We start from the raw sequence: 57,095 nt of genomic DNA, 5'->3' as shown, positions 1-57,095 counted from the left end.
TCACAGTTACGCAAGCGAATTATACCGTCGCTCCAAAAATCTGCGTGTTGTCCAGGAAAACCTTGGTCATACTTCTATCAAAACAACCGAGATCTATCTGCATACGGATATCGACGAACGGAGACAGATTTACCAGCAGTATTTCCCCCTCTCCGGATCCCGCGAAAACTCCTGATTTTTTTGCTCTGGTAGAAAAACTCATAATCGCTGAAGCTCTTTTGGGCTTTGCCCCCGCCGCTATGGCATCCCCCAGTTGCGATGACGATGTATTACCTGCCATTTGACTCGGGTCATCGCACTGCGCCCCGTCCCCCGCGGGGGACTGGTGGCGCAAGAGGGGGGGCATTGTCTCTTCGAAAAAAATGATTTCTACAGAGCAGATTTTTTTAAACATTCTTTTTATAAACCTCCTGATGCTATATAAATAAACCTAATTAAGTTATCGTTTTGTTCGTATAACTTTCATCAGGTTTGATTTGGTACATTGAATCCCCCGGGAATTTTTCAGCGATTTTGGTATTCAGAGCAATTTTTGAAAACGGATCACTGCACGTTCTTTGGATAGGTTTATTCCTATTAGCATTGTCTGGCAAGTCATACATTTTCATATGAAATTACCATTGTTTTTCAAAAGTGACCAGTATTTTCGAAATGATATTTCTCTTAGTGCTTCTAAATCCAGTATTTATTTTCAGACCCTCATAATTACCTGGGCGTATTCTGGCAATCTGTATTATTTTAAAATATTCAGAATTCAAATGTACACTCGTAAACATCTTGTAAATCAGAATTAATCCATTTTCTACATTTTCCGTCATAATAATTTTTTTTAAAATTTTTTGAAATTCCATTTACTTCGTGAATATCTAAACTTGATTATCTCTCTAAACAGAATAATTGCAGAATTTCCGAATGATCACATTTCGAATACCCAATTTGTATCGTAAAATGATCTAAAATTTGAAAAAGACATTTCAAAAATTTCCATTGTATCTTTTCAATATATCTTGAAATCTTCCTGTCATAGATAGATTTTACGTTGATTAGAATTTAAGAATTATCTAATCTAAAGTCTAATTTAAATGTTTTAACCGCGTTATCTCCGTCGTATTATGTCACCTGATCAAGATTATTCCGGATTTACTATACTTAAGATGAAAAAATTGGATAAAACGTTTAAATCTTCAATTTCACTTGTGAGCATTGGGACTGAATTTTTTCAAAAAAAAATAAAATGTGAAATTTAATTACATAATTGTTATGGTGAATTTAAAGCTTCTATTTTTTCAAAATTTTGTGTTATCATTAAAAATTTCCTGATTTGTCGTTACCGTGTAATGTTCACAATTTCTTCTATAAAAACTCAATCCAATTGAATCAAATCCGAATTATGAAATTGAATATGCATGAATACCACAATTCTTTTTCCTTTCCTGATACAATATTGTATGAAGGCGTATGGCAAGAATCCAGAAACGAAAATACGAGAAAATTGACGAATCTGAAATTGATCTTGTCGTCCAATGTAATGACAGCCACGAGTTTTATGAGCGATACAGGGAATTATTTCCCACGAGAAAGAAAGGGATTGACAGTATCAGTAAAATATGGAAACGTCGCAGCGAATTTGTAAAAAAGCAACAGGATCTATTGCCGGTCTCCGATTCCCCTCTGGGGACCAGTCAGGAACTCGAACTACTCATAACTGCACAAAATAAAGTTCTGGCGGAATTATCAAGTGTGATGAAAGAGCACCTCAAGATAAGTAAAGAGATTCTGGCGAGACTCCCCAAATCGATTCATACCATGGATGAACCTCCTAACAGGCACGGTGAGATAAAAATTACTGAAACCAAAGAACCGATCAAAAAAACGGCTCATGAAAAACCCTCGGATATTATGATCGGATCCTGACAGGTTCTTATATGTTCAAATGGGGATTAATGATCCGACTGAAAAGAATCTCTTTACGTTTGCCTGAATATCAATCCGCAATACTTCTTTTTTTAGCGCCTTACTCCTTACTCTTACGCCGCGAGAAAGGTATCCTTATAGTCCACCGGTGCAAATCAATTATGGCCTTTTTCCGGGAACGGAAATAAGCGCTCCTGATGGGATCTCTATTCAGGACCCCCGTAGTGTAGCGGTCAATCATGCAGGATTTTGGATCCTGCGACACCAGTTCGAATCTGGTCGGGGGTATCTTATCAGAGAATTGCTGATACACTCTTCTTCTTCTGCAGGCTCTGTTTCACTTGACTGAGGAACTGATGGCATGGGAAAAACTTACCGGACTGCTCCTGACATATTATACCCATTTATCCGGGGTTATAAACGAATTTATCGCTGCTCATGATAGGATGGCTCACCTACCTGAATTACTCTGACAGGACTCCATTACGTGCTTCATAAACCATGTGTCAGAATTCATCCGATGCGAATGCGTCCGAAATCACTTCCTGAATTGTTATCAAATTAAAATAAAAATTTTGCTCTGTAGAAAACCTCATAATCGCGGACGCTCTTTTGGGCTTTGCCCCCGCCGCTATGGCATCCCCAGTTGCGATGACGATGTATTACCTGCCATTTGACTCGGATCGTCGCACTGCGCCCCGTCCCCCGCGGGGGACTAGTGGCGCAAGAGGGGGGGGCATCGTCTCTTCGAAAAAAATGATTTCTACTGAGCAAAAATTTATATTAATCCAGTACTGCAAGCAGATTATTTTCTGCCTGTTCGCACGCGAGATCCTTCATTATCAGATCCGGACCGGGCAACACTCCCGCCCGTGTTCGAATCTCCTTTTTGGATAAACGGGTCTTTTCACTTTCCATTTCGAAGATGTGATCTGGTACCGCACTCCGCAAGGTTGCCGTGGCGATATTGAAGGCTGCATTCACATCTGCATGTGCTACAAAACCGCAATGCGGGCATTCGAACCGTTTTCGCATCCTGTGGCCAAATCCACCGCACCGGCTGCACCGCTTTGAGGTATATGCAGGATTGACATATATAACCGGAATTCCTCTCTCATGTGCCTGCTTCTCAACGGATCGCTGCAGCGTAAAGAACGAATCGTTCTCAAAAGAAAAGATAAACGGATCTGAACGATCCTTCGGGTGCGAATACCGTGTGGAAAAGAGTCGCTCGAATTTGATACCGGAACCGAGTGATTCGGCAAAAAACACAATCTGCCGGCAAATAGCACGAAGTGCGGATTTGAATTTCTTTCGTTCGCGGGACTTGAATTTTTTAATTTTCCAGAGTTTGCCATCTCTTAATAATTTTGTGCAGTTTTTCAGTGAATGGCTGTGAACATAGTGAATAGTATTCCCCAGTTTCATTACTTTTCCGCTGTCCGGGTCGGCTGCAACGGCCACGTGGCCCGTCGTGTTCAGGTCGACACCGATCCAGCGTTTTGTCATGTATATTGCTGGATGAAATCTGATCACCTTTTTCCTCTCGTTGGTTCAACCGCTCTACGAAATACCGGGATATGCATGGACGGCTGTGACGTGTCCTCCTCTGTTAATGAAGAATACACTTCTGATGGCGAATATAGATTGTGGTCCTGCTATACAGGAAACAAAAAGGATTAATCGTTGTGATCATGGCAGGAGGGAATGGGTCCTAGACCATTACTCCATACGCAATGAGAGAGAGGATGAATGCGAGGAGAAGCATTGCTAAGGAAAGCGGAGCAACAAATACCAGCATCGCATTCACGGTACTCGCCAACTGGGAGATACGGTTGGAACCAAATACAACAATATGTTCGCACTGCGCCGTACTTGCTGCAGATTCAGCCAGGGTGACGTCATCCGCTGCCTCTCTGACCGCCTTCATGACAAAGGGAAGGAATTCAGAGACCGGGACCTGCATCCCGACAGGATTCTTGCCGGTGATGGTATTCACAACATGTGAATCGGTCGTCATCACTTCAGCATTATCTGTTATGGTGAGAATACTGTCCAGCAGCGTATCCCTTACCCCTTCTGCCATATTGTTGCCATCGATTAGGACATATGCAGTCCGCTGCCCGGCTACCTCCACTACAAGAACCTGTATTCCAAGGTCGCCGAATCCCTGCTCCCTGCTGTAGGGAAGTGTCAGATGGGAGACACCGATATGGAATGGGTGGAGGGGCATATTCCGGCATGCCTCGATCGCATCGGCAGATGCCTGCTGGTATTCCTTTGCAGTTAATGTGGCAAGAAGGACCGGTGAAGACAGGTCGGTCATGCAGTTATGAGCATCGACCACACCTACATGCGGAAAACAGCGGTGTCCCTCGGCCATTATTGTGGATCCTATCGCAAAATCCAGATCCTCAGTCTTATGCGGTGACCGGGTCGTAACAAGAAGAACTGAATCCCCGAACCGCTGGCAGAGGACCTGGACGGTTCCTACCCTGAAGCGGGCTGATGTGCCAGCACCACCAGAATATGTGAGATCCTGCCGGGATTTGTTGATAGCATCGATCACTTTGTAGCTCTCTGATTCTGAGACCAGATTGAAGTCATGGGTTGCACACCCGTGAGCTACCAGTGTCTCGTCATTGAAGTTGTCGTGGAGGATCTTTGGGAGGTTCCCTCCGCCGATCTCGCCCATAGGTCCCGGGTGCAGGTTCGGGACCGTAAAGATCACCGGCTTTTTGTTTTCCCTGCGGAAGAAGAAACTGACCTGCGGCACGAAGATCTCCTCACCGATAGACCGGAAGAAATCCTCCATCCCTTTCGAACCGTCCGTCATGTGAGCGATGAACGCATTGATGAATGCAAGCCCCCGGATTTTGAAAGCCCTTTGAAGCGGACGTTCGATCATCCAGATAAGTATTGCAAAACCCAATCCGAAAACGATGTGGAGTACCAGGGCAAAGACCGCAAATGATGGGGAAAAGAGAAGCATTCCCGCGAGAATGCCCACACCGCTCTGGGTAAGTGCAGGTACGATCATACGGGGCACACGGTAATCCGCGATCGCGACAAGGACAAACAGGCGGAGCCCGAAAATGAAACCCAGCGAAATCGCATAGAACAAAGGAATCAGTTTCAGGGAAATTGTCAGTGGTGCGAGGGTTATGATGACCCCAAAGACTGTACAGGCAAGTGCCAGAAGTGCGGACCGGTTCCATGTCATCGTCTTTCCGGTGTATTCGATGATTGGTTTTGTGAGGACCAGCGCAGCTATTGCAGGGATAGTGAACGCGAGGGTGCCTGAAAAGAGGAACTTTTCGGGTAATGACAGGTAATTGCTGACTACTGACGGAAGGATAAGTCCAACACTGCTGGTGAACGGAAGGTTCAGCCATGCCCGTGCATTTGCCCCGTCTATGATAAGGCCGAGAAGCACGATGAGAATAAGCGATCGTTTCCAGTTGGGTGCAGTGAAAATGTACCGGGTAAGCTGCCCGAGTTTGACATCACTGCCCTGTGCCATTATGCAAATCCTCCAAGTACCAGTTCATGACGGTCGGATTTCGAGTGGATCTCAGAAGATGTATAGGTTATCGGGCGTGAATAGAACGGTGCGTTCAGGGTGATACTCTCGTACTCTCCGCCTTCACCGGCAAGGTTGATCCTTCTGGTTGCTGCCACCTGTTTCAACCTCTGGATTAACGTCTCATCAATACGAGCGCCAAGGAAGCTTGCATCGAGACCTTCCGCTGCGGTTACGATGATTCGTGCATCCATCCGGCGGGCAACTTCCCGAAGCAGTTGTTCCGTGTCCATGTGCCAGAGTGGGGTGAAGAGTTCCATGCCCAGACGATCGGTTATCGCTTTCACCCGGTCGGCCTGGTATTGCGATGCAACTGCCCCGGCGATCACTCCTTCGACATCAAGGGCAGCAAGACCGGATTCAAGATCGGCAAGTTCCTCCTCTTTGTTACCCTCAGTCAGGATCTCCACGTACTTCATACCGGCAACTTTTGCTATAACCGGAACTACATCAAGGTTGGCAGAATGGAACATATAGGAGTCCCGGTTCTTTGGCCGGGCTGTCACTAAGAATTTAACCGTTTTTCCACTGTCTATTGCTTTCTGGCAGGACAGGATCGAATCTTTCCCACCCGAAGTGAGTGCGGCCCATGTCATACGTTAATACCTTCTTTCCGTGGAAGTTCAAGTGTTCCGAAATGTTGCCTGTACCGTACCACCATGGTCTCCCAGTCCGGAAGATGTGTCTGGCACCCGATGTGCTCCACAACGAATGAGGCAGTAACCGTGCCGATCTTGCAACAGGTAAGCGGAGAATATCCACGCACGTATGCTGAGAGGAAACCGGCACGGTAGGCATCCCCGGCACCCGTGGGATCGGCAAGGGTTACCGGAACTACCGGGATAAATTCTTCCCGCCCTTTAGTGTAGAGCGTACTCCCATCCCCGCTCATCGTAAAGATTGCCATATCTACCTGACAGATAAGGGCTTCGCGCGTGATACCCATGGTTGTGCACATCTGTTTCACCTCATGCTGGTTGGCGAACAGGATATCGGTGTTTACCATAATTGACTCGAGCTGTTCCTTTGTATACCAGAAGACGTCCTGGCCGGGGTCAAAGGAAACGAACTCACTCTGTTCAGCGACCCGACAGTTGAAGTCCGGGTCAGCGGTTGCCATGTGTACCAGCGGGAGGGAGGGGGCATCGGATGTTGCAAATGCCTTTGATGCACCCCATTCGAAGAAGGTCATCTGGTCGCCTTTGTCGTCGGTGAACATGAATGCCGTGGGTGTATGGGTCCCCGGGACTACAAAAAACTGCTGATGGATACCAAGCCGGGTCATCCACTGGTCATAATCGCTCCCGCCAAAATCGTCACCGACACACGAGTGGAGCGTTACCTGCTCTCCAAGCGTTGCAATGCCCGCTGCGATATTGGATGCTCCCCCGCCGAAATAGATCCGGCGGTCTGAGATATGGGTGGAGCAATTCTTCTCAGGAAGGTGAGGTACTTTGGAGATATGATCAATTGCTGTATGTCCTACGATATGGATCATTGTCCCTGCACATCCACAATCTTGAGCGGTACATCGCGCAGCGCCTTACCTATCACGGATTTGGCTATACGCCCGGCATGCTCACCTGACTCGGCGCGGAACACTTTCATCTCGAGGACCAGTCCGACAAGAGCTGTATCTGCTACTACGATCGCACTCGAAAGGGTCTCCTCACAATACGGACATGTCAGGAATCCCGCTTCGACTTCTACAAATTTCGCTGCAGGGTTCAGCCTCTTTCCTGCCTCGCTGATGGCAATACCGATCGCGTCGTCAAGCGATTTTACATCCCGGACCAGCCAGGCAGATTCGATGGTTACTGTATAATCAGGCATGTTCTCTCCATTTACCAGGTTTCTTTGTGCACATGTTCTCCAATCGCCATTCTCTCCGTGAGCTGGCCGGACGGATGGCCCTTCCCTACAGCAAGCAGGGCGACAGGACGGATATGCTGGGGAAGATCGAGGATCTCGCGCACGAGATCATCGTCAAATGCGCCCGTCCAGCAGGAATGGAGGTCCTTTGCATGAGCCGCGAGCATCATATAGGTACAGGCAATGGTTGCATCCTCGAGTGCGTAAAGGATCCCCCGCTCGCCATACCGGGACATCGATCTGACATAATTGGAACATACCACAAATATCACCGGTACCTGTTCGAGATGTGCCTGCCCAAATGCTGCTTCCGCGAGTGCAAACCGCGTATCTTCTTCCGTGACAATGATGACATCCCATGCTTCAAGATTGCCGGCGCTCGGAGCTGTACTGGCGCATTTCAGGATATATTCGATCTCCTCCCCGGAGATCTCTTCGCTGTCGTAGGAACGGACCGAAGAGCGCCTTGACAGGAACCCGAGGATATCAAAGGAGTCCATGTTCCGAGAGGACCTGCCACGCTTCCTGCGCCGGGGTAGTCGATGCACTGATTGCTGCTGCCACTTTCTGGGATGCCTGTTCCGGCTGGTTGCTTTCCATCAGGGAGATCGCATCGTTTACTGCCTGTATCGCCTTCTGGAATTCGTGCTGGCCTGTACTGTTTGCTGCAAACTGGAGTTCGCTCCTGACGGATTCCAGTACCATAATGAGTATTCGGCGCCCTCCGGCTCTCTCTGCGTCCGGAAATCCGGGGAGTGCCAGGCAGAGCTGTGAAGTCATGATCAGTTCGGACTTTGCCCGTTCCCCGAACTGGTAACTCTTTACTGCGGTTGGAAGATCCATAGTCACCATAGTTGTTAGGGGTAAAAGATAGTTATCCTTGACGGAACTGGTTTCACAATGTGATCCATTGCAGTAAAAAAGAGGTATGATACCTCTCAACCCTTTGCGGGCCTCAAAAATATCTGGTATTTACCGGGAAGACTTTGCCTTGGCACCGAGCGCAGAGACCTTGGGTCTCTTCATGTGGCGGCGGATCATGGGGTTTGCTGTTGACTCGTTCATGCCGGAGCCACCTGAGCGGTCCCCGCCACCGCGCCTGCCACCGCCGCGGCGTGCCCCGCCGCGCCCGCCTGCTGCTTCTGCTGCCTGGTCGATCTGCTTGACATTGGCCCCGGCCTTGAAGCGCTGGTTGGGACCCGGGGTCTTTGCCTCGCCTTCCTTTTTCGGGACGAGCCGGATCTGTCCTTTAACGCCTTTTACCTGTGCCCAGAGGGTTGTTCCTGTCTTGCCCATAATTAAACTCCTTATCTAATTCTGCTGCCCCACTCATAAATGTTCGCGCCAATGGATAGTGGATATGAGATCGCGCATCGGCAGGATTCAGGAATTCCTGGAAGAGGCTGCAGCATCGATCTCTTTTCTAAGGATATCACTCACGATCTTCCCGTCAACAGAACCACGGACTTCTGCCATGACAACGCCCATGAGCGGACCGAGTGCTGCTTTGCCCTTCTGCGCAATGAAATCGGAGCGTTCAGCGATGATCTTCCGGACAATCGCTTCCAGTTCTTCACGGGACACCGATGGTGCCAGTTTACTGATGGCCTCCTCAAAACTGCTCCCCGCAGCTATGCTCCGGAATATTTCCGGTATTGCCTCTTTTGCCGCGTGCTCCAGTTCCACTGCATGCAATGTTCTGAGGTAGGCGGCGTCGGTTATCTTTCTGGTGTCGACACCGTCCCTTCTGAGCTCAGTCAGTGTAGACAGGAGAGTGAATGCCGCAAGCTTCGGTTTTATGCCCTCCTGTACTGCGCGGTCAAACAAGGGGAGTTTGTCCGATGCAGCAAGCTGGAAGGCGTAATTCTTTTCGATGCCAAATGCCTTGATGAACCGCTCTGCTTTTACCGTCAGAAGTTCGGGTACCGTAACCGAGGCCCATCTGGCCTCATCGATTAGTACCGGCAGAACGTCCGTTTCCGGGTACATGCGCGCAGCCCCCGGGAGAGGTCGCATATAGGCGGTGCTCCCGCTCTCGAGCATCTTACGTGTCTCTTCAGGTACCGGTTTATCCGAAAATGCGATACGGGCACGCTGGGCGACCTGTGCTATCGCGCACATGGCCTGTTTATCACTTGCACCGGAAACGAGGATCACACAGTCGCGCTCTCCGGCCCCAATATGGGAACGCAGGCTGGCTACTTCCTCTTCCGTAACCCCATAGGCCGGGAGTTCGTCTGTGTGGAAGATGCCGCCTACCCCGCACTTCTTTGCATAATCCGAAATCTCGCTGCCGAGACGCCGTTCAGGCTGGATCTCCCGTCCTACAAGACCTGCAAATTCTTTGAGGAGAAGCGCACGGATCTTCTTTGCTTTTTTCAATACCGATGACTGGGTGTCCCTGAAAAGATCGGTGACATCATCATCGTGAGAAACAGATGCGCCCCGGGAACAGAGCTCAGCGCGAAGCTCAAGAAGGCTCTGCTGCCGCTGTACTTCGCGTTTTACCACTTCTGCAATGAGATCAAGTTCCTGCACACCTTTGATCTCAACCCGGGCACCGTTCGCAATTGAGATATTTACGTCCTGACGAATCGTGCCAAGACCCCGTTTCACCCTGCCAGTAGACCGGAGCACCATACCGATATACTCAGCAACCTTCTGCACATCTTCCGGTGTATGCATACACGGGGATGTGGTAATCTCGATAAGGGGAATACCGAGCCTGTCCAGCGAGAAGACCTCGTCTTTTACCCGTTGCGCTGCCTCTTCCTCAAGACAGATCGTTTCGATCTCGCCACCATCCGGGAGCGCGCCGTTAAAAGCCACCAGCGCCGTGCGCTGGAACCCGCTGGTGTTCGATCCGTCGATCACGAGCTTGCGCATGGTATGCACCTGCGGCACGGGAACCATGCCGAACATCTTACCGATTGTCAGGCAGATTGCAAGTGCCTCATCATTGATCGGGGCCGGGGGTTCCTCATCGTTCTCAACGAGGCAGGTGGAGTTGTAGGTGTAATACTGGAATTTACGGTGGTGTTTCATCTCTTCCAGCGCTGCGCGATCGATCTCGCCCATCTCGCTCACCGTTGCCCGGAGGTAGCGGAAGAACTCCCCGTTGTGTTCCGGGATCTCCCGGAGGGTGGTCGGGCAGTGGCAGAATAGTTTCTCGGCAGTGTCCAGCTGCTGGTGGATCTCTATACCGGCAACGAGGCCGAGAACCTTATAATCCATAGGCGCTCCTCCTCATGCATTCTCCTTTGAGATCGCTTTGCATCAGGGCTGCGGCTTTTTCCCGGTTATTCTCGTTTGCCAGCACCCACATCAGCTTGACAAGCGCAGCTTCCGGCAGCATATCGCCACCTTCAATGACCCCGGCAGCCAGCAGATCACGGCCGGTATCATAGACACGGTCGCACACCCTGCCGTGCATGCACTGGGAGGTCATGACAACCAGAGTCCCTCCCGTGATCAGGCGCCCGAGTGCCGGGATGAGTGCCGTGCTGACATGCCCCAGCCCGGTCCCTGCAATGATGAGACCTTTGTACCCTTCGTACGCTTTCAGGAGATCCGGGGACATACCCGGATAGAACTGGACGAGCGCGCAGTGTGGTTCGATCTTGTCATGCAGTGCGAGGGAATGTGTTCCCCGCAGTACTGCATGTGGCCCCAGCGTCACTTTCCGCAAAGGATATCCAATCCCGCCAATGGGGGAGATGCCGAGGCTGCGGAATGCATCCCGTCGGGATGTGTGCATCTTCCTGACCCGGGTGCCCCGGTGGATGGAGCAGGTATCGTCGCTGGTGGTTGCGTGCATCACGACCGCAACTTCCCCAAGATCACTTGTTGCCGCTGCAGCTGCGCAGACCGCGTTCATCGCATTGTCGCTCGATGGCCTGTCCGCAGAGCGCTGGGAACCGACGAATACGATTGGTACCGGGGTGTCGATCATAAAACTGAGCGCAGCGGCACTGTATGCCATCGTGTCGGTCCCGTGGGTGACGATGATACCCCGGGCGCCGTCCCGTATCTCGTCATGCACGGCACGGGCAAGATCCTGCCAGATCGCCGGCGTCATATTCTCGGAAAGGATCGTTGCGAGGGGGATAGTCCGGTAATTGGCAATATCGGCGAGTTCCGGAATGGCAATCAGGATATCGTTTGCATTGAACTGGCTGGTGACTGACCCTGTCCGGTAATCTATCCGGCTCGCAATGGTTCCGCCCGTTGAGACAATGGAAAGGTTGGGGAGTTTATGATCCTGCTCCACATCGACGTTCTTTCCCAGCGCTGGTTCCGGGTGCCCTGTGACCCTGCAGGATCCTGGCGCAACTCCGATGTTGTAACCAGAATCCAGCTTGACTACTGCCATGCCGTCACGTTCGGTAATGTACGTGCCGTTCCTGCTCTTCCCGCCATGATCGCACCGGACGAGATCTCCCGAAACAAACCGTGTTGTTATACTACCAGCCTCCGTGCTTCAGCTATGAGGTGCTCTTTTGCTTTTGCGAGCTTTGCCTGTTTTTTGCCAACGAATTCTGCATCATGGTGATGCTGTTTCCTGCGTTGAGTAATTGCAGTCCTGACTGCTTCCGGTGCAGGCCCGCCGGGAGCTTTCCGGATTTCAAGGGAATAGGTTACATCGAGCATCCGGTCGATGTCCCGCTGCGTCAGGCCTTTCCTTTCAAGCGAGATTCCCCCGCCAACTTCTTCTGCCGCTCTCTCAAGTGTGGCAAGGGAGAGATCACCTTTCTTGACTGCCCTGCCAACGATGTTATGGGCCGTTCGGAAGGAGAGACCACAGCTCCTCACAAGGGAATCGGCAAGTTCGGTTGCTGTTGAGAACCCTTTACCTGCCTCTTCCCGCATCCTTTGTGTATCAAAGGATGCACTGGTGAGCATGTCGGCAAGCAGCCGCAGGCTCACCCCGGTATCGTCCATCCCGCGCCAGATGTTCGGGGTGAGTTCCTGGAGATCGCGGTTGTAACTCATCGGCAGCCCCTTGACCGTTACCAGTGCCCCGCTGAATGCCCCGAAGACCGATCCGGACTTTGCCCGCATAATCTCGGCGGTGTCCGGGTTCTTCTTCTGGGGCATGATAGACGACGTGGAGCAGAAGGCATCATCAAAGGTCACGAACTTCACAAACGATGTGCTCCAGAGGATCAGCTCCTCGCAGAGCCTGCTGGTAGTGGACATCAGGATTGTGAGGTCAGCAAGGATCTCCAAAGCAAAATCCCGGGTTGCCACGGCATCCATGGTATTGGTAACAAGGCCATCGAAACCCAGAATAGTGGCGGTGAATTTCCGGTCAATGGGATAGCCGGTGGATGCGAATGCGGCTGCTCCCAGGGGAGACTGGTTGACCCGGGCATATGCCTCATTCAACCGTTCAAAATCGCGGGAGAATGCCTGTTCGTATGCAAGGAGGTGGTGGGCGAGAGTTGTTGGCTGGGCATGCTGCAGGTGAGTAAACCCGGGCATTGCGCTTTCCGTATGATTCTCTGCCAGGGTCAGGAGGACTTCCCGGACTTTCAACAGCGCGATCATCAGAGAAAGCAGATCTTCGCGCAGCCGGATCCGGATGCAGGTCACGACTTCATCGTTCCGCGACCGTCCCATGTGCATTCGTCCGCCAGCTTCAACACCCAGTGATTCGATCATAAGCGACTCGATCCCGGCATGCACATCCTCGAACCGATCATCGAACACTTCCTCCGGGATGCCGGTATCATGGAGCCTGAGCAATGCGGGAAGGAGCTGACGTGTTGTGGCGCGATCATTGATATTCTGCCTGTCGAGCATCAAAACGTGGGCGATATCAACGAGAATGTCCGCCTCGGCAATATACCGGTCTGCACGCATCGATGAGAGGAAATGCATCATGTCCCCGGTCCTCTCTCCGGAAAGGCGCCCCAGCCTTACAACATCGTTTCGCATCCGTTTCACCATCCGGTTGTATCGTTTACCTATTTGCTGCCAATTGATTAAAGCCACGCCTTACGTGCGGCCAGTTCTATCGCCTGCCGAACAGATTCGTGCGGAATGATAGTTGCCACCTGGACATACGCAAGTTGTTTCAATGATACTCGAGACAATCGGCGCACTGAGAATGGCAATGATGGCGGCGCGCATGAGCCGGTCTACGGAATACACAGTATCATATAACAGGTACAAACAGGTTAAATCAAATTTTTTTCCATTTTGTCCCATTAAAATGGAATATTAAAAACTACTTATGGACATTAATGATAATTTGGTTATCTCATTGTAAAATTTTAGTAGAATTATTGGACATGAAGGGAAAAAAAATGTTCAAAGAGTACAGTATTTATTATTACCAAAGCAACATTTCCCGCATGAACTCAACGAAGGTTACGGCAATCGCGCTCTTCGCTATTGCCCTCTTGCTACTCTCTGCCGGCTGCACCCAGCCTGCAGCAACACCGTCTGGCACGACTACCACGGCACCGGTATCCACAACGCCCTCTTTGGGAACCGTTGGGATTCTCTACACACAGGGTGTCGGACCGATGCCGGGCCTCCTTGCTACCAACCAGGTCGACGGGTACATTGCCTGGCAGCCCGTCGTCGAGGCCGGTGTGGAGAGCGGGATCGGGCAGGTTGCCTCCTATTCAAAGGACCTCCCGCCTGCAGGGAAGTGGAGCGATCACCCCCAGAACGTGTTCGTCGTCCGCCAGGATTTCTATGACAACAACCCTGATTTCGTAAATGCGTTCAGTGCACTCAACATCGCGTCGGACCAGTATATCACCGACCATCCCCAGGAATCGGCGGGGATCGTTGCGGACTGGCTTGCAGGAAAGCAGAATTTCACTTACGGCAACGTGAGTGTCTCGTCTGTCACCGCGGTCAATAACTCCATACCGACCATCAGGTTCACCACTGAACCATCTGATGCATGGAAGGGCAGCATGAATGATTTTGTCCAGGCACAGATCGACCTTGGCTCCATCAACGGGTTCCTGAAGAACGGCTCGGCCGGAGACAAGGAATCGCTGCTCTACAACTTCACCCCCTACCAGAATGCACAGGCCATTATCGCAACGAAAAATGTGACGACACCTCCCGTAATAAAAGATCCTGTCACCGTAGGTTACCTGATGGCTGTGGATCACTCGGCGCTTTTTGTCGCGGTCAAGGATTACCAGTACTTCAATGACACTTATGGGATCGAACTCAAACCCCAGGATCCGACCAAGGCAAAACCTGATGTAGCGGACTTCATCGTGAACGGCCAGAAAGTCGCCGAAGTACACCTCGTATCCGCATCAGCCGGTCCGGCCCTGATGCAGCTTGCAGCGACCAATGGGATCCAGATGTCCTACGTCGGTGCGCCACCGGCGATCGCTGCAATTGATCAGGGCATACCGATCAGGATCACCTACCCGATCGATAATCTCGGTACCGGTCTTGTCGTGACCAGGGGGGCACCTGTCCAGGACTGGCAGAGCTTTGCAGCATGGGCAAAACAGCGCTCTGATGCCGGCCAGCCTCTCGTCATTGCAGTGCCCGGAAAAGGTTCCATCCAGGACGTCATGCTCCGCTATGCCCTGCAGAACAGCGGATTTGCAACAACTGAAGTAAAAATTTAATCAGGACAGCAGGACATTATAATAGGAAAAGATGACACGACGCCTTGGCCTGGTACTGCCCCTCCTCCTCATCTTCGGGTGGGAGGCAGCGGCGATCATCATCAACAACCCTTTTTACCTGCCGAGGCTTGAGTCGGTCATCCCGGTGCTGCTCAATCCATTCAGCACGGATTTTACGCTCGGCACGGGAAGTCTTGTTGACAATGCCCTTGTCAGCATCGAGCGGGTAACCATCGGGTTTGGCATCGCTGCTGCTGTTGCTATCCCCCTCGGGATCGGCATGGGCAGATCTTCCCGGATTAACGATTTCTTCGACACAACCCTCGAGATGCTCCGGCCAGTCCCTCCCCTCGCCTGGGTACCTCTCGCGCTCGCCTGGTTCAAGCTCGGCATTGCCTCGATCGTATTCATCATCTTCATCGGCTCGGTTTTTCCCATCCTGCTCAACACGATTGACGGTGTGCGCAGCGTTAAGAAGACCTGGATCGAAGTGGGAACCACACTGGGGGCGAGCGAACGGCAGGTCCTCTCCAGTATCATAGTTCCCGGTGCCGCTCCTACCATCTGGACCGGGCTCCGTGTCGGTTTCGGGATCGCATGGATGTGCGTAGTTGCAGCAGAGATCCTTCCCGGCCCGACATCCGGTCTCGGCTACCTGATCATGTACGCGTATAATCAGGGGCAGATGAACGTGATCGTTGCCGGCATGATAACCATCGGATTGATTGGGCTTGCGATAGATATTCTCTTCAAGATTGTAGAGCGCCGTTTTTTCAGCTGGAGGGGGCTTGACCGATGACCCTCATGCTCAGGGACGTATCCCGCACATTCACTACGGAAAAAGGTGAGACGATCGAGGCGCTCTCCCGCATCTCCCTTGAGGTCCGGGACCAGGAGTTCATCTGCATCCTTGGCCCATCGGGGTGCGGGAAGACCACGATCCTCCGCATCATCGCCGGGCTCGAATCTGCGACATCGGGAACCATCTCCATAAATGGCACGACGATAACGCAACCCAGCCCCCAGATGGCCATGATCTTCCAGGAGTATTCGCTGTATCCGTGGCGGAATGTGCAGGACAACGTGACGCTCGGGCTCGAACTCAGGGGCATGAAAAAGGCTGAGCGGGAAGAGAGAGCAAAGAATTATCTCGAACTTATGGGACTCAAAGGTTTCGAACACAGCTTTCCCTACGAATTGTCCGGAGGTATGCGGCAACGGGTCGCCGTTGCCCGGGCGCTTGCCATCGATCCTTCGATCCTCCTGATGGACGAACCCTTCGGGGCGCTCGATGCCCAGACCCGGAACCGGATGCAGCACGAATTGCTCCATATCTGGCAGAAGACGAAGAAGACAATCCTGTTTGTCACGCATAGCGTCGATGAAGCGGTATTTCTTGCTGATCGTATCGTCGTCCTGACCCGCCGCCCCGGGACGATACGGGAGATCGTCACCGTTCCCGGGGAAAGACCCCGTGAACGTACAGGAGAACCCTTCGTCCGGATCCGCCGTCACCTCCTTGACATGATCAACGAGGAATCGGGAGCTGTCCAGTAAGATTTAATACCCTCCATCTCCATTTTATAAAAGCAGTTTGTGAAGCGTACAGGCATCAATATCTGAGCATTTTCTGGTATTTTTGCCCGCTTTTGACAATATATCACAGGAGTAGGACGCGATGGTTAGAAAACCGGCAAAGATGTACAGGGAAGTTGCCAAGAAGGCCTATACACGGCGCGAATACATGGGCGGTGTTCCCGGGAGCAAGATTGTTCAGTTCGAGATGGGCAACCTCTCGCAGGAATTCCCGACAGAAGTTGACCTGATTGTCGAAGAGGCATGCCAGATCCGGCACAGCGCCCTCGAGGCCGCCCGCATCACCGCCAACCGCCGGTTGATGAAGGATGTCGGCAGGTCCAACTTCCACTTCAAGGTACGTGTCTTCCCCCACCATGTCCTGCGCGAGAACAAGCAGGCAACCGGTGCGGGTGCGGACCGTGTGTCTGAAGGTATGCGCCTTGCGTTCGGCAAAGCAGTCGGGACTGCAGCCCGGGTTACCCCCGGCCAGAAGATCCTGACCGTCTACTCCACGCCCCAGTATCTTGAGAAGATCAAGGATGCACTCCGCCATGCAGGCCACAAGCTTCCGACCCCCTCGCACCTGAAAGTGAGCGTCATCAAGGTCAGCGGAAGGATCGTCGCGGCACCGAAGCTTGTCGGTGAAAAGGTTGTTGCAGCACCTGTTGTTGTTGAAGAGGCAGCAGCTGCTGAGCCCGTGAAAGGAGCAGCGCCGGCGAAGGGTGGCAAGGACGCAGCAAAAGGCGCGGCACCGGCAAAGGGTGGCAAGGAAGCAGCACCAGCAAAGGGAGCAGCACCTGCCAAGGCCGATGAGAAGAAAGGCGCAGCACCCGCAAAGGGTGGCAAGAAGTAATTTTTTTCTTCTCTCTTTTCTCTCTTATACGCTTTTTCGTTTTCTCATTCCCGTTCAGGCTTTGTTCCCTGATAACTTTCCGGCCTGGCATTCTTTGCCAGCCGGAGATTTTACCGGTTCTGTTATGATGGGAAGGGGGTTACCTGTCAACCCCCCCACGCGTGCCGGAAATGGTATGGCCGGGTGCGGTACCTGACGCTTTCCGGAACGTGGCGTTTCGTCGGGAAATATCGCTGAAGTACGGACTTGGGCCGGAACTGAATGAGAGGGGGGTTGGCAGGTAACCCCCCACCGTTTTATTTTCAAATCGTATTTGACCCCCCCCTTTCCATTCAAACCGTTACCGCCAGGTTGCAATGCCCATGAAGGCTATTGGGTTGTGGTGGTTCCGGAGAGCACCCGGCCAACACTCTCTGGAATGCCTCACCCCCAATATGCAACACTTCCACTAAACTTCCATAATTAGGTCTTTCGCACATCGCTCTGCCCTCTCTTGCGTACACCTATATATTATTCCATAGTGCTCATGTGTACATAATGAAGGACAATTCCCCGCTGTACGCTGCGCTTGCCGGGGCAACGTTCCAGGCATTCCGCGAAGCAGCCATCTCGCTCCCGCCCGATGTACTCCGGGTGATCGACCGGGCTGCTGCTGCCGAGACAAACCCGGTTGCCCGCGGCGAGTTTGCCAATATTCTGAAAAATGTCAAAGCCGCAGGGGAGCTTGGCGTGCCGCTCTGCCAAGATACCGGCGTCCCTGTCGTTTACCTCACTCTTCCTCCCGACGTCCCGCTCACGCAGGGCCTCTATGATGCGGTGGCCGAAGGGTGCCGGATAGCAACAAAGAAGGTGCCGCTCCGTCCCAATGTCGTCGATCCCCTCACCCGCCATAATACCGGGGACAATACCGGCCCCGGGATGCCGGCAATCCATGTCCGGCCAGGAGAGCGTTTCACGGTGACCGTCCTCCCCAAGGGCGCCGGGGCGGAGAACAGCTCCCGGATCGCCATGCTCCTCCCCTCTCACGTATATGGTATCGAAGGTTTTGTCGTAGAGACGATGCTGCATGCCGAGGGGAAGCCATGCCCCCCTGTCTTTCTCGGGGTCGGGATAGGGGGGACGTTCGATCTTGCGGCATCGCTCGCGAAGGAAGCGCTCCTCCTGCCGGTCGATACGATGACACTGTTTGAGCAGCAGATCTGCGATTCGGTCAATAAGCTTGGTATCGGCCCTATGGGGCAGGGTGGTGATACTACAGCTCTCGCGGTGAAGGTGAAGACTGCAGGTTGCCACACCGCCTCACTACCCGTGGCGGTAAATGTCCAGTGCTGGGCGAACCGGCACGCGACCCGGGAGGTGCAGTGGTGACGCAGGGACCCATCCAGCTTCGCACGCCTCTCGGGGAGGAAGTCCTTGTGCTCCGGGCCGGCGATCACGTGGAGCTCTCCGGCATCGTCTATACGGCACGGGACGAAGCACACCTGCGGATGCAGAAAGAGGGGATACCGTTCGATCCCAAAGGGGCGGTGATTTACCACTGCGGTCCCGTGGTGAAGGACAACCGGGTCCTTGCTGCCGGGCCGACAACATCAGCGCGGATGAATGAGCTCTCGGGGTTCCTGCTCGACAGGGGAGTGCGGGGACTGATCGGGAAAGGCGGGATGGGGTCTCTTGTCCGCGAACAGCTCCGGGGCAGGGGCGTGTATTTCGCTTTCACGGGCGGGTGTGCGGCCCTTGCCTCCTCTCACATGACCCTTAAAGGGGTCTTTTTTGAGGATCTCGGCATGGCCGAGGCGGTCTGGGTGATAGCGCTCGACCGGCTCCCGCTCGTTGTGGGAATTGACTCGGACGGCAATGACATTTTCGAGTCCGTGCGGCGCCATGCAGGTGAAGTATTCGAGGAGTACTATCAAAAAAAGGCCGGACCTGAAGCATGCGATAAACAAATAGGTTTTTTCACCTCAAGGGAAAAGTAGTACGACAGGACAAAATCTCACATGAAACTCGCCATCGACGAGACCCGGTGCAAAGGGTGCAATCTCTGTACAAAGGTCTGCCCGTACAAGATCTTCAGGGAGGGGAAAAAGCCCAATCGCCGGGGTATTGTTGTACCTGAACTTGACCGTCCTGAGCGCTGTACGAACTGCCGGCTGAGGAACCTCTACGGGCGGCAGCTCTGCGGCGTCTGCCAGCTCACCTGCCCGGACCAGGCGATCCACTGGGATGAGGAAGAACCGTATGAACCAAGAAAGGTGGCGATCGAATATTGACGCGGACTGAATTTTGGCAGGGAAATACTGCCTGTGCAGAAGGGGCGCTTGCGGCTGGCTGCCGCTTTTTCGGGGGATACCCGATCACCCCATCCACGGAAGTTGCCGAACACATGGCGGCAAAACTCCCGAAGATGAACGGGGTCTTCATCCAGATGGAGGACGAGATCGCGGGGATCGCCTCGGTAATCGGTGCATCGTGGACGGGAATGCGGGCCATGACTGCAACGAGCGGCCCGGGTTTCTCCCTTATGATGGAGAATATCGGCTATGCTGCCATGACCGAGACCCCCTGCGTGATCGTGAATGTCCAGCGGGGCGGCCCCTCCACCGGCCAGCCCACGATGGCTGCCCAGGGAGATATGATGCAGTGCCGGTTCGGTTCACACGGGGACTATTCAATCATAGCGCTCTGCCCGGCGAGTGTCCAGGAGATGTTTGAGCTCACGGCAAAGGCGTTCAACCTCGCCGACCGGTTCCGGGTCCCGGTCTTCCTGATGGCCGACGAAGTGATCGGGCACATGCGGGAGAAGATTACCATCCCCGATACCGTTGAGCAGGTCCCCCGCAGGGAGCTTGTAAAAGGAACACTGCCTTTCAAGCCGGAAAGCAATCTCGTTCCCGGGTTCCCGCAGTTTGGCAAAGGGTTTGGTGTCCACGTGACCGGGCTCACCCATGACGAGCGCGGCTACCCGTGCGCCACCAACCCGAAGCTCCATGCAAACCTTGTCCAGCGTCTGGTTGATAAGGTTGAACTGTCCCGTCACGACATTGCGGACTATGATGTAATCAATCCGGACGCAGAACAGGTCTTCATCGCATATGGCGCTCCCGTTCGCACGGTGCAGCAGGTGATCCACGACAACCAGGATCAGGATGCAGGGCTCCTGCGGCTCCGGATCGTCTGGCCTTTCCCGGAAAACGCGCTTAAGGAGTTCGGGAATGCCCGAAGGTTCCTCGTTCCGGAGATGAACCTCGGACAGGTAGCACGGGAGATCGAACGGCATGCAGAGGTGCCGGTTATCAGCCTGCCCAAACTGGGCGGGGAACTCCACACACCCTCCGAACTCAAAGCAGCACTGGAGGCAAGGGGATGAGCTTCGATGACTGGTACCGGCAGGACCGGCTCCCCCATATCTATTGTGCGGGCTGCGGCAACGGCACGATCATCAACTGCACGCTGGCTGCGGTCGACCAGGTAGGCTGGACGAAAGAGGAGACCGTTTTTGTCTCCGGTATCGGGTGCTCTTCCCGGGCACCGGGATACATAGTGACCGACTCGCTCCACACTACGCATGGCAGGGCTATCGCCTTTGCAACAGGTGTGAAAATGGCAAACAGGGATCTCAATGTTGTCGTGTTCACCGGGGATGGCGACCTGGCGGCAATTGGCGGCAACCACTTCATCCATGCCTGCCGGCGCAATATCGATCTCACGGTGGTCTGCATGAACAACCAGATCTATGGTATGACCGGTGGGCAGGGCAGCCCGACGACCCCGAAAGGGTGCCTCTCGTCTACTACCCCGTACGGCTGCGTGGAAGCTCCGTTCGATCTCTGCGAGCTGGCGATCGCGGCAGGGGCGAACTATGTCTCGCGCTGGACCTCGTATCACGTGAAAGAACTCGAGAAAGCGGTGAAGGTGGGTCTCGAGACTCCGGGTTTCTCCTTTATCGAGGCACTGGTCCAGTGCCCTACCGCCTTTGGCCGCAGGAACAAGTTCAAACAGGTAGCCGACCACGTGGAATACCTGCGGGCACATTCCATACTGAAAGCGAAACGCGACCGGATGCTGGAGCAGGGCGAGACGGTTCCGGACGATATGTATGTCGTCGGGGAGCTGGCCCGGCGGAACCGGCCGGCTCTTGGGGTGAAATCATGAGGAATGAGGTTCGGTTCTCGGGCTTTGGCGGCCAGGGAATCATCCTCTCGGCGGTTATCCTCGGGCGGGCTGCGGTGATGTACGACAACAAGTACGCCGTCCAGACGCAGGTCTACGGGCCGGAGGCCCGGGGCGGGGCGTCGATGAGCGCGGTGATCATTGACGACGCACCAATCCTGTACCCGAAAGTTGCTGTTCCCGGCATCTACGTGATCATGTCGCAGGAAGGGTTCGAGAAGTACGGTGCGGATGCAGTGAACCCGGCAGTGATGCTGGTTGATTCAACGCTCGTCCACTCCCGTCCTGCATGCCGGTGCATCGAGATCCCGGCAACGAAGGAAGCAAAGGCCACTCTCGGCAGGGATATTGTCGCCAATATCGTGATGCTCGGGGCACTTGTCAGATCGACCCATGTCGTAAGCGAGACTGCACTGGAGAAAGCGATCCTCGATTCCGTGCCCAGGGGGACCGAGGACCTCAACATCAGGGCAATGAAAAAAGGCATTGAACTTGCAGCAGGGATATCACCATGAAATTACGGGAATACGAGGCAAAGAAGGTGCTCCGGGAGTACGGGATTCCCGTTCCGGCCGGTTCTCTCCTGACCTCTGCAGGAGACCTTGCACAGCACCTGGACGAACTCGGGGACGCGTTTGTGCTCAAGGCGCAGGTGGATGTCGGCGGCAGGGGAAAGGCCGGCGGTATCCTGATGGCAGACAAAAAAACAGGCACCGCCACGGCAGTGGAACTCTTTAAAAAAGAGATCAAAGGGCTTCCCGTAAAGGAAGTCCTTGCCGAGCAGCGTCTCGCAATCCAGCACGAATATTATCTCTCGATCACGGTCGATCGTTCGACAAAACAGCTGCTTATCCTTTTCACGGAAGCCGGTGGAGTGGAGATCGAGGTCACGGCCCGGGAACACCCCGAATTGATCAGGAAAGTGGTGGCAAACCCGCTCATGCACGACCTTCCACCGTTCATGCTCCGCGAACTGATCGGAACTGCGCCAAAAGAGATCGGGCAGATCATCAGCAAACTCTACCGGGTCTTCCTCGAAAAGGATGCGCTCCTTGCCGAGATCAACCCGCTCGTTACCACGCCGCAGGGTGTCTTTGCAGCCGACGCGAAGATCATAGTTGACGATAATGCACTCGGCCGTCAGGGAATTTCCGTCAACAGCGATCTCACCGAGCGGGAGCGGGACGCGGAGAAATATGGCTTCTCGTTTGTCGAGCTTGACGGTACGATCGGAGTAATTGGTAACGGTGCAGGACTCACGATGGCAACCCTCGACCTGATAGAATATTACGGGGGGAAAGCAGCGAATTTCCTCGATGTCGGTGGCGGCGCCGAGAGCGAGCGCGTGATGCACGCGGTCCGGCTCGTGGCAAGTGTTCCTACCGTTAAGGTTATCGTCGTGAACCTGCTGGGAGGGATCACGAAGTGCGATGAGGTGGCAAAAGGGATTATCGCTGCAGGCATTTCGCAAAAGGTGATCGTCCGGCTTGCCGGGACCAATGAGGCAGAGGGGCGCCGGCTCCTTGAGGAGGGTGGTTACGAGATGCTTGACACAATGGATCTCGTCGTGAAAAAAGCCGTGGCGGTGACCGCATGATCTACGGTGACAGGAATACCGGTATCCTTGTCCAGGGTGCGACCGGGAAACAGGGAGAGTTCCACATCGGCCTGATGAATGCCTATGCGCAGAAAGTCGGTGGCAGGGGAGTTGTGGCAGGCGTTACGCCGGGCAAAGGCGGGCAGCAGGTCCATGGTGTCCCGGTCTTCAACACCGTGAAGGACGCAATGAAGGAGCACGACATCGGAGCCGCCGTCATTTTCGTGCCGGCAGGTGCAGCAGCGGATGCGATCATGGAAGAGGCCAGTGCCGGTATCGGAACGATCGTCTGCATTACCGAGCATATCCCCGTTCATGATACCATGAAAGCGCTGGCGTATGCAAAGATGGAAGGCGTACAGGTAATCGGTCCTAACTGTCCCGGGCTCTTATCTCCGGGTGAGGTGAAGATGGGAATCATGCCGGCAGGCCTGTTCTCCCGCGGGAATGTGGGGGTGATCTCCCGCTCGGGGACGCTTACGTACGAGGTCGTGGACGAGCTGACCCGGGCCGGCATCGGGCAGAGTACCGTCGTAGGTATCGGTGGTGACCCGGTGATCGGCCAGACCTTTATGGATGTACTGGAACGGTTTGAGAGCGATCCCCGGACAAAGGCCGTCGTCCTGATCGGTGAGGTAGGTGGAAACCTCGAAGAAGAAGGTGCAAAGTCGACCGATATCCCCATCGTTTCGTATATTGCCGGGGTGTCGGCACCGCCGGACAAACGTATGGGCCACGCTGGTGCAATCGTTGAGGGTGGCGAAGGAGATGCCCGTTCGAAGATCGCCCGGCTCAGGAAGCACGGTGTTCCGGTTGCATCCCGGGTGTCGGAGATACCTGGGATGGTGCGGGAACTGTTCAGCTGCCATTGCTGAATGTTCTCCGGGATCTTTTTTCCTGTTGTGCTTTTCATAGGATCGATGTTCAGCATGTCCGCGTTCCCTGGGCCCAATGCTGCCACCCGATTTTACATGAAAACTCCTTACGGAGCCACCGTTCAGATCAATTTCCGGGTGGCCGGCCCGTATTAAAACCAAAAACAGACCGGGGCAAGGGTCTCATCTTCCTTGTCCTGTTTTGACGTTTTGCTTCTCCAGTGATGAGGAACAATAAAAACACGATCGCCGGCCTGCGGAAGCAGTGAGGAATTTCCTGCAGGCGAACTACTGCGGCTGAATCAATTCTGCGGTATTTAAGACCCATGCAGGACGATTAGATCTGACCTCCCGGCGGGCTTGTCCACAAGCTTCGGGAACGATCCGCCGGACCCCCGGTAACACGGAACCGGAACTATATATTGCTGAAGATGGACCCATGAACATCCAGTTTACCCCGCTCGTTGTCCTCATGCTGGTATCGGGAACAGTATCAGCTGCGCTCACGATCATCGGCTGGCGCAACCGTACAAACCCGATCTCGCAGCCATTCATCCTGCTGATGGCCGCAGAGACGGTCTGGATATTCGGGTATGCCATGGAGATGATGAGCACCCGGCTCTCAACCGTCCTCCTCCTCAATAACATTGAATATCCCGCCCTGCTCACCGTGCCGGTTGCCTGGTTCTTTATTGTAATGTGCTATACCGGGCGGGAACAGTACCTGACCCGCAGGTCAGTACCGCTGTTCTTCATTGTTCCTGCGCTGGTCTATCTCATGGTACTTACAAATCAGTACCATTATCTGTATTATTCCGGTTTCCATGCGGAAACTGTCAATGGTTCAGTCATCTGGATATACGAACATGGACCGCTCTTCTGGATTACCATCGCGTATTGCTATGCGATCGCCCTGGTTGCACTTACCCTCGCAGGCGGAAGGCTCTTTGGCCAGAATAAGCTTTACCGGAACCAGACCATTCTCCTTTTCTGTGCTGCGGTCATCCCCGCGTTATGCAACATGGCTTACGTCTTCCGGTTCGCCCCGTTCCCGGATTATGACCTGACCCCCATCGCATTCCTGATCGCCGGGATTATCCTGGCTGTCGGCATTCTCCGTTACCGGCTCTTCTCCGCAGTTCCGGTAGCCTATTCCCGGGTATTTGCCACCATGCGCGACGGAGTGATCGTTGTCGACAGGCAATATTGTATCATCGACATCAATCCGGCTGCAGAACGAATCACCGGGTTCAGCTCCCATGTCGCAGTCGGACTGGACATTACTGATCTGGTACCCCTGCTCAAAGAAGTCGGTGGTAGTGCTGCCAGTGGTGGGGAACGGCGGGCCGAGATCCACCTCCCCTACGACGGATACCCCCATTATTTCGATATTCTTTTTACACCTATGGATAATTCTGGTGCCGGCTCATCGGGATATCTCTGCCTGTTCCGGGACGTGACTGAACGCAAACAGGCAGAACTGGCACTTGCCAGTGCGAACAGGAATATCAGCCTCCTGACAAGTATCACCCGGCACGACCTCAACAACAAGCTGATGGCAGTCCGCAGTTATATCGAGCTGATCCGTGAACTGGCAACAGACCCGATCCAAAAAGAGTACCTGGATCTTGAAGAGCGGGCCGTTCAGGCAATGCGGGAACAGATCGAATTTACCCGTGAGTACCAGCAGCTCGGTGTGGAATCTCCCGTGTGGCAGGATGTGAATGCCTTGATCAGAAGGGCACTGGCCCAGCTGGACCTGAACACGATAAGGCTGGAGAACAATACCGGGAGCTTTGAGGTTTTTGCAGATCCCATGCTGGAGAAAGTATTCTACAATCTCTTCGACAATGCTATGAGGTATGGAGGCGACCAGATGACCACCCTGAACATTTCTTCCAGTCCGGACGGAAACGAGATGGTCTTGGTTGTCGGGGATGACGGAGCCGGTATCCCGGCTGCGGAAAGGACCCGGTTGTTTGAGCGTGGATTTGGCAGGAACACCGGCCTTGGTTTGTTCCTCTCGCGTGAGATCCTTGCTATCACAAATATTACGATCAACGAGACCGGCATGGGGAGGGGGGCACGGTTCGAGATCCGGGTGCCTATGGCGAATTACCGGCATCACAAAGCGGAAAACTGATCCGGCCGCTAAACGACACTTCCTTTTTTTCTGCCCGTAAGTACATGTACCTCCCCAGGACAGGCACGGTTACCTATGTGCAGATGTGCACAGGGCCAGTCCAACCGGTGCCCGGATCCTGCCAGTCTATCCGGTTCTGGCGATCCCCGTTGAGGGAATTGTTATACGGATCGCAGGCCAAAGCATATGACGCACACATCCATGTCCGCCCCGCAGTTTTTCCCTATCCCCGATGAAATCCGGGCACTTGCGAACGAAGCAGTACGCCGGAGCGGAGCAGGTCTGCCATTCGAGCGGGATGGCGTACGGGTAACTGAAGAGCTGGTTGCGGTAGCACTGGAATGCCTCAACGCAGAGTTCTCCAAAACCCTGCCGATCCTGGCACCGGCAGCAATTACCGATCCTGTCTCGTCAGGTCTTGACCGGTCTCTCGAAGGGCGGCTTAATACCGATGGGCGCCCACTCGCACCATCCATCGCCGAGATTTTCTGTCGTGCAGGTATTGCCGAGAAAACAGATGTGCTGGATCGCAGTTCCCACAGCAAAGTACGGGGAATACGGCTGCTGCAGGAATGGACCTGGCATAGTGCATCTGTTCCCGTGAAGACGGTCAGGACCGTTACGGATATGGGTCCCGGTTCGCTGTCTGCATCCTGGATGAACCTCTGTCCGGTCTGCAGGGCCGGCACAATGAACCGGGTGTCAGGCAGGCAACTCTTCGGTCTGCCCCATATCGAATATTATATTGAATGCATGTCATGCGGGGCCAAATTCATACCTGCGGGTGATGAATTCCGGCTCGTCTCCATCTCAACAATCCGCGATCCGATCTGGAAGAGTAACCTCGAGAAGACATATTCCCCGGAGATCTGGTCAGCCATCGCCCATAACCCGGGGAGGCAGAAGCCACGGGTGCAGGCGAGATCGTCACAGCCTGCAAGCGGGGAAGACGGGAAAAAGATAAAATCCGGCGTCTTTGTTACCCTTAAAGATGGCTCCATCGCGGTCCAGTGCGGCCAGAGGACCCTCTACTTCAAACCCGTGAAGCTGGTTGTCGCCGGTACCGTGAAAAGCGGCTCGTTTTCTTGGGCCCAGCAACTCCTGAAAGACGTGCTGGAGACACCGCCTTACCGGCACCTGAAGGATGAGATGATTATACGGTATCCCCACTATCTCCCCCTCCGGATCGGACTGTTCTTGTGGGAACGTAAGGAACGCCATGATCCGTTCTACCGGGCATTTCTCAACCCCTACGGCGATGAAAAGTTCGGAACCTTCCGGATGAAGGATTGTGATGAAGCCTCAAAGAAGGGGGTATTCCTGGTAATTTCCGCGGGGGAGATCATTTACGGCGGCAGCTGCCACGACAATTTCGGGAAGCTGATCAGTGAACATTTCGGTCGTATCTCTTCCCAGGACTGTTACCTCGACGGGGACGGTACCCGCTGCAGGATTAACAGCCTGCTGGCAGCAAAAAAACCCGACACCGGCATCTACATACACTGCATATCAAACGATGAGGAGCGCGTGCAGGTTGCAGAAACACTGGGTGTCCTGTGACATGAACTGCAGCCCGGCCCGACGTAGTACCACAATCCGGTACAATGGATTCCGATCAGAGAATTTTTCTTATCTTATGAGAACATTATAGTTATCCAATCCGGATACCGTGGAACGGAGCTCACCAGATGAAATGCCCTCACTGTGGGATGAATATACGGGATGAAGCCGTCGAGTGCATGTATTGTGGCGGTGCAATAGCCCGGCGGCAGGAAAAATCCGCTGCCGGTACGGGCAGGTCTGCTGTACCGGGAGACAGCATTCCTCAAAGAGGTGCATCACGTGCCCGGAACCCTGCAGATGAGCCCGAGCCGGACGGGGATGAAGAAGAAGGCGGGCTCTCCGCGTACCTCCAGCCCGGGGAACAGGTACTTATCGGATCCCTGAATGTCTCGGTCAAGAAATTTTTTTTCCATGCATACCTGACCGATCGCCGCATCTTTTTAATTGACACCCAGGAGAAGAAACTCAAAGTCACCGCAAAAGATGTGGCCAGGGATACGCTTGCCGGAAGTATCGTCGAGTTTTCAGAGAACTCCGATCCTGTGCTCGTGCTGTCAATCCGTTCCCAGGATGATGAGATCAAGACCATGAAACTGGTCTTTGTCCAGAACGGTATGGACCGTGCCGGTGAGATAGATGAATGGATTGCGTTGCTCCATGAAGAAGACCGGCCAAAAAAATCCTCCCCCCGACGGCCTGCTCCGGAACCTGAGGAAGAAGAACCCGTGACCTCCCGGCCTCCGGCAAAGCCAGTCCAGAGGCAGGAACTCCAGCCGGCACGAAAACCTCTCAAAGACCATGAAAAGCAACCCCCGGTAAAACGACTCCTCTCCGCGTATAAGATCCCTGAGGAAGAGCCGGAGCCCGAACCAGAACCCGAACCTGAGGTCATAACCCCGCCCCGGAGAACGCAGATAAGGCAGGTTGCAGAGCCGGTGAAACGCCAGATTGTGACTTCTGATTATAACCGGGAAATCACCCATGCACCGGAAACTGTGGCCCCCTCGGTCAGGAAACCGGAAGTCCAGTCGGCGATGAAAGTTGCCATGAAGGGGGCCCTTAAGCCCCTTGGCCAACCCCAGCAGCAACCCGTCCGGACTGTGCAGGAACCTCCGCGACGGGTTGTGCAGGAAGTGGAACCTGAACCCGAATTCGTATCCTCCCCACGCCGTCCGGTTGTCCAGGAGACCGTAAAGGAATCCGTGGTACCTGAGGAACCCCCGGCGGATACGCCTCAGTTCTGTCACAATTGCGGTAAGAAACTCCCCAATTCGGCAAATTTCTGCCCGGGGTGCGGTACGAAACTGAACCAGGGCAGGACCCTGCCGCACTCCCGGCAGCATGCACCTGTGCCGGATAAACGTGCTACGCGAACCGATCCTCCGGGGCATGAACACCGGATTCTTCCTGATGCTCCCGATGACGAGGAACTTGAGGATGAGAAGCCTGTCCCGACCCGCCCGGCTGTGAAAAAGGCCCCCAAGGGTAGTGAAATGACGATCCTGCATAAATTCCTCAGACGATAATATTGTTAATTTCATTTTTTTGCCCTTGGAGAAATCATTACAAAGAGAAACGCTATCCAGGGGTTTCACCTCAGCCGCTGTGGCAACCGCTTAACAGGTAATTCCTGCAGCATCCAATGCGCAGGGGCCGTGAGAGAGGACAGGCACAGTCCCCTCCTCCCAAAAATATAATCCAATATTATTTGTTCCAACACAAGGATTTCTACAAGAGCACATTTTTTAATTTCTGATATGTATCACCCCATAATTCCTGGAACGGCAGTATGCATCCCGGTGTTTCTTTCCTTTCCCTCCGATGGATAATGTGATGCCTGACTATGTTCTGTCAGACGGTAAGCAAATGATACCCGGCGGTGAAAAAATCTCCCCTGGTAATAAAAAATGAGAGAATTATTGTGTAATTGGAAATTGTTATATGAACTCCAGTCCTTATACTAGTACGAAGTGTCACGAGGAAATACATGAAAAGAAATATCCAGATTGAAGCCTTGGACCAGATCCCCCTTGAAAAACAGCGCATAGAACTCGTTGAACGCAAATGCCTCGGCCACCCTGACAGCCTCGCAGATGGAATTGCCGAATCGATCAGCCAGGCCCTCTGCAAGGCCTACCTTGATGAATTCGGGTATGTCCTCCACCACAACACTGATCAGGGCGAAGTGGTTGCCGGAGAGTCCTGCCCGAAGTTCGGCGGCGGGAAGATGATACGCCCGATCTATGTGCTTCTCGATGGTCGTGCCACCCGCCAGTTCAATGGCATCACGATTCCGACCGATGCCGTAGCTGTCGAAGCTGCACACACATATCTTCACAAGATCCTCCCGGAACTCAACCTCAACCGCGATGTCATCGTTGACTGCCGCCTCGGTATCGGATCTACGGACCTGCGGGATGTTTTCAAGCCCAGCCAGGGCAGGGCCCCGCGCTCCAACGATACCTCGTTCGGTGTCGGGCACGCTCCCTTCTCGGAAGTTGAGACCATCATCAGGAATTCCGCTGATTTCATAGACACTAAACTGCGGAAGAAATACCCTGCAATCGGCCAGGATATCAAGATCATGGGCCTGCGGGACCGGGATACCATCACACTTACCGTCGCTTGTGCCATCGTCGACAAGTACTGTGCGGATATCCGCGAGTACCAGGAATACATGCAGCTCCTCAACGAGCAGATCACGGCCGTTGCAAAGAAGAGCACAAAGCGAAAGGTTGTTGTCCACGTAAACACTGCAGATGACATCAGGAAGAAGAGCGTCTTCATGACCGTAACGGGCACATCTGCCGAAATGGGCGATGATGGCTCCGTGGGTCGCGGCAACCGCTGCAACGGCCTCATCACCCCCAACCGCCCGATGAGCATGGAAGCCACCAGCGGCAAGAACCCGATCAACCATATCGGGAAGATCTACAATCTCCTGTCTTCACAGATCGCCCGTGAATGCGTGACAAAGATCGACGGGATCGAAGAAATGTACGTCCGGCTGCTCTCCCAGATCGGCAAACCGATAGACTACCCTCTTGTGGCAAGTATCCAGGTACTGCCAAAGCAGGGTATCGCGCTCAGGGAGATCAATGCGGATATCCTTGAGATCGTTGATGACCAGCTGGCCAATGTCACATCTGTCACCGAGAAGGTAATCGAAGGCAAACTCAGGACCTTCTGAAGCGAATATGGCTAAACCGGTAAAATCGTTACGGAAACCAGGGGAATCCGGCCCCCTCCCATTTTCTGAAGTTGTCCGGCTGGCAATCCCCAACAAGGGCAGGATCGCTGCCCCCATCATGGAACTCGTGGAGAAGAGCGGGCTTCATCTCGCCGAGACCGGAGAGCGGCGCCTGATCACCCGGACTCTCGATCCCCACGTCGAGATCCTGTTTGCCCGTCCGGTCGATATACCGGAATACGTAGCCACGGGAGCTGCGGATCTCGGTATCACGGGCCATGACATGGTAGTGGAACGGGAATCTGATGTGGAAGAACTGCTTGATCTCCAGTCCGGCAGGGCAAAACTTGTCCTTGCAGTCCATGAGGACTCCGGGATCACTTCCGTAAAGCAGCTGGAGGGCAAGAAGGTTGCAACGGAGTTCCCGGTGATCACCCGTACCTATTTCGCGCACCACGGTGTGAATGTCAATGTTGTGCTCGTTGGAGGGGCATGCGAGGCGACTCCGCATCTTGGAATTGCTGATGCGATTGTCGATCTCTCCAGTTCCGGCACTACCTTAAAGACCAACCGGCTCCGGGTGATTGATGACGTGCTCGTCACCTCCACCCACCTGATCGCAAACCGTGACTCACTCAGGACCAAGAAAGACAAAATCGATGAGATCCACCTCGCGCTTGAGAGCGTGATCCGGGCACGAGGCCAGTGTTACCTGATGATGAATGTGAAACGCACCTCTCTTGATACGGTGAAAAGCGTATTGCCCGGCCTCTCCGGGCCAACGGTGATGGATGTCGCTTCAGACGAGGGCCTGGTGGCGGTCCATGCGGTTGTGAACGAGGAACGGGTGTATGCGCTGATCAATGCCCTGAAACGAGCGGGGGCAAAAGACATCCTTGTCATGGGGATCCAACGGATGATCCGCTGATCATTATGAAGATCTTTCCGGCTGTTGACATCCTTGACGGGCGGTGTGTCCAGCTGGTGCAGGGAAAACGGGAGAGTGCAACCTCCTATGGCGATCCGCTTGCCTGCGCCACACGCTGGCTTGACGAGGGTGCAGATGCCCTCCACGTGGTCAACCTTGACGGAGCATTTGGCAATTCCGGAAAGAATGTAGATCTCATCACCCGGCTTGTCCGCAAAACCGGTGTAGAGATAGAACTTGGCGGGGGAATACGGTCCGTTGAAGATGCTGCCAGGTGGCTGGAGACCGGCGTTTCCCGGGTGATCATATCTACCCTTGCCACACAACGGCCGGCAAGTATCCGGGAACTGGCAGACCGGTTCGGGAATGCCCGGGTGATGGCAGGTGTTGATGCCAAAGGCGGACAAATTGCGGTGCATGGCTGGCAGGAGACTGCGGGTGATTATCTTGCCTGGGCAAAGAAGTTTGAAGGGCTTGGAGCCGGATCACTCCTCTATACGAATGTGGATGTTGAGGGCCTGCAGCAGGGAGTCCGGTTTGAACCGGTAAAGCGCCTGATCGATCATGTCGGTATTCCCGTCGTGGTAGCCGGGGGAGTCTCGGCCCGATCGGATGTAGCCGGGCTGAGGAATGCAGGCGCCTCTGGTGCCGTCCTCGGTTCGGCCCTGTACAGCGGGAAGATCAAACTGAAGGATGCACTGGAGGAAAGTCAATGAGAGTCGTGGAAGTCAAAAGGGAGACAAAAGAGACGAAGATCGCGATCAGTCTGAACCCGGACGGGACCGGGAAGATCTCGGTGGACAGCGGTGTGCCGTTCCTTGACCACATGCTTGCCGCGATGGCACGCCACGGGGGATTCGATCTCACCTGCACCGCGAAAGGCGACCTGCATGTTGACTGCCATCACACGGTCGAGGATATCGGGATTGTGCTCGGTGACACGATAAAACAGGTGATCGGTGACGGTGCAGGTATCCGTCGTTTTTCCCATGCAATCATCCCGATGGATGAATCTCTTGCGCAGGTTGCCCTTGATTGCGGTGGCAGAGGTTATCTTGTCTGGCACGGGTCGTTTGGCAACAAAGTCGTGGGAACCATCCCGACCGACATCTTCGAACATTTCTTCTATTCGCTCTGCACCCGGGCCGGCATCACGGCGCATATCACCTTCTCGGGAAAGAACGATCACCACCAGTGCGAGGCGGCATTCAAGGCATTCGGGATTGCCCTTGGCGAAGCGCTTTCCCTGACCGGGGACAAAAAGACAATCCGGAGCACGAAAGGGAAATTCTGAGCCCGGGTTCAAAGGTTTTAACTGCGCAGGACCGTTATACAATTAAAAAAATTGCTCTGTAGAAATCATTTTTTTCGAAGAGACGACGCCCCCCAACCCCCACGAGCCGAAGTGCCGCCACAGGCAGGCACTTCTTTTGCGGGGGAGACCGTAAGAATAATGGATGAAAAACAGACGGCTGATAATGGAAGAAACAACAATTACCTGAGAATTGTTAAGAGAAAAAGAGTTGATTAGTTGGACTTTGCTGCCAGGTCAACATCTTCTTTCTTGATCGTCTTTCTGCCAGCGTGCTCGGCAAGCTTGTTGGCTTCCTTGGTAAGCTGGGCGATGTACTTCTCTGCCTTTGCAACGAGTGCCTCTGCTGCATCGCTGCCTACTCTTTCGGCTCCGTTCTTCTTTGCAATCCTTACAACTGCTGCAATTGGTAAATCTGCCATACTGATTACCTCAAAAAGAAATCCCATTGGTATATATAAATACTTTTTGGGAAAATACTGCGGATTATTCAGTATTATGCTATTTGAGGGTTTGTTGCAAGCCAAGCGGAAATCGGGGTTCAGAATTTCGCAGAATATTTTTTAATCCCATTATATGCTTATTTGAGGAAAAAAGGGGATTTTTAAAGGTTTTATTTTATTCCAGCAAAGATGCTGCGAGCAATAGCGCATTCACATAATTTGGAGAGGCGCGCGAAGTATCCACGAAAATTCTGTTGATATTTACAACAGGCGCACCGTGTCCGTGCCCGCCTCCAAGGAACGTGAGAGTCCGGAAGACCAGGTTGCCGGAGATCCCATCCGGAGCGATGATCAGGCCGCACGTGTCAACAGCATCTTCGATCAGGATTTCGCAATGTACCGAACCGGAGAGTTTTGCAACAAGCTCCGCCTCTGCCATACTTGCATCCACCTGCTTATGGCGTCCGACATCTCCCAGCCGTCCCCCTGAAAGAATACCGGTCTTCCCGGGAAGCCCGAATTTTTTTGCAATTTCACGCCCTTTTTTTATCAGCTCAAGTTTTTCGGGAACCGTCCATCCCTCATCAACCCCTACGGGAGTGAGCAGGAATTTTTTCCCGGAAACCGTTTCCAGGAGGGCGATCCGTTCAAGGTGGTCCACCCCCTCAGCCTGTTTCAGTGCTTTTAACGTCGCATTGGCAGGGAGGGTGCCCCGTACGGCAGCATCGATCTTCCCTGAAACAAGATCATCGATCATTGCCTGTTCGGGGTGCGTATGCTCAATGATGTGGATTGTACTTTCATCGGGCTTTCTGGCAACGGTGCCGGGGCGGCAGTAACAGAATGTCGAAAACTTTCCTGCAACACAAAGAACGCTACCGATGACCTTTTCCGGGTCATCCGCTATCCCGATACCGATTCGCCTCAGCGCGGCTGGCATCCGACATCCTCTAGGGTCAGGTGCATGATCCCGTTATTGATGAAGTCAAAGACCTGCGTCTCATCGCCATCATACCGGATCCGGAGGGATCGCTCGTTGTCAACGGTCCCGATCACTTTTGCGGTCATTCCGACACCGGCAAAGAGGGTTGTGAGTTCCTGTATATGATCCGGGCTGGCAGTCAGGACGAATCCCATACCGGGATACATCTTCACCCACTGCTCGAACGTTATGTGATTATCAGCAAGATTGGGCCTGGGGATGAGGCTTAGATCGATCTCTGCTCCTTTTCCACTCACTTCCAGCAGCATACCGAGAGTCCCGATGATCCCCGGGTTGCTGATATCCTTGCCTGCGGTTACAAGATGCCTGTTTCCGATCATTTCCAGCAGGCCGATCTGGGCCCTGACCTGAGCCGGTGTCTTCATGGTGACAGAGTCCCAGTTGAGTGCGCAGGATGGATGGACGCGGCCATCCAGGTCGATTGCGGCGACTACGCAGTCGCCTTCCCGGGCAGTGTGACTGTAGATAATTGAATCCAACCGGGCCGCGCCGAGAATCGACACATCTATGACGCTGTACGGTGCATCCGGGTGAAGATGGCCGCCAACAATGGGGACACCGAACTGCGCCGACGCATCGTGCATTCCCTTTACTACCTGCTCGAGGGCTGTGGTCTTTGATACTGAAAAGATATCTACCATTGCGATAGGTCGCCCGCCCATAGCTGCTATGTCATGGATATTGACAAGGACCGAGCAGTAACCTGCCCAGTACGGATCGGCATCCATGAGCCTGCTCCAGATCCCGTCGGCAGCAAGAAGGAGCGCCTCGCCATTGTGCTCGATCACTGCTGCATCCTCGCCGAACGCGGCGACAACGTGAGGGGCATCTATCCGCAGGGCCTTGACCATCTCGCCAATGGCATTCTTGCGTTTGACGCCCTCGTATTCCCGGACTACTTTTGCAATTGTTTCTGTGGAGCAGCTGTGGACCACGACATCACCTGATATGACTTACGACTAATTTCTTCCGTATGCTAATTGCGTTTCATCAGAGATAATTTATTTGATATCCGGTCAACGTGTTGGTATGGACTGGGCAGAAAAATACCGCCCCGCACATCTCGCGGATATTGTCGGCAATACGACCGCGGTGCGGCAGATTGCGGAATGGGCGAAGAACTGGACGAACAAATCCCGCCCGCTCCTGATCTATGGCAAGCCCGGTATCGGGAAGACCTCCACGGCATTCGCGCTTGCAAACGACATGGACTGGGAAGTGATCGAGCTCAACGCAAGCGACCAGCGGACGGCTGCTGTCATTGAACGGATCGCCGGTGCAGGAAGCGTGACAGCAAGCCTGACCGGGGCCTCCCGGAAACTCGTGGTCCTCGACGAGGCGGACAATCTGCAGGGCACGGCGGACCGCGGGGGTGCAAAGGCGATCCTCGAGTGCATCAGGCATGCACAACAACCGATGATCCTGATCGCAAACGACCTGTACGGTATCTCGCCGGAAATTCGGGCACGGTGCGAACCTGTCCAGTACAAGGCACTTCCTGCCCGCTCTATTGCGCCCCGGCTCAAATTTCTCTGTGCAGCGGAAAAAATTGCGTGCAGCGAATCTGCGCTCCACGTGATTGCCGAGAGCGCGGAAGGCGACATCCGTTCTGCGGTCAATATGCTCTATGCCTCGGCAATCGGCAGGGACCGGCTGGACGATGGTCAGGTCCATACCTCGCAGAAAGATGAGCGGGCCTCCATCTTCTCCCTGATCACCGCACTGTTCGGAAAGGCATCCGATGAAGATCTGATGCGCCTTTCTTACGATGTGGACGATACCCCGGAGACCATCGAGCAGTGGGTCGAAGGCAGCATCCATGTGATCCCGGATAAAAATGCGGTGGCGCTGGCATATACACATCTCTCCCGTGCGGATGAATACCTCGGTTACACGTACCGGCGCCAGTACCACACCCTCTGGCGGTATGCAACGGCAATGATGCTCCTCGGAGTTGCAGACGCGGCGGGGGGGTGTGGCATACACAGCCGGATCATGCCTCCTGAACGATGGCAGAAGATGTCAACTGCAAAGAAGCAGAAGGCGATCCGGATTGCTACGCTGAACAAAATCTCTGCTATGATGCATGTCCCGCAGAACACCCTGCGGGAAAATTACCTGGAAACAGTCTCGATGCTTGTCAACGATGGCCCTGCCGTGTATGCGCGGGAACTGGCATTCGACACTGATCAGCTCAACTTTTTCCTCAATGACCGGGCCAGATCCGCAGAGGTAATCAAAGCCCTGGTGCAGGAAGATAAGGAAAAGGAATTGCAGACAAAACCAAAGAAGGAACAAAAGAAGGAACAAAAGAAAGATACGATAAAAAAAGAGGCGATCCCGGCACCCGCCGTCCAGGACGAGCCACCTGCACCAGCAGTTCCTTTTGAGGAGACTTACGGCCCCGCAACGGAACCCGAAGAGAAAAAACCCCCGTCACAGACCCAGTCAACCCTCTTTGACGGGTTCTGATCCCCGGTAATACCGGTGGAGGATCACCCCGCAGTCGATCTTCTCCCCCCCATCACCATATGATTCAAATCCCAGGTGACAGACGAGGAGATCGCAACCGATCTTTCCGGCGAGAGCAATCATAGGGGGGATCATCTCTTCGGCAGGACGGATCGCGTAGATCACACCGGTTCCCGCATAAAACGAGAGTTCGGGATCGAATATATCATCGATAGTAAAAACGATACCGGCAGGTACTTCTCTCCTGTGTATATCGGTACATCGGACGGGAACCCCGGCTGAATGGATCAGGAGTGCCGCGCCGGGGTTGTTCCCTATGCCTACTTCGACCGCGCTGGTATAGTGCTCCGAGATGTACTTCCCGACGCATGTCTCAATATGTTTATAGGAGCCCATTCCAACAGAATATAGCGATGCATGTCCATATTTTTTGGGATGCCCTCTCCCCGGCCGGTCTCCAGACGCCGGTCAGCCGCATGATCTCTTCTGTCCTCGGCGTTCAGTGTACGGTCACCGAGAACCACGTCAGGATGATGGGATATGTGGTCAGCAGGAAACAGATCGATGCACAGGCGCTGCTCGACAGCGTCCAGACCTATAAACACCATCACGGGATAGCAGAACCTGTCCTTCTTGTTGTCAACCAGGATCTCTTCCGGAACGGCAACAGTTTTGTCTTCGGCCTTGCCCGCCAGCAGGTAGGTGCAGCGGTCGTCTCTACCGCCCGTCTCGGCAATGAATATTACGGGCGGCAAAATAACGATGACGACCTGATCGACCGGATCACGAAGGAAGGTGCCCACGAGATCGGGCATCTCCTTGGCCTCGATCACTGCGAGAACAGGGAATGTATCATGTTCAAACCCGATACTCTCGACGAACTTGACCGCAAGAAGAAGATGCTCTGTCCGATCTGCCGGGAGCGTCTTACGGTAATACTTGCGGCCCGCTGAACCGGTCCGGTGTTCTTCACACCCGGGATCCTTTGTTCCATCTCTTCTGGTATTTTCCCGGATACCTGTAATGTATCCGGACGTGGTTACCGTATGTTCAGCACGCGCCTGTCGTTCATATCCACCGGAATGCCGGAATGGATAAGACCGTTGTATACACAAAGCCGATAAACCGGGACCGGCAAATAGTCCCGTATCCGATCCGTATGATCCCCGGCGGAGGGAGCAATGGGAAACTGCTGCATTATTGTCAGCCCGGCCAGTGCCGGACACGACCTTCCGTGTCACCCCGAGTGTAACGCCCGGCTCCTGGACGTACTTTCCGGTGTTCTTCCGGATATTCCCCGAAGAATCGCAGAGCCTGCATCTGACGAATCTGTACACCGGGTTCACACGCCGTATTACACTACCTGGCTCCGGCAGCGGTCTCTTGCTGCGGCAATCCCCGGCTGGCTCGATGCCGACACCTATGTGACACATGGCTCTTTTATTGCCGCCAGATATGCGGCCGGCGCCGCGATCATGGCCCTCGATTTCACCCTTGATGGTGAGCACGCATTTGCCCTCGTCAGGCCGCCCGGCCACCATGCCGGGCATGACCGGTTTATGGGTTTTTGTCTTTTCAACAATGCAGCGATCGCCGCTGCTCACGCCCTTGACTCCGTTGACCGGGTTGCCATCATAGACTGGGATGTCCACCACGGTAACGGGACCGAACATGCATTTTACGGTACTGACAGGGTACTGTACTGTTCAGTGCACCAGGAACATTTTTTCCCCTACAGTGGCAGGATTGAAGATTCCGGTACCGGGGCCGGCGCGGGATATACGATCAATGCTCCTCTTGCGGCCGGTGGGGGACGGGCAGAATTTGTGGCGGTATTCTCAGAACTGTTTGCCCCGGCGCTTGAGCGGTTCCGTCCTGATGCAGTGATCATATCGGCAGGGCAGGATACCCTTTTCGATGACCCGCTCGGGAATATGAACCTGCAACCGGATGATTTTCTCCTGCTGACCAGTGTTATCCTGGATGCCGTGGAATGCCCTCTTGCCCTGGTGCTTGAAGGAGGTTATGGCCTCTCCCACGGCGCGGCGGTTTCCAGCATTCTTGCAGCGCTTTCCTCTCCGGTGTCCCGGAATAATGAGGAAAAAAATAAACCTTGCCCCGGTACGGAACGAATGATTGCCGAAGTTAAAAAACGGATTCCCCTGTCCAGGTAAGGGATGGATTCACGTTACGGGAAGGATATCAATTTCCATCCTGCTGATCTTCTCATACGTTGCTTTCAGCTGGAGGATAGGCCAGAGCTCGTAGAGGAGGACGGTGACCGGTTCCCACATGGCTGCCCACCCGATGACGAGGAGTGCATTCGCGAGAATCTGGGGCAGGAGGGATTCCCCAAGCGATGAAAAGTACTGCCTGGCAAGCAGCGAGAGGGTGAGGAAAGGAAGGCCGATCAACAGGGTTGCCCTCCCGTGACGGATGCGGGCCCGGTATTTCCTGTCCGCGACAAGCATCTTGTACCGGAAATGGTTGTGGATTGCCGGGGCGATTTTCTGTGCCTGGTCCCCGTAAGCAATGTCTTTTGGGAGATAGATGATTATTTTGAATTCTGTCTTGGCAGGGAAATCCTTGACCGTCTCAACTATATACTGTTCTGCTGCAGGATCGAGCTCTTTCTCATGGAATGGTGCCGGATCGAATGAGTTGAAGAGCTGGATTATTGAGGTTAGTTTGATCTCGAGCAGGATCTTCCCGTCGACCTTCCGATACAGGGATTCAATATCATCCATGGACCTGTTCCATTGTCTTAATAGCCCGCGGAAGCGGATAAAACCCACGCGGAAAACTTATCCCATCGATCTCTGGCGGTTGATCGCTTCGAGCGCCTCTTTGATGATCTCCCGGGCCCCTTCGTTTTCCATCCTGTACAGGCGCTGGAGCGGGTGAAGCGCCCGGGCATCACCAATCATCCCAAGCGCCCATGCAGCTTTCAGCCTCACGCGTGCGTCGTCGTCCCAGAGCGTGCCGATCAGTTCCTCAACCGCATCGGTGTCGCCGATCCGGCCCAGCATCTCCGCCGCTTTCCACCGGGTACCTTCGTTGTCGTCAGAGAGGAGCGCGATGAAATGGGCAAGCCTCTCCCTGTACCCGGGGGATTCTTCTTCCGAACCGGCTGCCTGCGCCTGTTCTTCCGGAGAGACGGGCTCCTGGTCATCCATGAGTACAGGAACAGGCGTATCTACAAAAATATTGCGGATCTAAAAAGAAAGAAAAAGAGAACGTAGTTACTCTTTTTCCTTCACATAGAGGATCCCGTCGGGATCTTTATAATCGGTCTTGATAACGAGCGTGTTTGAGAGCCGGTTGAACATCCGGAGTTTGGTATTGGGCATCGCAAGCCATCCGACGAGGCAGTCGAGTGGCAGGATGAACGCCTTGCCGAAACTTTCGATCGCCGCGGTCTTGTAATGTATCTTTGTACCATCCCGGTTGACCACCCTGAGATTCATCACCATCTTGCCAATCGACTGTCCCCTGCCCTGGAATCCCTCCATGACCGTCCAGTAGGCAAAGAAGAACAGGGTCTGGAAGCCGAATTCGAATGGATCCCAGCGTGTAATATCCAGGTACTGCGGAATATTCCAGATCGGGAGAAATATGCCATGGACGATATTGAGGAAGAGGATGACCATGATGAAATCGATCAGCCATGCCCAGAACCTGGTGCTCCACCTGGCAAGGTAGAGGGTCTGGCCACGATCCTGGATGATAGGGGATGTATACTGTATACCTGACGATAGTACTTTTTGTTCCGGCGCCTGTTCCGGGTTCCCTTCAGGGACAGGTCCTGAATGTTCATCTGCCATTTCAGGATATCTGTTGTCTGCCGAAATGCATGAAGTTTACCCTTGTGCATTCACTGGCACATTCCGGATATACCGGGAACAAACTATTTCCCCCCGGAATCTATAACGTTAAAAAACAGTCCTGCATCGGATGATCAGGACGTTACGGAGTGAACGGTTGGGATGACAGATGCAGTCATAACCGAATTTTCAGGTACACGCAAGGGGACCATAGCGCGGTTCTACCAGTACGGGAATGGCGGCGTACGGGTGCTTGACGGTAAAAAGAACGTAAAGAGGCTTTACCTGTTCGATCCATCCGCGAACATAATGACGGAACGGGATCCGGCGGGACAGGATAAAATCCTCCGCAGGTTCGTTTTCGATCCGTACGGTATGCTGGAAGAGAGCTTTGCTTTCGGTGAGCGGCCCCGGACATTCCGCTACGAGGATGGGGCCCGGAGGATCGCCGTCCGGGAAGGCGGGGATTACGGTGCAGTGGGCAAGCTCTTCACGTTCGAAGGAGACGGGATCTCCGAGACCGCCTGGGGCCGGAACGGGGAGATCGAGCGGGTCTATGTCTTTGAATCCGGTGACGGTGCCATTACGGAACGCGCAGGAGGATGGTTTGGCAATGTAGACCGGACAATCGTCTTCGAGGGAATCCGCGCCTCGGTGTTCCGGGAGCCCGAATCATTCCTCCAGTTCCTGATGTTCACGGAATGGAGCGCCGGCGATCGTGAGGACGCCGTAAATGAACAGGTAGCAAAGATCCGGGATGGGGGGAATGGCGTGCCGGGCCGGAGCCCGTACGGGTATACCGGCTCACGCCCGGTTTCAGTGGATACCCGCGGGTCAACCGGACGTGACCCGCGGCCGCGTATGCCTTCCCGTTCCCCTGATGATTCCGGTATTGATTTTATCCCGGATGCGGATTCTCCCGGGACGGTTGCCCCGCGGGGGCCGGCCGCCTCCACCCGGCCCAGCCGCGAGATCTCCTTTGATGAACGCAGGCCGCGTGGCCGGAATGAGAGCGAACGGATGCCGGCAGGTAGGAGCGCCGAGATCTCCATTGCGGAACGGTTCGAAGGGGTCCGTGAGAAGGAGCAGCTTTCCCGCGGGAGGAGTGTCGAGATCCCTCTTGAGGAACGGTTTGGCGGGGCCCGGGAGAAGGAGCAGCTCTCCCGTGGGGGGAGTGTGGATATCCCGCTTGAAGACCGGTTCGAGAGTGCCCGGCGCGAACGGGAGAAGTTATCCAGGGGGAAGAGTGCCGATATCCCGTACAGTGAACGCCGGGGCGGCGGCGACCGGTAAAGATCACAATATTCTCCAAAAAAATCCTTGGGCTGGAACCGATACTCCTGAAGAGGAGGGAACAGTGCCTGTCCCCCCTCACCGCCCCAGCGCATTGCGATGCTGCAGGAATTACCTTTTAGGGGATACTACCGCGGCGGGGATGAAACCCCCCGGGAGCATTACTATTTTGTAATAAGTTCTCCAGAGCACATCAAAGCTATTCTTTCACGCCAGAGACGTGGATGATTGCCCCGGCCGGGACCCCGCCAATTGTCCGTTTCAAACAGAATCTCTTGACCGGAAGAGATCGCAGGGGTTTAACGGTCATGTTCCCGTAACCGGATGAAAAAAATGGTGTTTACTCATCGCACCGGAGTTTACCGGCCTTCCCGATATCCTCGAGTTCCTTCTCCTCGATGAAGATCGTCACCAGTTCTTTCTTCACGCCGAGGGTGCTTACCACCGTATCGGTAAATTCCTTAACGAGCCTGCGCTTCTGTTCGATCGAGATGCCTTTGCGGCTTTTCATGATAATGACTGGCATGATACACCTTACCCACATACTGGGGTGAGATGGTATTAACGAGCTGCGGTTGAACCGTTGTACTTGAAGGGTGGGATCCAACCCAACTACAGGGCTGAGCAGTGATTATCTGTGCGGATCGGCAACATTCCATGATTTCGTACTGAAAGACAGCATGGCAATACAATCTCCTCCGGTGATATTTTTCTGTCACCTTGCACTCGAAAAAGGCCTGAAAGCGTTGTATGTAGAGAAATTCGGTGACAATCCGGAAAAGACCCACAGCCTGATCTTCCTGGTTGAGACCCTCGGACTGGAATTACCACAAAAATATATGGATTCGTTGTTCGTTATCAATCGTATCGGGATTACCGGACGATATCCCCATAACCTTGATGTGGTTCTTGAACGATATACCAAAGAAAAGACAGAAAAGATCGTACACGAGACACAGGAGATTCTCACATGGTTGACTCACACGTCCTTGAAGCGGTAAATTTTTTTAGTTCCGTTGTAAAGGAAAACGGCGTTCATATCCACGATCTTATCCTCTTTGGATCTTCGGGAACGGGAATAACAACTCCGAACAGTGATATTGATATCGCAATAATCTCGAACGATTTTGCCGGCAGGGATATTTTTGAGCGGGCCCTCATGACAAAAGACGCGGAGATACAGACCGTCAGGAAATACCGCGTGGCCCTCGATGTGCTTACCCTGACGCCGGAAGAATACCGGGACCCGGCGTCTCTCATTGCAGGTGCGATCAGGAAAGGAATTGTTTTACCCACGGTTTCGTCAGTGTGAGACGAACCGGGATCTTCGCCCCTTGACGGAATCTGTTATCCCCAGGCACTCACTTTCCAATGCCGGCCGCGTGCGATGGGGTGGGACCGGGCCTGTACTGAATGGGCGGACCCACCCTCTCAGCGATTGACGAACCCGGAACCGGAGCGGGAAGGGAGCTGTCGTCAGGTGCCGGTATTGATGTGTCGGTCAGCCGGTGTGCGCATGCAGTTTTAATGGAGTTTTCACTGCCCGGATGATTGTACGGTACCTGCATCCCTGCATCAAAACAGGTGAAACAGGGTGTTGGACAGGAACGCATCCTTCTGGGTTTCCCTGACATACACGAGGTAATCATCGGGGACGAGCCCGGTGGTGTTCATGCGGTATGACCATGTGTTTTTCGATGACTGACCTGCCTGCACAACCGCGGTCCGCACGACAGGATCGTGCCAGGGGTCTTCACCGGGGGGAATCGCACGGAAATAATTTCCCCGGACTCTTGAGAGCGGCAGGAGGGGAAAATCCTGCGTACCATAGTCACCATTCTGTGATACGCAGGGAATCCCTGTGTAACACCGGTGATACACAAGCGGGCGTTGTGTACCAGATTTTTGATTTTGTGTTACACAAGAAAATCATCAGCCCATGTAACTGGCATGCTACAGGTGCGAAAGAAAGAAGGGCCGATTGCGGGAATTATTTCGTTTCCTCTTCATCCCGATGTAGTAATTTATGTAACGGGCATGTAACCGGGCGGAGCCCGGTTGCCAATCAAATATTGTGGGTTCACTGCACCCACAATTACACCCCCCCTTCGTACTTTTTCGTGAGATGACGGGGATTATCCTCCGGACCGCCCACTCTGGAGTCCCGCCCACCACACCGGGGGCGGGAACCCTCATATCCGGCTGGCAGGAGATTGGTCGGTCATGTTCACTCATCTCCCTTGTTTTCCGGAGTATCCTGTTGGCAGGATGACACCCCGAAGGGGAATCTTTTTCCGATACATGAGATAAAAAGGGACATCTCTCCCCCTTCACTTTCATGCCCCGAACTGAACTCCTTTAACTACCGGAGCTAATTGTCTGAGCACACGAACATGAAAGATATCCTCATCAAGGGTGCCCGCCAGCACAACCTCAAAAATATCAGCGTCACGATCCCCCGCGACCAGCTCGTCGTGATCACCGGGGTCTCCGGCTCCGGCAAATCGACACTCGCGTTCGATACCCTCTATGCCGAGGGGCAGCGCCGGTATGTCGAGTCCCTCTCCTCGTACGCCCGGCAGTTCCTCGGCATCATGCAGAAACCGGACGTGGACTCCATCGAGGGGCTCTCGCCTGCGATCTCCATCGAGCAGAAGACGACCTCCAAGAATCCCCGGTCCACGGTCGGGACCGTCACGGAGATCTACGATTACCTCCGGCTTCTCTATGCCCGGATCGGGACGCCGTTCTGTCCCGAGCACAATATCCCCATCGCGGCCCAGAGCCCGGACCGGATCGCCGAGCAGATCGCGGCCGAACACCCGGGCCAGGTCACGGTCCTCGCCCCCATAGTCCGGCAGAAGAAGGGGACGTACCAGCAGCTCCTCAAGGATCTCAACAAGGAAGGGTTCACCCGGGTCCGGGTCAACGGGAAGATCATCCGGACCGACGAGGAGATCAAGCTCGACCGGTACAAGATGCAGGACATCGAGATCGTGATCGACCGGCTCGATGCCTCGGACCGGTCCCGGCTTGCCGAGGCAGTCGAAAACTGCTTAAAGAAGTCCGGGGGGCTCGTGCTCGTTGCGGACGAAGAGGGGAAGGAGTCTACGTATTCGTCCCTGATGGCCTGCCCGGTCTGCGGGATCGCGTTCGAGGAACTCCAGCCCCGGATGTTCTCGTTCAACAGCCCGTTCGGGGCCTGCGAGGAGTGCCACGGGCTCGGGGTCAAGATGGAGTTCGACCCGGACCTGATCATCCCGGACAAGGACCGGTGCCTGGCCGACGGTGCCGTTGCCCCGTACCGCAACCCGATGGACGGGTTCCGGGGCCAGTACCTCGCGACCCTCGCGAAGAACTACGGCTTTTCGGCCCTCACGCCGATCAAGGATCTTACGGAAGAGCAGTACAATGCCCTGATGTACGGATCGGACCGGCGGATGAAGTTCTCGATGAGCATGAAAGGCGGCGATGCCGAGTGGTCGCACACCGGGGAATGGGAAGGTCTCCTCCCGCAGACCGCCCGGCTCTATGCCCAGACCCAGTCGGACTGGCGGAAACGCGAGCTCGAAGGCTACATGCGGGTCTCCCCCTGCCCGGCCTGTGAGGGGAAGCGGCTCAAGGAGAAGGTGCTCGCAGTCCGGATCGACGGGAAATCCATCATCGGTGTCACCGACATGCCGGTCTCGGGCAGCGCCGCCTGGTTCCGGACCCTGAAACTCACCGACAAGGAGCGGGAGATCGCCCGCCAGATCATCAAGGAGATCCAGTCCCGGCTCGACTTCCTGGAAAAAGTTGGCCTGGGATATCTCACGCTCTCCCGGAACGCCGGGACCCTCTCCGGCGGGGAAGCCCAGCGGATCCGGCTCGCCACCCAGATCGGCTCGAACCTGATGGGCGTCCTGTACGTCCTCGACGAGCCTTCCATCGGTCTCCACCAGCGCGACAACCGGAAACTGATCGAGACCCTCCGGACCCTCCGCGACCTCGGGAACACGGTGCTCGTGGTAGAGCACGACGAGGACATGATCCGGTCCGCAGAGCACGTCATCGACATGGGTCCCGGGGCCGGGATGCATGGCGGCGACGTGGTCGCGGAAGGGAACCCGAAGCAGATCGAGAAGAACAAAAAGTCCCTCACCGGCCAGTACCTCTCCGGCGCAAAGCAGATCGATGTACCAAAGACACGGAGGGCACCGAAACAGTACATCACGATCAAGGGCTGTAAGGAGAACAACCTCAAGAACATCACCGCGAAGTTCCCGATCGGCCTCCTCACGGTCGTCACCGGTGTCTCGGGCAGCGGGAAGTCGACTCTCGTGTACGAGACCCTGTACAAGGGCATGATGCAGATCATCAACAAGTCCCGGGAGCAGGCCGGGAAGCACGAGAAGATCGTCTTCGATGCCGAGATCGACAAGGTGATCGTCATCGACCAGTCCCCGATCGGGAAGACCCCCCGGTCCAACCCCGCCACCTACACGAAAGTCTTCGATGAGATCCGGACCGTTTTTGCCGGGACGAAGGAGGCGAAGATGCGGGGCTTTGCGCCGGGCCGGTTCTCCTTCAACATCCGGGGCGGGCGGTGCGAGGCGTGCGAAGGCGACGGCCTCATCAAGATCGAGATGAACTTCCTCCCCGATGTGTACATCGAGTGCGAGGAGTGCAAGGGCAAGCGGTACAACCGGGAGACGCTGGAGGTACTGTACAAGGGGAAGTCGATCGCCGATGTCCTCGATATGAGCGTAGAAGAGGCGATGAAGCACTTCGAGAACATCCCGTCCATCCGGACAAAACTCGAGACCCTGTCACGGGTCGGCCTCGACTACATCAAGCTCGGCCAGAGTTCGACCACCCTTTCGGGCGGCGAGGCGCAGCGGATCAAGCTCACCCGCGAGCTTGCGAAGCGCGCGACCGGCAGGACCCTCTACCTCCTGGACGAGCCGACGACCGGGCTCCACTTCGACGACACGAAGAAACTGATAAAGGTGCTCGACGATCTCGTGGAGAAGGGCAACACGGTGATCGTGATCGAGCACAACCTCGACGTGATCAAATCTGCCGACCACCTTATCGATATCGGGCCCGAGGGCGGCGATGCCGGCGGGGAGATCATCGCGACCGGGACGCCGGAGAAGGTTGCGGGGACGAAGGGGAGCTACACGGGCGAGTTCCTCAGGCCGGTGCTGAGCCGGTGATACCGGATCAAAAATCACTTTTTTATATTGAATACCTTTAATAGTAATAATCAGACTTTTCGCGAAGACGAAAACGGGAAAAGTCACGGACTCAAATCTTTCCTGGTGGAGAAATGACCGAAAAACGTTTCCTGGTTACTTACGCATCGCAGCTTGGATCAACGCCGGAGATCGCTTCAGAGATTGGCAACGGGCTGCGGAAGGCAGGGCATGCCGTGGATGTTGCCGACATGAAAGGCGTGATCTCGCTCGAAGCCTATGATGCAGTTATCATCGGCGTGCCCATCTATGCCGGGCCCCGGGGCCTGGGGGATATCGGCAATTTTGCCAAAAAGCGGTTCAGCGGAGAGCTTGCCCGGATGCCAGTCGCCATTTTTGCCGTTGGCCTCCTGTACGAGGGTATGAAATCTGATGCGGCCTACGTGACTGCCAATGTGGAAAAGGCAATCGCTCCCATCGTCCCCGTCTCCACAGTCCTGTTTGCCGGTACTATCGACCCTGGAAAACTCAGTTTCTGGCAGCGCTTTGCAAATATCAGCACGATCCCTTCGGCAGATTTCCAGGACTGGGATGCGATCCGGGCCTGGGCAAGGGGATTACCCGGACTGCTGAACGGGTGAGTTTTTTCACGACCTTATCAGATATACCGGCGGGTTTTTTAAAAAAAATTATCCAATAATTTCTACCAGGGGATCCCGGAAAAATTTCTCTGAAAAAAATAAAAAAATCACGGCAGGTTTTTTTAAAGAGGAAGGGACAGTGCCTGTCCCCCTCACCCCCCTGGGCCTGGCGATGCTGCGGGATTACCGTTCAGTAGGTTATTGCATTGGGGTTGCCACAGCGGCGGGGGTGAAACCCCCAAGAGCGTTACTCTTTGTAACGATTTTTAAAAGAGTAGTTCCTTACGATCCTCGGACGTGGTAACACCAGCCCTGAGGTGATCTTTACTCAAGGTACCCCGCCAGTACCTCCTCATAGAGGCGTTCCACATTCTCCTCTGTCCCGGGCATATCCGGAAAACCATGGAACTGATCTGTAAGACGGAGATCCGCGTCCAGGTCGATCCGGTGCTGAGCCTGTGCATGGAACCAGCCCCTCCGCTCATAATGCCCGGCAAGATATTCCTGCTCCGTCTGGCCCGGGGTAGGGATGAGCAGGGCACGCTGCTTTCCCAGTTCCGCAAGTTCCATCATCGTCGTGTACCCGGACCGGCAGATCACGCACTTCGCCCGGTTCATCAGGAGCTCTTTCTCTTCCGTTGATGCGTAGGGGATCACGGTGCATCTGCCGGAAATGACGGTGTCGTCACCGCTCCTCTCCGGGCTCCCGAGGAGCACGGCAATGGAACCGGGAAGTTCTCCTGCTGCCGGGAGCAGGATCTTCTCAAGCCGGGTCCGCTGGGGTTCCGGCCCGGAGATGAGGATCAGGTAATCGAGGTCTGCTGCCACATCCCTCCTGCGGGTGCTGGTCATGATGCCGGCATAATATGCGTGACTCCGGGAAGCACCGGTTTCCGCCCGGGAGAGTTTACCGGCAAGGGAGCACGGGCCCGGCGGGTTGTCGGGCACGATGATCCGGTCGTAGTTCGCGTGCAGGAAACTATTGAGGTAGACGCCGGCAAGCTCGAAGGGCCGGGCCATCGCCGGGAGATGGTAGCGGAGCTGGTGGGTGATGAAGATTGATGGGGTCCTGTCAGAATAGATACCGAACCGGTTGTCGCTGATGATGAGATCGAACTCATCCTCCGCAAGCAGGCCGGCAAGGTTCCTGTGCTCATCGGCAATCCCTTTGAGAAGGTACGGGAAGGATGCAACGAACTGCGCAAGGAAGAACCGGTTCGCACTGAACGGCACTGAGTAATCCGGGAATGGCCGGCAGGTACATGCAGGGAATTCCTGCTCCAGGGCGGCAAGGGCACTCCCGCAGGCAGCAATGGTCACGTCGTGGCCGTGCGCAAGGAGCGATTGGATGACCGGGATATCCCGGGTCGCGTGCCCGAGCCCCCAGTTCAGCGGTGAAACCAGTATATGCCCCATCGTTTGCGTGTCCTCATGGATCAGTTCTGTCGCCATCCTCAAAAAGGGACGTGGTCGATCATGTCGCGATCGTACCGCGATCAGGTAACGATCGCGTTTTTGAACCGCCAGTACGCGAGCAGGAACATGATCACCGTGAATGCGGTGAGGCCGAGGAACGAGACCAGGATGTCGGCCTGCGTGAAGACATAGTGCTTCCCAAGGGCCACGAAGTCCGGGCCGATCGCGAAGTACCTGATGCCGGTGATGAGCAGGGTCATCGGGTTGTAGATCGAGAGGATCTTCAGGATCTCTGGGAACGAATCGATCGGGTACAGCGCGTTGCTGGCAAAGAAGATCGGCATAGTCATGAGGGTGATCACGCCCTGCAGTCCCTCGGGGCTCTCCATCGAGATGGCAATGGCGGCGGAGAGGAAGAGGAACCCGAGTGCAAACATGCCGACAAATGCGAGGATGCCAAGAACGCTGATAATGACCTGGACCGGGGTATCCCCGGCAAAGAAGGCGGCACCGATCAGGACGCCGAATACCATGATGATGATTGCCTGGATGAACGATTTTGCTACGCCGGAGAGTCCGATTCCGAAGATGATGTGGTTCCTGTTCATCGGGCTTGCCAGGATCTCCCGCATGAGCCCCCAGTTCTTGTCGAAGAGGATCACGATCCCGCCAAAGAGGCTCGTGAAAAGGGTAGTCATCGCGATGACCCCGGCTGCCATGAAGGTGAGGTACCCGACCACATGGGCTCCTGCGGGCACGGGGATGCCTGCCATGAGCCGGTCGAAGTTGCTCGCCATCGCGATACCGAAGAAGGCGAGCCAGAGCGCGGGCTGCAGGAGCGAGGCGACGAGCATGGTCCTGAACCGGACGAACCGGATCATGTCCCGCCAGAAGATCGTGGTAAACCCGTAATTCATATCAGCGCCTCCCTGCCTGCATGAACCGTGCCCGTGCCGGTGCCTGTCCTTCGTCACGGATATCCCTGCCGGTGTAGAAGATGAAGACATCGTCCATGGACGGTTTCTTCAGGTTGATCGTGGTGATCTCGATCTGCGCGGCCCGGAGCCGGTCTATGATCCCGGGCAGCACTTTTGTCCCGTCCTCGTGCACGACGAGGGTAAACCCCTTCGTCTTTGGCTTGATATCCCGGATTGCCGGGAAGTTTTCAAGGATGGCCAGCGCCCGTTCATTGTTGTCCGTTTCCAGGTAGATCAGGTCATGGCCGAGCGTGTTCTTGAGCTCCCATGACGTCCCGGTGATAACGATCTTCCCGTGGTCGATGATGCTGATCCGGTCCGAGAGCTGGTCTGCCTCGTCCATGTAGTGCGTGGTCAGGAAGATCGTAGTCCCTTCCCGGTTGACCCCCTTGATGTACTCCCACATCCGCATCCGGGTCTGCGGGTCGAGGCCAATCGTGGGCTCGTCAAGGAAGAGTACTTTTGGCCGGGTCATCAGGCCACGTGCGATCTCAAGCCTGCGTTTCATGCCCCCGCTCAGCCTCTTCGTGAGCTCATCGCGTTTTGCTTCCAGCTGCACGAGCTTCAGCAGTTCATCGATCCGCTCCCGGCGTTTTTCAACAGGCATGTTGTAGAGCCGGCCATGGAACTCGAGCAGCTCCCAGACCGTCATGTCCCGGTCGAGCGTTATATCCTGGAAGACGATGCCTATCGATTCGCGGACCTGCTGGGGATCGCGGGTCACATCGTACCCGGCGATCACTGCCTTCCCTTTCTGCAGGGCGAGGAGCGTGATCAGGACGTTGATCGCGGTGCTCTTGCCTGCGCCGTTTGGGCCGAGGAAGGAGAAGATCTCGCCTTTTTTTACCGAGAAACTGATCCCATCAACTGCCTTGAAATTCCCGTAGGAATGCTCGAGGTTCTCCACGAGGATCATGTCTTCGGTGGCCCACCGGGCGGTCTCTGCCATAAGGAAGTGTTCCGGTTGCGGATACATGAATCCGATGATCGTGACCTTGCCGGATCTTTCCTGCGAATATTCAGTATGCTATCGGTATCCCATTCTATAATAGTCCGGATCCGGATTGGAAGAGATAATCTCATTTTGCAAAATTAGCGATTGCCACCGCCGGCTCCGACGGGACGCCCCCGCGGCGGATCATGGACTTTTTATTTCTCTGGATACAGGTAATGAGTAGCGCAAAACCCGACTGGCGTTTTGCGCGTAGGGCATCGCTATTCATATAATATCCGTGAGGCCAGGGAATTTCCATAAATTTTGTTAAATTTTCTGCTCTGTAGAAATCATTTTTTTTCGAAGAGACGATGCCCCCCCCTCTTGCGCTACCAGTCCCCCGCGGGGACGGGGCGCAGTGCGATGACCCGAATCAAATGGCAGGTAATACGTCGTCATCGCAAATGGAGGATGCCATAGCGGCGGGGGCAAAGCCCAAAAGAGCGTCAGCGATTATGAGGTTTTCTACAGAGCCAAATTTTCCTTATTCTCCCTTCCTCCCGCTCATCAGAAACACCGTAAACGTCCGGCTCCCTCCCTCCGGCATCGGTTTTGCCACGATCGCCGCCGTCCGGTTCCGGACATTCTCAAACCCGGCCTTCTCGAAATGCTTCATCATGGCGCACCGGTCGAACCCAAAGTGGAAGATCCCCTCGTTCGAATCGTGGAATTTTCCTTCATCGCAATCGAGATCGGCGATGGCAAGGATTCCTGAGGGTTTCAGGATCGTCGCGAACCGATCGATCAACGGCTGGATCTCCGGCACATGGTGGAGCGTCATGCTGCTGACCACGAGATCATACTTCCCGTCCAGCACACCGCCCTTGTCGAGGTCCACGTGCCGGGCAGTCACATTCTTCAGGCTCTGCTCCCGGACCTTTGCGGTGAGAATATCGATCATCCCTTGCGAGCTGTCAACCCCCGTGATCGAGTGCACTGACGGCTGGAGCTGGAGCGTAAGGAGTCCGGTCCCGCACCCGAAGTCCAGTACGTCCATATCCTTCGTGAGGCGGACAATATCGTGGATTGCGGTTGCCACGTCGTGCGCCATCTTCACCCGGCCCGGGTTCTCGTCCCAGGTCTTTGCCACTGCATCGAAGTCCCGCTTAACGCCTGTCATGCTGATCCCCGGAATGTTCGCGGTGCGGGAAGAAAAATGAGTCGCATGAGGGACAGATCCTTTCCGGGAGTGATCCCCGGCCCGGCAGCAGTCATTCAGGATTTTTTTATTCAGGTTTTCCCGGCAATAACGGTAATAATCCCGCTCCCGGTGCTGCAGTACAGAATGCTGAATCCTGCGCCTGCCATGATCTTGCGGACCGCATACGACCCGATACGGATTTTCGGGTACTGGCCTGAGGTACGGGACCAGCGGCCGGCCGAGAGGGTGTACAGGATATCGGTCACCTGTAGGGCGTCCTTCGCGTATTCGAGCCTGCACAAAAAGATCCTGTCCTCATCCTTACGGACCGGAATGACATCCACGTCGCCCGGCTGTGCAGCCATATAGTCCCGGAACGAGAATATGCACGTCCCGCCCGGCCTGAGTTCCGCATGGCACCTGTTGATCAGATCGGCCACGGATTCCATATCCGGCAGGTGGGTGAGCGTGTCCCCCATGCAGACGATCAGTTCTGGCCGGTGCCCGCTCCAGAGTGAGAAGTCGAGGATGTTTCCGGTATGCATGGCGATCGGCAGGTCGTGCGAACGGGCAGCGAGTTCGTCAAGCAGCGGCTGACAGAGATCCACAGCATGGACCGTGAACCCGGCCACCGCAAGGGGCACCGACTGGAACCCGCACCCGGCGCCGAGGTCAATCGCTACCCGGGTGTCCCGGGGAACGATCCCGTGCGTAGCAAAGAACCTGTGGCTCGTCTCTGCGTTCGCCTCAAATCCCCCGGACATCCACAGGTAGTGGCCGGCAAGGAACCGGTCGTAATGCTCCTGTATTGCCCCGGCCCGGCCTGTCCCGTCCCGACACTCCATCCATCATCCTTGTCCCTCCAGCTATACCTATTTGACGTGCCGCAACCAAGTACTGGCACATGGTTCCCGAGCCCGTATTCCGGTACAAACAGTGCCTGATCATCCGCAACGATGTCAAGATGAGCTGCGGTAAACGCTGTGCGCAGGCAGGCCATGCGGCAATCGGCGCATACAATGGCGCCGACAAGTCCCTGCAGAAAGCCTGGCTCACCGAAGGGCAGAAGAAAGTCGTGCTGAAGGCAAACGACGAGCGGACGCTCTATGAACTCAAAGTACTGGCGGAACGCAACGGTATCTCCACCTCGCTGATCCAGGATGCCGGCATGACCGAGATCCCGCCCGGTACGATTACGGCGCTCGGCCTTGGCCCGGCCAGGAGCGAAGAGCTCGACAAGATCACCGGCAACCTCTCCCTCTTATGAAACAGAGCAGCTACCCGCTCGAACGCGAACTGGGCATGAAGTATTACGCGAGCGATGCCGACGGGATCGGCGGGAAACTCCGCACCACCCCGCAGGACTTCGTGGTAGAGGAGATTCCCCTCGAAGGCAAGGGCGGGACCGAAGGGCCGTACCTGATCTGCACACTCACCAAGACGAACTGGGAGCTCCAGCACGCGGTAAAGGAGATCGCCAACCGCCTCGGCATCAGCCACCGGCGGATCGGCTGGGCCGGCACAAAAGACCGGAACGCAATCACCACCCAGTGGATCTCGATCTACAATGTGACCGCAGAGCAGGTTGAGGCTATCCGGCTGAAAGACATCGTCCTTACGCCCATCAGGAATTCAAACGAATCGCTCGCGCTCGGCCAGCTGCAGGGGAACCGGTTCGACCTGGTCATCCGCGAGGCCGATACCACGGATCTGGAGGAACGTGTCCGGGTAATAACGGAGACCGCACGGGAGGGCGTGCCCAACTACTTCGGCCTCCAGCGGTTCGGTGCGATCCGTCCGGTCACGCACAAGGTAGGGGAATGGATCCTGCGGGGAGATTATGAGCAGGCAGTCCTGACCTATATCGGCCTGGCCTTCCCGTACGAGGCGGACGGGATCAAGGCGATCCGCTCCGCGTTCTCTGAAAGCCGCGATGCGGGAGCCGCACTCCATGCGCTCCCCGTCCAGATGAACTACGAGCGGGCAATGCTCCACCACCTGTATACGAACCCGGGCGACTATGCAGGCGCACTGCACGAGCTGCCCCCAAAGCTGCTCTCGATGTTCGTCTCCGCGTACCAGTCCTGGCTCTTCAATTCCGCCCTGAGCCGGCGCTTTGATGACGGGTATACCCTGACCGGGCCGGTACCGGGCGACCAGCTGATCTTTGCAAACGGCCGGACCGACATCGTAACCCCGGCAAATGCCCCTGCTGCCGCCATCCACATCCGGCGCGGCAGGTGCAGCATCGCGATCTTCATGCCCGGCAAGGATAAAACGGGGAGCGGGGCCTCTTCTGACCGGATCATCGCGGAGCTGATGGCAGAGTCCTCCATCACTCCCGAGGCTTTTGACCGGGCATCCCGGTTCGTTGAAACGAAATTCGACGGGGCGTACCGCCCCATATCGCTCAGAACAGCTATTGAATCATCGATGGACGGGAATACCGTCCGCCTGAAATTTACCCTTCCTCCGGGGCATTATGCGACAACGGTCTGCCGCGAGTTCATGAAAACGGACCCGGTCAGGATGATTTAGACCGGGACTCGGCGATCTCTTTTGCGCCGGCGATTGCGTCGTTCAGGTTCCCGAGCTGGTCAACGATATTGAGCTTGACCGCATCGGCCCCGCGGATCACCCTGCCGTCATCAATATCGGAGCGGGCGATCACCCGCTGGGTAGTCACGTCCCCGATAAAATTCTCGAAACTCTCGTTCACGATCTTCTCGGCATATGCCTGCTCTTCCGGAGTCATGGGCCGGGAATCGGACCCCATGTCTTTGAAGGCGCCGGACTTTACTACGCTGAGGTTATACCCTTCGTTGTGCATCCAGCTGCTGATGTCCGAGAACCTCCAGATCACGCCAACACCTGCGGTCAGCGTATCGGGATCTGCATAGATCCGGTCGGCATGCGCACTGACATAGTATGCCGCTGAGGTGGCCATGTCGCCCATGGAGACGACCACGGGCTTCCTGGTCTTTGCGTAATCGAGGTCTTCGATGATCTCCTGGGCCCCGGCCGGTGATCCCCCGGGACTGTTGACCCGCAGCACGATCGCTTCCACCATCGGATCGTCTGCTGCTTCACGGAGCTGGTCGCCGACTACCTCGCTGCCGATGCTGTCGCCATCGTTTACATCCCCGGAAGCGATGGTCCCCTCCATCCTGACTACGGTAACGCCGTGAGTATCGGCGTGGGTGAGATAATATCCCCCGATAAGAGCGCCTGCGAAGACGATGAGTGCAAACAGGACGAGGAGGAGCCATTTGAGCCTGGACCCGGGTTTTGGCTGGACGATTATGGTAGGTCCCGTAATGGTATATTCATCCATGATTACTCACCCGTGTACAGGACATCGAATTCGGAGACCAGGTTGCTGCCGCACATGTAGTATTTCTTAAGGTTGAGCCGGATCATCTCGTCCTCGCTGTTGATATGCATGCCCCCGACAAGGGACGGGGTATCCGAGCCTCCGACTATGAACGGCAGGTGGATCAGCCGGATCTCGTCCACGAGCCGGTCGTGCAGCATATGCCAGTTCAGGGTCGGTCCTCCTTCAATCATGAGTTTGTTTACACCGAATTTCTCTTTGAGGATCTTCAGGAGCAGCGGGAGTTCGACATGGGTTTTGCCGGCCACAATCACATGTACCCCTTTATTCCTGATCGCCCCGACCCGGTCTTCCGGCGCAGCTTCGCAGACCGCGATGGCCGTAGGAGCATCCGGCCCCATTATGTTCGCGTCAAGGGGAATATCTGCCATGCTGCAGGGTATCACGCGGAGCGGGCTTTTTCCCGGCACCAGCCTGACGGTAAGGAACGAGTTGTCGATGCGTATTGTATTGGCCCCGACCATGATCGCGTCGTACTCAGCCCGGGTGGTATGGAGCAGCAGCTCGGTCTCATGTGCCATGTATTTCATCAGGATCTTCGAGGAGGCGCCCTTCTTGAGCGTGAGTTTGCCGTCAGCGGTAATCTCCGACATCATCAGTACGTGCGGACGGTCTGGTATGGCTGTCATCTGTGGTTTCTCTCCGGTTGTATTGGATGGCCGGTATAAATAAAGTGATGATGGGGGCCATGCACCCGGGGCCTTACCATCACCGGCAGCTGCATGTGCAGAGCGATGCACGGGAATAATGCAGGAGCGTTTTGCCGGACGCCTGATGGGCAACTATTAATGGTTCGTATACCCATGAATTGAGTTATGAATATCTATGAATTGTGATGAATAAATAATATAGATTCCAACGAATTACTTTCAACAAACGCTATCCATTTCTCTATTCCCTCAAACCGGCCTCTTTTTCATCATGAAGGTAATTCCCGCGCATAGGACAGGCGATCTGCCAACAGAACCGCATTGGCGTCTATTCTCTCCCATATACGTTGTATAACTAGTGCACCGAAATTAGTCGGAACTATGATCAAAAAAGGAAACGGGATTGATCACATGATTTTAGAGGCTGATACATTTGCCAGATTTTTGAGTGTTTCATAATCTGCCGATGTTCCCCC

The 57,095-nt window shown here is 54.8% G+C and carries 57 protein-coding genes and 1 tRNA gene (1 of these 58 running past the window's edge); 32 read left to right on the top strand and 26 right to left on the bottom strand.

The features are described 5' to 3' along the window. The 3 genes from xerA to WBL42_RS01310 all read left to right on the top strand — a co-directional run. On the top strand, positions 1–175 hold the 3' end of the coding sequence (gene xerA, locus WBL42_RS01320; protein ID WP_424719462.1) for a site-specific tyrosine recombinase/integron integrase. Its footprint begins 746 nt before the window's first position; the window shows 175 of its 921 coding nt (coding positions 747–921); the start codon falls outside the window, past its left edge; the stop codon is at positions 173–175. A gap of 1,283 nt (positions 176–1,458) precedes the next feature. Next, positions 1,459–1,914 carry a hypothetical protein gene (locus WBL42_RS01315; RefSeq protein WP_424719461.1) on the top strand — a complete coding sequence of 152 codons (456 nt, stop codon included), beginning with the start codon at positions 1,459–1,461 and terminating at the stop codon, positions 1,912–1,914. A 215-nt stretch (positions 1,915–2,129) separates the two neighbouring features. Further along, positions 2,130–2,202, top strand: a tRNA-Gln gene (locus WBL42_RS01310). 495 nt (positions 2,203–2,697) lie between these two features. Here WBL42_RS01310 and WBL42_RS01305 read toward each other — a convergent pair. From WBL42_RS01305 to argH, 11 genes are all read right to left on the bottom strand, one after another. After that, positions 2,698–3,423: a zinc ribbon domain-containing protein gene (locus tag WBL42_RS01305; protein ID WP_424719460.1), complete on the bottom strand. Its 726-nt coding sequence runs from the start codon at positions 3,421–3,423 to the stop codon at positions 2,698–2,700. Positions 3,424–3,628: 205 nt separating this feature from the next. Further along, positions 3,629–5,437, bottom strand: coding sequence for a DUF2070 family protein (locus WBL42_RS01300; protein WP_424719459.1), 1,809 nt, complete (start codon positions 5,435–5,437; stop codon positions 3,629–3,631). After that, on the bottom strand, positions 5,437–6,093 hold the full coding sequence (locus tag WBL42_RS01295) for a diphthine--ammonia ligase (protein WP_424719458.1): 657 nt from the start codon (positions 6,091–6,093) through the stop codon (positions 5,437–5,439). Before WBL42_RS01295 ends, WBL42_RS01300 begins: the two co-directional genes overlap by 1 nt. After that, positions 6,090–6,995: a carbohydrate kinase family protein gene (locus WBL42_RS01290; RefSeq protein WP_424719457.1), complete on the bottom strand. Its 906-nt coding sequence runs from the start codon at positions 6,993–6,995 to the stop codon at positions 6,090–6,092. Before WBL42_RS01290 ends, WBL42_RS01295 begins: the two co-directional genes overlap by 4 nt. Next, positions 6,992–7,330, bottom strand: a complete 339-nt coding sequence (locus tag WBL42_RS01285; RefSeq protein ID WP_424719456.1) for a DUF555 domain-containing protein — start codon at positions 7,328–7,330, stop codon at positions 6,992–6,994. The genes WBL42_RS01290 and WBL42_RS01285 overlap by 4 nt, the downstream gene beginning before the upstream one ends. Before the next feature lie 11 nt (positions 7,331–7,341). Continuing rightward, complete coding sequence (locus WBL42_RS01280; protein ID WP_424719455.1) at positions 7,342–7,869, bottom strand: nitroreductase family protein; 528 nt, start codon at positions 7,867–7,869, stop codon at positions 7,342–7,344. After that, on the bottom strand, positions 7,856–8,212 hold the full coding sequence (locus WBL42_RS01275; RefSeq protein ID WP_424719454.1) for a hypothetical protein: 357 nt from the start codon (positions 8,210–8,212) through the stop codon (positions 7,856–7,858). The genes WBL42_RS01280 and WBL42_RS01275 overlap by 14 nt, the downstream gene beginning before the upstream one ends. A gap of 129 nt (positions 8,213–8,341) precedes the next feature. Beyond that, positions 8,342–8,665: a DUF5350 domain-containing protein gene (locus WBL42_RS01270; RefSeq protein ID WP_424719453.1), complete on the bottom strand. Its 324-nt coding sequence runs from the start codon at positions 8,663–8,665 to the stop codon at positions 8,342–8,344. An 87-nt stretch (positions 8,666–8,752) separates the two neighbouring features. Then, positions 8,753–10,603, bottom strand: coding sequence for a Glu-tRNA(Gln) amidotransferase subunit GatE (gatE, locus tag WBL42_RS01265; protein ID WP_424719452.1), 1,851 nt, complete (start codon positions 10,601–10,603; stop codon positions 8,753–8,755). Next, positions 10,593–11,831 carry a Glu-tRNA(Gln) amidotransferase subunit GatD gene (gene gatD, locus WBL42_RS01260; protein ID WP_424719515.1) on the bottom strand — a complete coding sequence of 413 codons (1,239 nt, stop codon included), beginning with the start codon at positions 11,829–11,831 and terminating at the stop codon, positions 10,593–10,595. The genes gatE and gatD overlap by 11 nt, the downstream gene beginning before the upstream one ends. Beyond that, positions 11,828–13,309 carry an argininosuccinate lyase gene (gene argH, locus WBL42_RS01255; protein WP_424719451.1) on the bottom strand — a complete coding sequence of 494 codons (1,482 nt, stop codon included), beginning with the start codon at positions 13,307–13,309 and terminating at the stop codon, positions 11,828–11,830. The genes gatD and argH overlap by 4 nt, the downstream gene beginning before the upstream one ends. 419 nt (positions 13,310–13,728) lie before the next feature. On the opposite strand from argH, the gene WBL42_RS01250 reads away from it, so the two are divergent. From WBL42_RS01250 to hisB, 19 genes are all read left to right on the top strand, one after another. After that, complete coding sequence (locus WBL42_RS01250; RefSeq protein WP_424719450.1) at positions 13,729–14,985, top strand: ABC transporter substrate-binding protein; 1,257 nt, start codon at positions 13,729–13,731, stop codon at positions 14,983–14,985. 31 nt (positions 14,986–15,016) lie between these two features. Next, a complete protein-coding gene (locus WBL42_RS01245) occupies positions 15,017–15,784 on the top strand; it encodes an ABC transporter permease (protein ID WP_424719449.1) in 768 nt (255 codons plus the stop codon). After that, complete coding sequence (locus tag WBL42_RS01240; RefSeq protein ID WP_424719448.1) at positions 15,781–16,542, top strand: ABC transporter ATP-binding protein; 762 nt, start codon at positions 15,781–15,783, stop codon at positions 16,540–16,542. Before WBL42_RS01245 ends, WBL42_RS01240 begins: the two co-directional genes overlap by 4 nt. 121 nt (positions 16,543–16,663) lie before the next feature. Next, positions 16,664–17,416, top strand: coding sequence for a 50S ribosomal protein L16 (locus tag WBL42_RS01235; protein ID WP_424719447.1), 753 nt, complete (start codon positions 16,664–16,666; stop codon positions 17,414–17,416). A gap of 537 nt (positions 17,417–17,953) precedes the next feature. Continuing rightward, entirely contained in the window at positions 17,954–18,784 is an 831-nt protein-coding gene (locus WBL42_RS01230) for a fumarate hydratase (protein WP_424719446.1), read from the top strand. After that, entirely contained in the window at positions 18,781–19,392 is a 612-nt protein-coding gene (locus WBL42_RS01225; RefSeq protein WP_424719445.1) for a FumA C-terminus/TtdB family hydratase beta subunit, read from the top strand. The genes WBL42_RS01230 and WBL42_RS01225 overlap by 4 nt, the downstream gene beginning before the upstream one ends. 21 nt (positions 19,393–19,413) lie before the next feature. Further along, complete coding sequence (locus WBL42_RS01220) at positions 19,414–19,686, top strand: 4Fe-4S dicluster domain-containing protein (protein ID WP_424027073.1); 273 nt, start codon at positions 19,414–19,416, stop codon at positions 19,684–19,686. Beyond that, positions 19,683–20,783: a 2-oxoacid:acceptor oxidoreductase subunit alpha gene (locus tag WBL42_RS01215; protein WP_424719444.1), complete on the top strand. Its 1,101-nt coding sequence runs from the start codon at positions 19,683–19,685 to the stop codon at positions 20,781–20,783. The genes WBL42_RS01220 and WBL42_RS01215 overlap by 4 nt, the downstream gene beginning before the upstream one ends. After that, positions 20,780–21,568, top strand: a complete 789-nt coding sequence (locus WBL42_RS01210) for a thiamine pyrophosphate-dependent enzyme (protein WP_424719443.1) — start codon at positions 20,780–20,782, stop codon at positions 21,566–21,568. The genes WBL42_RS01215 and WBL42_RS01210 overlap by 4 nt, the downstream gene beginning before the upstream one ends. Then, entirely contained in the window at positions 21,565–22,101 is a 537-nt protein-coding gene (locus WBL42_RS01205; RefSeq protein WP_424719442.1) for a 2-oxoacid:acceptor oxidoreductase family protein, read from the top strand. Before WBL42_RS01210 ends, WBL42_RS01205 begins: the two co-directional genes overlap by 4 nt. Next, on the top strand, positions 22,098–23,183 hold the full coding sequence (locus tag WBL42_RS01200) for a succinate--CoA ligase subunit beta (protein ID WP_424719441.1): 1,086 nt from the start codon (positions 22,098–22,100) through the stop codon (positions 23,181–23,183). The genes WBL42_RS01205 and WBL42_RS01200 overlap by 4 nt, the downstream gene beginning before the upstream one ends. Next, on the top strand, positions 23,180–24,058 hold the full coding sequence (gene sucD, locus WBL42_RS01195) for a succinate--CoA ligase subunit alpha (RefSeq protein WP_424719440.1): 879 nt from the start codon (positions 23,180–23,182) through the stop codon (positions 24,056–24,058). Before WBL42_RS01200 ends, sucD begins: the two co-directional genes overlap by 4 nt. A 439-nt stretch (positions 24,059–24,497) precedes the next feature. Beyond that, positions 24,498–26,201: a histidine kinase N-terminal 7TM domain-containing protein gene (locus tag WBL42_RS01190; protein WP_424719439.1), complete on the top strand. Its 1,704-nt coding sequence runs from the start codon at positions 24,498–24,500 to the stop codon at positions 26,199–26,201. A 186-nt stretch (positions 26,202–26,387) separates the two neighbouring features. Continuing rightward, complete coding sequence (locus WBL42_RS01185) at positions 26,388–27,761, top strand: hypothetical protein (protein WP_424719438.1); 1,374 nt, start codon at positions 26,388–26,390, stop codon at positions 27,759–27,761. Between the two features lie 128 nt (positions 27,762–27,889). Beyond that, positions 27,890–29,290, top strand: coding sequence for a zinc ribbon domain-containing protein (locus WBL42_RS01180; protein ID WP_424719437.1), 1,401 nt, complete (start codon positions 27,890–27,892; stop codon positions 29,288–29,290). 461 nt (positions 29,291–29,751) lie between these two features. Continuing rightward, positions 29,752–30,954, top strand: a complete 1,203-nt coding sequence (locus tag WBL42_RS01175) for a methionine adenosyltransferase (RefSeq protein WP_424719436.1) — start codon at positions 29,752–29,754, stop codon at positions 30,952–30,954. A 7-nt stretch (positions 30,955–30,961) separates the two neighbouring features. Further along, a complete protein-coding gene (hisG, locus tag WBL42_RS01170) occupies positions 30,962–31,882 on the top strand; it encodes an ATP phosphoribosyltransferase (protein ID WP_424719435.1) in 921 nt (306 codons plus the stop codon). A gap of 5 nt (positions 31,883–31,887) precedes the next feature. After that, the gene (hisA, locus tag WBL42_RS01165; RefSeq protein WP_424719434.1) at positions 31,888–32,598 is read left to right on the top strand and encodes a 1-(5-phosphoribosyl)-5-[(5-phosphoribosylamino)methylideneamino]imidazole-4-carboxamide isomerase; all 711 of its coding nucleotides are present in this window, start codon (positions 31,888–31,890) and stop codon (positions 32,596–32,598) included. Beyond that, the gene (gene hisB, locus WBL42_RS01160; protein ID WP_424719433.1) at positions 32,595–33,176 is read left to right on the top strand and encodes an imidazoleglycerol-phosphate dehydratase HisB; all 582 of its coding nucleotides are present in this window, start codon (positions 32,595–32,597) and stop codon (positions 33,174–33,176) included. Before hisA ends, hisB begins: the two co-directional genes overlap by 4 nt. Before the next feature lie 233 nt (positions 33,177–33,409). Here hisB and WBL42_RS01155 read toward each other — a convergent pair whose 3' ends face one another. The 3 genes from WBL42_RS01155 to WBL42_RS01145 form a co-directional block, all read right to left on the bottom strand. Continuing rightward, positions 33,410–33,616, bottom strand: a complete 207-nt coding sequence (locus WBL42_RS01155) for a histone family protein (RefSeq protein ID WP_292544835.1) — start codon at positions 33,614–33,616, stop codon at positions 33,410–33,412. A gap of 196 nt (positions 33,617–33,812) precedes the next feature. Beyond that, positions 33,813–34,577: a methanogenesis marker protein Mmp4/MtxX gene (gene mtxX / locus WBL42_RS01150; protein ID WP_424719432.1), complete on the bottom strand. Its 765-nt coding sequence runs from the start codon at positions 34,575–34,577 to the stop codon at positions 33,813–33,815. After that, a complete protein-coding gene (locus WBL42_RS01145; protein WP_424719431.1) occupies positions 34,562–35,575 on the bottom strand; it encodes a methanogenesis marker 2 protein in 1,014 nt (337 codons plus the stop codon). Before WBL42_RS01145 ends, mtxX begins: the two co-directional genes overlap by 16 nt. A gap of 94 nt (positions 35,576–35,669) precedes the next feature. On the opposite strand from WBL42_RS01145, the gene WBL42_RS01140 reads away from it, so the two are divergent. After that, positions 35,670–37,112 carry a replication factor C large subunit gene (locus WBL42_RS01140; protein ID WP_424719430.1) on the top strand — a complete coding sequence of 481 codons (1,443 nt, stop codon included), beginning with the start codon at positions 35,670–35,672 and terminating at the stop codon, positions 37,110–37,112. On the opposite strand, the gene WBL42_RS01135 is transcribed toward WBL42_RS01140, so the two are convergent. Beyond that, the gene (locus WBL42_RS01135) at positions 37,089–37,508 is read right to left on the bottom strand and encodes a UPF0146 family protein (RefSeq protein ID WP_424719428.1); all 420 of its coding nucleotides are present in this window, start codon (positions 37,506–37,508) and stop codon (positions 37,089–37,091) included. The genes WBL42_RS01140 and WBL42_RS01135 overlap by 24 nt on opposite strands. Before the next feature lie 17 nt (positions 37,509–37,525). On the opposite strand from WBL42_RS01135, the gene WBL42_RS01130 reads away from it, so the two are divergent. Continuing rightward, positions 37,526–38,065: an archaemetzincin family Zn-dependent metalloprotease gene (locus WBL42_RS01130; protein WP_424719427.1), complete on the top strand. Its 540-nt coding sequence runs from the start codon at positions 37,526–37,528 to the stop codon at positions 38,063–38,065. Positions 38,066–38,293: 228 nt separating this feature from the next. Next, complete coding sequence (locus WBL42_RS01125) at positions 38,294–39,286, top strand: histone deacetylase family protein (protein ID WP_424719426.1); 993 nt, start codon at positions 38,294–38,296, stop codon at positions 39,284–39,286. 9 nt (positions 39,287–39,295) lie between these two features. Here WBL42_RS01125 and WBL42_RS01120 read toward each other — a convergent pair whose 3' ends face one another. From WBL42_RS01120 to WBL42_RS01110, 3 genes are all read right to left on the bottom strand, one after another. Further along, on the bottom strand, positions 39,296–39,859 hold the full coding sequence (locus tag WBL42_RS01120) for a hypothetical protein (RefSeq protein WP_424719425.1): 564 nt from the start codon (positions 39,857–39,859) through the stop codon (positions 39,296–39,298). 57 nt (positions 39,860–39,916) lie between these two features. After that, complete coding sequence (locus WBL42_RS01115; protein WP_424719424.1) at positions 39,917–40,288, bottom strand: HEAT repeat domain-containing protein; 372 nt, start codon at positions 40,286–40,288, stop codon at positions 39,917–39,919. 66 nt (positions 40,289–40,354) lie between these two features. Further along, complete coding sequence (locus tag WBL42_RS01110) at positions 40,355–40,936, bottom strand: RDD family protein (RefSeq protein ID WP_424719423.1); 582 nt, start codon at positions 40,934–40,936, stop codon at positions 40,355–40,357. A 162-nt stretch (positions 40,937–41,098) separates the two neighbouring features. Between WBL42_RS01110 and WBL42_RS01105 the strand changes: the two genes are divergently transcribed. Next, positions 41,099–42,229: a hypothetical protein gene (locus WBL42_RS01105; RefSeq protein ID WP_424719422.1), complete on the top strand. Its 1,131-nt coding sequence runs from the start codon at positions 41,099–41,101 to the stop codon at positions 42,227–42,229. A 340-nt stretch (positions 42,230–42,569) separates the two neighbouring features. Here the strand turns inward: WBL42_RS01105 and WBL42_RS01100 are convergent, their stop codons facing one another. Beyond that, positions 42,570–42,755, bottom strand: coding sequence for a tautomerase family protein (locus tag WBL42_RS01100; protein WP_424719421.1), 186 nt, complete (start codon positions 42,753–42,755; stop codon positions 42,570–42,572). 154 nt (positions 42,756–42,909) lie between these two features. Here WBL42_RS01100 and WBL42_RS01095 point away from each other — a divergent pair, with 154 nt between their 5' ends. The 4 genes from WBL42_RS01095 to WBL42_RS01080 all read left to right on the top strand — a co-directional run bounded on the left by WBL42_RS01095 (position 42,910) and on the right by WBL42_RS01080 (position 48,047). Further along, complete coding sequence (locus WBL42_RS01095; RefSeq protein ID WP_424719420.1) at positions 42,910–43,230, top strand: HEPN domain-containing protein; 321 nt, start codon at positions 42,910–42,912, stop codon at positions 43,228–43,230. Next, positions 43,200–43,541, top strand: coding sequence for a nucleotidyltransferase domain-containing protein (locus tag WBL42_RS01090; protein ID WP_424719419.1), 342 nt, complete (start codon positions 43,200–43,202; stop codon positions 43,539–43,541). The genes WBL42_RS01095 and WBL42_RS01090 overlap by 31 nt, the downstream gene beginning before the upstream one ends. 1,081 nt (positions 43,542–44,622) lie before the next feature. After that, entirely contained in the window at positions 44,623–47,427 is a 2,805-nt protein-coding gene (uvrA, locus tag WBL42_RS01085) for an excinuclease ABC subunit UvrA (protein ID WP_424719514.1), read from the top strand. Between the two features lie 113 nt (positions 47,428–47,540). Then, positions 47,541–48,047, top strand: coding sequence for a flavodoxin domain-containing protein (locus WBL42_RS01080; protein WP_424719418.1), 507 nt, complete (start codon positions 47,541–47,543; stop codon positions 48,045–48,047). Between the two features lie 324 nt (positions 48,048–48,371). Here the strand turns inward: WBL42_RS01080 and WBL42_RS01075 are convergent, their stop codons facing one another. The 5 genes from WBL42_RS01075 to WBL42_RS01055 all read right to left on the bottom strand — a co-directional run bounded on the left by WBL42_RS01075 (position 48,372) and on the right by WBL42_RS01055 (position 53,420). Next, positions 48,372–49,499, bottom strand: a complete 1,128-nt coding sequence (locus tag WBL42_RS01075; RefSeq protein ID WP_424719417.1) for a glycosyltransferase — start codon at positions 49,497–49,499, stop codon at positions 48,372–48,374. A gap of 44 nt (positions 49,500–49,543) precedes the next feature. After that, on the bottom strand, positions 49,544–50,380 hold the full coding sequence (locus tag WBL42_RS01070; protein WP_424719416.1) for an ABC transporter permease: 837 nt from the start codon (positions 50,378–50,380) through the stop codon (positions 49,544–49,546). 1 nt (position 50,381) lies between these two features. Further along, entirely contained in the window at positions 50,382–51,389 is a 1,008-nt protein-coding gene (locus WBL42_RS01065) for an ATP-binding cassette domain-containing protein (RefSeq protein ID WP_424719415.1), read from the bottom strand. A gap of 529 nt (positions 51,390–51,918) precedes the next feature. After that, entirely contained in the window at positions 51,919–52,554 is a 636-nt protein-coding gene (locus WBL42_RS01060; protein ID WP_424719414.1) for a class I SAM-dependent methyltransferase, read from the bottom strand. A gap of 110 nt (positions 52,555–52,664) precedes the next feature. After that, positions 52,665–53,420 carry a class I SAM-dependent methyltransferase gene (locus WBL42_RS01055; RefSeq protein ID WP_424719413.1) on the bottom strand — a complete coding sequence of 252 codons (756 nt, stop codon included), beginning with the start codon at positions 53,418–53,420 and terminating at the stop codon, positions 52,665–52,667. Positions 53,421–53,479: 59 nt separating this feature from the next. On the opposite strand from WBL42_RS01055, the gene pth2 reads away from it, so the two are divergent. Both pth2 and truD read left to right on the top strand, forming a co-directional pair. Then, complete coding sequence (pth2, locus tag WBL42_RS01050; protein ID WP_424719412.1) at positions 53,480–53,842, top strand: peptidyl-tRNA hydrolase Pth2; 363 nt, start codon at positions 53,480–53,482, stop codon at positions 53,840–53,842. Further along, positions 53,839–55,113 (top strand): tRNA pseudouridine(13) synthase TruD, encoded by a 1,275-nt coding sequence (gene truD, locus WBL42_RS01045; protein WP_424719411.1) that lies wholly within the window; start codon positions 53,839–53,841, stop codon positions 55,111–55,113. Before pth2 ends, truD begins: the two co-directional genes overlap by 4 nt. Here the strand turns inward: truD and sppA are convergent. Next, entirely contained in the window at positions 55,100–55,909 is an 810-nt protein-coding gene (sppA, locus tag WBL42_RS01040; RefSeq protein ID WP_424719410.1) for a signal peptide peptidase SppA, read from the bottom strand. The two genes, truD and sppA, sit on opposite strands and share 14 nt — an antisense overlap. Positions 55,910–55,911: 2 nt before the next feature. Next, complete coding sequence (locus tag WBL42_RS01035; protein WP_424719409.1) at positions 55,912–56,598, bottom strand: dihydrofolate reductase family protein; 687 nt, start codon at positions 56,596–56,598, stop codon at positions 55,912–55,914. Between the last annotated feature and the right edge of the window lie 497 nt (positions 56,599–57,095).

It is taken from the genome of Methanoregula sp., from assembly GCF_049686655.1.
GTDB lineage: Archaea > Halobacteriota > Methanomicrobia > Methanomicrobiales > Methanospirillaceae > Methanoregula.
Note: the sequence above shows the minus strand (reverse complement) of the source record. Positions and strands in the feature narration are given on the sequence as shown.

Coding starts and splice junctions, on each gene's coding strand:
- WBL42_RS01315 (WP_424719461.1), top strand. CDS start 1,459: ATGGCAAGAATCCAGAAACGAAAATACGAGAAAATTGACGAATCTGAA.
- WBL42_RS01305 (WP_424719460.1), bottom strand. CDS start 3,423: ATGACAAAACGCTGGATCGGTGTCGACCTGAACACGACGGGCCACGTG.
- WBL42_RS01300 (WP_424719459.1), bottom strand. CDS start 5,437: ATGGCACAGGGCAGTGATGTCAAACTCGGGCAGCTTACCCGGTACATT.
- WBL42_RS01295 (WP_424719458.1), bottom strand. CDS start 6,093: ATGACATGGGCCGCACTCACTTCGGGTGGGAAAGATTCGATCCTGTCC.
- WBL42_RS01290 (WP_424719457.1), bottom strand. CDS start 6,995: ATGATCCATATCGTAGGACATACAGCAATTGATCATATCTCCAAAGTA.
- WBL42_RS01285 (WP_424719456.1), bottom strand. CDS start 7,330: ATGCCTGATTATACAGTAACCATCGAATCTGCCTGGCTGGTCCGGGAT.
- WBL42_RS01280 (WP_424719455.1), bottom strand. CDS start 7,869: ATGGACTCCTTTGATATCCTCGGGTTCCTGTCAAGGCGCTCTTCGGTC.
- WBL42_RS01275 (WP_424719454.1), bottom strand. CDS start 8,212: ATGGATCTTCCAACCGCAGTAAAGAGTTACCAGTTCGGGGAACGGGCA.
- WBL42_RS01270 (WP_424719453.1), bottom strand. CDS start 8,665: ATGGGCAAGACAGGAACAACCCTCTGGGCACAGGTAAAAGGCGTTAAA.
- gatE (WP_424719452.1), bottom strand. CDS start 10,603: ATGGATTATAAGGTTCTCGGCCTCGTTGCCGGTATAGAGATCCACCAG.
- argH (WP_424719451.1), bottom strand. CDS start 13,309: ATGCGAAACGATGTTGTAAGGCTGGGGCGCCTTTCCGGAGAGAGGACC.
- WBL42_RS01250 (WP_424719450.1), top strand. CDS start 13,729: ATGAACTCAACGAAGGTTACGGCAATCGCGCTCTTCGCTATTGCCCTC.
- WBL42_RS01245 (WP_424719449.1), top strand. CDS start 15,017: ATGACACGACGCCTTGGCCTGGTACTGCCCCTCCTCCTCATCTTCGGG.
- WBL42_RS01240 (WP_424719448.1), top strand. CDS start 15,781: ATGACCCTCATGCTCAGGGACGTATCCCGCACATTCACTACGGAAAAA.
- WBL42_RS01235 (WP_424719447.1), top strand. CDS start 16,664: ATGGTTAGAAAACCGGCAAAGATGTACAGGGAAGTTGCCAAGAAGGCC.
- WBL42_RS01230 (WP_424719446.1), top strand. CDS start 17,954: ATGAAGGACAATTCCCCGCTGTACGCTGCGCTTGCCGGGGCAACGTTC.
- WBL42_RS01220 (WP_424027073.1), top strand. CDS start 19,414: ATGAAACTCGCCATCGACGAGACCCGGTGCAAAGGGTGCAATCTCTGT.
- WBL42_RS01210 (WP_424719443.1), top strand. CDS start 20,780: ATGAGCTTCGATGACTGGTACCGGCAGGACCGGCTCCCCCATATCTAT.
- WBL42_RS01205 (WP_424719442.1), top strand. CDS start 21,565: ATGAGGAATGAGGTTCGGTTCTCGGGCTTTGGCGGCCAGGGAATCATC.
- WBL42_RS01200 (WP_424719441.1), top strand. CDS start 22,098: ATGAAATTACGGGAATACGAGGCAAAGAAGGTGCTCCGGGAGTACGGG.
- sucD (WP_424719440.1), top strand. CDS start 23,180: ATGATCTACGGTGACAGGAATACCGGTATCCTTGTCCAGGGTGCGACC.
- WBL42_RS01190 (WP_424719439.1), top strand. CDS start 24,498: ATGAACATCCAGTTTACCCCGCTCGTTGTCCTCATGCTGGTATCGGGA.
- WBL42_RS01185 (WP_424719438.1), top strand. CDS start 26,388: ATGACGCACACATCCATGTCCGCCCCGCAGTTTTTCCCTATCCCCGAT.
- WBL42_RS01180 (WP_424719437.1), top strand. CDS start 27,890: ATGAAATGCCCTCACTGTGGGATGAATATACGGGATGAAGCCGTCGAG.
- WBL42_RS01175 (WP_424719436.1), top strand. CDS start 29,752: ATGAAAAGAAATATCCAGATTGAAGCCTTGGACCAGATCCCCCTTGAA.
- hisG (WP_424719435.1), top strand. CDS start 30,962: ATGGCTAAACCGGTAAAATCGTTACGGAAACCAGGGGAATCCGGCCCC.
- hisA (WP_424719434.1), top strand. CDS start 31,888: ATGAAGATCTTTCCGGCTGTTGACATCCTTGACGGGCGGTGTGTCCAG.
- hisB (WP_424719433.1), top strand. CDS start 32,595: ATGAGAGTCGTGGAAGTCAAAAGGGAGACAAAAGAGACGAAGATCGCG.
- WBL42_RS01155 (WP_292544835.1), bottom strand. CDS start 33,616: ATGGCAGATTTACCAATTGCAGCAGTTGTAAGGATTGCAAAGAAGAAC.
- mtxX (WP_424719432.1), bottom strand. CDS start 34,577: ATGCCAGCCGCGCTGAGGCGAATCGGTATCGGGATAGCGGATGACCCG.
- WBL42_RS01140 (WP_424719430.1), top strand. CDS start 35,670: ATGGACTGGGCAGAAAAATACCGCCCCGCACATCTCGCGGATATTGTC.
- WBL42_RS01135 (WP_424719428.1), bottom strand. CDS start 37,508: ATGGGCTCCTATAAACATATTGAGACATGCGTCGGGAAGTACATCTCG.
- WBL42_RS01130 (WP_424719427.1), top strand. CDS start 37,526: ATGCATGTCCATATTTTTTGGGATGCCCTCTCCCCGGCCGGTCTCCAG.
- WBL42_RS01125 (WP_424719426.1), top strand. CDS start 38,294: ATGGGAAACTGCTGCATTATTGTCAGCCCGGCCAGTGCCGGACACGAC.
- WBL42_RS01120 (WP_424719425.1), bottom strand. CDS start 39,859: ATGGATGATATTGAATCCCTGTATCGGAAGGTCGACGGGAAGATCCTG.
- WBL42_RS01115 (WP_424719424.1), bottom strand. CDS start 40,288: ATGGATGACCAGGAGCCCGTCTCTCCGGAAGAACAGGCGCAGGCAGCC.
- WBL42_RS01110 (WP_424719423.1), bottom strand. CDS start 40,936: ATGGCAGATGAACATTCAGGACCTGTCCCTGAAGGGAACCCGGAACAG.
- WBL42_RS01105 (WP_424719422.1), top strand. CDS start 41,099: ATGACAGATGCAGTCATAACCGAATTTTCAGGTACACGCAAGGGGACC.
- WBL42_RS01100 (WP_424719421.1), bottom strand. CDS start 42,755: ATGCCAGTCATTATCATGAAAAGCCGCAAAGGCATCTCGATCGAACAG.
- WBL42_RS01095 (WP_424719420.1), top strand. CDS start 42,910: ATGGCAATACAATCTCCTCCGGTGATATTTTTCTGTCACCTTGCACTC.
- WBL42_RS01090 (WP_424719419.1), top strand. CDS start 43,200: ATGGTTGACTCACACGTCCTTGAAGCGGTAAATTTTTTTAGTTCCGTT.
- uvrA (WP_424719514.1), top strand. CDS start 44,623: ATGAAAGATATCCTCATCAAGGGTGCCCGCCAGCACAACCTCAAAAAT.
- WBL42_RS01080 (WP_424719418.1), top strand. CDS start 47,541: ATGACCGAAAAACGTTTCCTGGTTACTTACGCATCGCAGCTTGGATCA.
- WBL42_RS01075 (WP_424719417.1), bottom strand. CDS start 49,499: ATGGCGACAGAACTGATCCATGAGGACACGCAAACGATGGGGCATATA.
- WBL42_RS01070 (WP_424719416.1), bottom strand. CDS start 50,380: ATGAATTACGGGTTTACCACGATCTTCTGGCGGGACATGATCCGGTTC.
- WBL42_RS01065 (WP_424719415.1), bottom strand. CDS start 51,389: ATGGCAGAGACCGCCCGGTGGGCCACCGAAGACATGATCCTCGTGGAG.
- WBL42_RS01060 (WP_424719414.1), bottom strand. CDS start 52,554: ATGACAGGCGTTAAGCGGGACTTCGATGCAGTGGCAAAGACCTGGGAC.
- WBL42_RS01055 (WP_424719413.1), bottom strand. CDS start 53,420: ATGGAGTGTCGGGACGGGACAGGCCGGGCCGGGGCAATACAGGAGCAT.
- pth2 (WP_424719412.1), top strand. CDS start 53,480: ATGGTTCCCGAGCCCGTATTCCGGTACAAACAGTGCCTGATCATCCGC.
- truD (WP_424719411.1), top strand. CDS start 53,839: ATGAAACAGAGCAGCTACCCGCTCGAACGCGAACTGGGCATGAAGTAT.
- sppA (WP_424719410.1), bottom strand. CDS start 55,909: ATGGATGAATATACCATTACGGGACCTACCATAATCGTCCAGCCAAAA.
- WBL42_RS01035 (WP_424719409.1), bottom strand. CDS start 56,598: ATGACAGCCATACCAGACCGTCCGCACGTACTGATGATGTCGGAGATT.